The following is a 57671-nucleotide window of genomic DNA, read 5'->3' on the forward strand; positions in this document are numbered from 1 at the left end:
TTCGTTTGAAGAAAAGTACGCCAAAAATAGTCAAGCTCGTACCGACGTAGTGGCAGATAACCTCAGCCCTGAAATCAGTCAGCAAATTCGTGACTATGCGGTAAAAGCATTTAAAGGAATGAAATTACGTCACTTATCGCGCATCGATTTCTTTTTAACCCAAGATAATCAAATCCTCCTAAATGAAATCAATACCTTTCCAGGATTAACGCCTATTTCAATGTTCCCGAAAATGTTGCAAAACCATGGTCACGATTTCACTGAATATTTAATTGATGCGATTGGACAACAGCTTGATTTAACGTAAGCGTTTTACTTAAGTCAGCTCGATAAAATAAACAAAGGCCAGCAAATTGCTGGCCTTTATGATGACATTAACCAATAAGTTAGAACCCTTCTACACCCGCCATATCAGGTAATTCGTGTGCAATCCCCTTATGACAGTCGATACAGGTTTTTTCACCGCTAGCCAGAGACGTTGAATGCATTTGTGATGCACGCGTAGACTGACGAGTGAAATCCATATAATCGAAGTTATGACAGTTTCGACACTCTAACGAATCATTGGCTTTAAGGCGTTTCCATTCATGCTCAGCCAGCTCGCGACGCTTACCTTCAAACTTTTCACGCGTATTGATGGTACCAAATATTTTGCCCCACACTTCCTTAGACGCTTGCATTTTACGGGCAATTTTATCGGTCCAGTTATGTGGTACATGGCAGTCTGGACACGTTGCACGTACCCCACTGCGGTTAGTAAAGTGAATGGTGCTTTGTAACTCTTTATAGACGTTATTTTCCATCTCATGGCAACTAATACAGAATTGCTCACTGTTGGAGAGTTCTAAAGCAGTGTTAAATCCACCCCAAAAAATTACTCCAGCGATAAACCCGCCGATAGTCAAAAAGCCTAAACTGTAATGGACACTCGGACGACGCAATACTTTCCACACCAGTTTTAGTTGCTCAAACAGTTTTGCAAACATAGTCACTCCTAATGCTTAACCGCGGCTTTCGCTTTAATTAATTGTTCAATATCGATAAAGTCATTTTCAACTAGTAACTTGGCATCTAATTGCGGTGCATGACATTGAGTACAGAAATAACGCCGTGGTGATAGATTAGTTAAGAAGTTATTATCCCGATCCATATAGTGAGTCACACTGACCATTGGCGCGGGTGAGCCACTGGTACGAGAATGACACTGGAGACACTTATTCACTTTAAGATCAATTTGATAACCATCAATTTTATGTGGGATAATCGGTGGTTGCATCGGATAACTACGTACCTGCTTAACATCGTTATTGACCACCTTTTGCATCGCAGGTGGTGTCGGTTCGATATTGATTGGTGCTAAACGTAATGTGTCGATTTTGTCTTCAGGTACGCTGGTAGCCATTACACTTACAGAGAAACCTAATAACGCGATAATCGATAATAATTTACCTGTTTTCATGGTCTGTCTCCTTAAGCCTTAACAATTTTTACGGCACATTTTTTAAAGTCTGTTTGTTTTGACAGTGGATCTGTCGCATCTAACGTTACTTTATTAATGAGTTGGCTGGCATCAAACCAAGGTACAAATACTAAGCCAACTGGCGGCTTATTACGTCCACGGGTTTCAATACGGGTTTTAATCTCACCACGACGAGATATCACTCTAATTTCATCACCACGGCGTAAACCACGCTTTTTAGCATCATCTGGATGCATAAAACACACCGCATCAGGGAAGGCTTTATAAAGCTCAGGGACACGTTGAGTCATCGAACCTGAATGCCAATGTTCAAGCACACGACCGGTAGACAACCAAATATCGTATTCTTCATCTGGCGACTCGGCAGCAGGTTCGTAAGGTAATGCGAAGATAACCGCACGGCCATCAGGCTTACCATAAAACTCATAGTCGCTACCGGCTTTAACATAAGGATCAGAACCTTCACGGAAACGCCATTTAGTTTCTTTGCCATCGACGACCGGCCAACGTAAACCATGCTCTTTGTGGTACACATCAAAGTCAGCTAAATCGTGACCATGGCCACGGCCAAAGGTAGCGTATTCTTCGAACAAGCCTTTTTGGACATAAAAACCAAAGTGCTTAGCTTCATCATTCAAATACTTAGGGTCAGCGTCGGCTAATGGGAATTTATCAACGTTGCCATTTTGATAAAGCACTTCATATAAGGTTTTACCTTTAAATGAAGGGTTAGCCGCTAACACGTCAGCTGGCCATACTTCGTCAGTAGTGAAGCGCTTTGAAAACTCCATTAACTGCCATAAGTCTGACTGTGACTCACCTGGGGCCTTGACCATTTGATGCCAGAACTGGGTACGACGTTCAGCGTTACCATAGGCACCTTCTTTTTCGACCCACATGGCTGTAGGTAAAATCAAATCGGCAGCTTGAGTGGTGACGGTTGGATACGCATCAGACACCACGATAAAGTTTTCTGGATTACGATAACCCGGCAAGCCTTCTTCGTTAATATTGGCGCCCGCTTGGATATTGTTGTTCACTTGAACCCAGTAGCAATTGAGATCGCCGTCTTTTAAGCGACGGTTCTGCTCAACCGCATGATAACCCGGTTTAGGCGGTATAATGCCACTTGGAATATGCCAAATCTCTTCGGCACGCTTTCTGTGCTCAGGGTTAGTCACTACCATGTCTGCAGGTAAACGATGTGAGAATGTGCCCACTTCACGCGCGGTACCACAAGCAGAGGGTTGACCTGTCAATGAGAATGGGCTGTTACCTGGAGTCGAAATTTTACCCACTAGCAAGTGAATATTATAAATCAGGTTATTACACCACACACCACGAGTATGTTGGTTAAAGCCCATGGTCCAGAATGAGGTGACTTTACGGTTAGGATCAGCATAAAGCTCAGCCAATTCGATGAGCTTATGTTCTGGTACACCCGATAACTTACTGACTGACTCAACATCGTAATCGGCAACATATTTGGCAAATTCGTCAAAAGTCATCGGCGTAGAATCACCTGCCGTCGCCACGTTTTTGGCCTTCATTTCTAAAGGGTGTGTAGGACGCAAACCATAACCAATGTCGGTAGTTCCCTTGCGGAAATTCACATGCTTTTTAACGAAATCTTTATTGACTTTGTCATGTTGAATAATGTAATTGGCAATAAAGTTAAGCATCGCCAAATCGGTTTGTGGGGTGAACACTATGGATAAATCAGAAAGATCAAATGAACGATGTTCAAAGGTAGACAATACCGCCACCTTAACGTGTGGCGCACTTAAACGACGATCAGTTATACGAGTCCATAAAATAGGATGCATTTCTGCCATGTTTGAGCCCCAAAGCACAAACGCATCGGCCGCTTCCATATCATCATAGCAACCCATTGGCTCATCAATACCGAAGGTGCGCATAAAGCCACCGACCGCAGATGCCATACAGTGACGAGCGTTAGGATCGATATTGTTCGAGCCAAAACCGGCTTTCATTAGCTTAACCGCGGCATAGCCTTCCCACACAGTCCACTGACCAGAACCAAACATACCAACCGCTGTTGGGCCTTTGGCTTTTATGGTGGCTTTCCAGCGTTCAGCCATAGTATCGAATGCTTTCTCCCATGTAATAGGAGTAAATTCACCATGTTTGTCATACTTGCCGTCCGTCATACGTAACATTGGCGTTTGCAGACGATCACGTCCATACATAATTTTAGACAGGAAATAACCTTTAATGCAGTTTAAGCCGCGGTTAACTTCACTTTTTGCATCGCCATGAGTGGCAACGACTTTACCATCGCGAGTGGCAACCATGACGGAACAACCTGTGCCACAAAAACGACAAGGGGCTTTGTTCCATTCTAATTTGGTTTGCTCAGAGCTAGTGATTAGGTTACTTGCACTCGTTGGTAACGCTAAGCCCGCAACACTTGCCGCTGCGATAGCGGCATTGGCTTTCATAAAATCGCGTCTATTCATATTCATACTTCACCTTCTTCAAGCTCTTCACTTTGGTGATACACCATGGTGGCAGTCAACACACCCGGAATAGCATTAATCGTTGATATATCATCCATCAAGGATCTTTGGCTCGGGCCTTCAACGACGACGACTAATTTAACGTCATTATTGGCTGATAACTCAGCATTCTCGATCGCCATAATTTGCTGTCTTACGTCAGCCATTTTATCTGGGTGTACTTGGACAATTAGGCTGGTTACGTGCAGTTCATTGCTCATATATCGCTCTCATATTGTTTATATTTTGAGGATTAACCCGCGCCTGGCGGCCCGGTTAAAATTTGGCTAAACCAGATGCTAAATCCAAGTGCGCTAACCAGTAACACAGATAAAATGGGGGCTAAAAAAACAGTCAAAAAGATAAAAATCTTTAACTCCAGACCCTTTTTGCTTTCGGTATCATTACTCATGGACCCTCCAAGAGTGGGGGATAAAAAGCAACAAATTATCATCACTTTGCTGCTTCATCATTAGGACTCGTGAGAATTTTAGCGCTAATCAAAGAACAAACTATATACTCACAAATTGGTAAAACGAGGTTAATATGATCTAGATCATCAATTTACATAAATCATTATCAAGTTGAGGGTTATTAAGCATAAATATTGATTAAATAAAGACTTACTTACCGATGTTATGACCAACTTCACCCTTTACTAACATTGAGTATAAGACACAATGAGAGGCTTCCCGCGATTAAAGGTTAGGTAATGGTTGATAGCCGGGGTTTGAAATGTGCGCTGAGGCGTTAGTGCTTGAATAAACAAATTTTAATTGCAGTGACCTTAATTGACTAAACAAGACTCCCTATCGCTAGCAGAATTTAACCGTCGCGATGTTGTTGAATTGCGCAAGAGAGGACTGAAATGACACTTGATGTAACATGGCGGCTCGGGTATTGATTATGTAAATGAATAATCACAGCTTAAGATTATAAATGCCGCGCTAAACCGAGTTAAAGATAAATATTCAATCTTGGTTCAAAAAAAACACCCTAGCCAACTCCCTTGAAAAACACCCCCCCACGACTTTCACTTTGCTCGGATGATGGGGTTTTCTCGCCAAATTAAATAAAAAAACCGATACTCAGTATCGGTTTGATATGTTCGTCAGCATAAATAGATTAATTAAGGCGATAACGCAGTACTTTTAATGATTTTTGCTCATCAATATCTGCAAAAACTTGCGGATTAGCAATTCGCTCAACATAAGTTAATGTTGGCGCAGTGCTAGCCACTTGTTGCATCAAAAAATCACAACCTAGCTCGGGCGCATTTAAACATAACAACACTTCACCTTGTGGAGCGAGTAAATCAGGCAGGCGTTTTAGTAGCCGATCATAATCTTTAGTGGCGACAAAACTGCCGCGTTGATTACTGGGTGGATCGGCCACAATCAAGTCATAAGGGCCAAGCTTGGTTAGCTTACCCCAAGATTTAAAAATATCATGGCCTAAATAACGCGCCCCAGCAGGTAAGTCATTTAATACATGGTTTTGCTTACCAATGCTTAACGCTCCTTTACTCATGTCCATGTTAACCACTTCATCTGCGCCGCCTTGCAAAGCGACTACCGAAAAACCGCAGGTATATGCAAATAAATTTAACACTTTTTTATGTTTAGCATGCTGCTTGACCCAAGCTCGGCCGTTGGCCATATCTAAAAACAAACCGTGGTTTTGTCCGCGCAAAAGATGCACTAAAAAATGCGCGCCATTTTCGCTGACCACGTGCTGTTCAGGTACTTGTCCATACAACAATTCACTCAAGGTTTGGCCACCTTGGCGGTATTGGTAGACCAAATTAAGTGGCTCATTTGGGCGTTGTTGTTGCCAAAAATTCACGATTGCAGTCACTAATTCATCGAGTTGCTCGCTTTCGAGCATTTTAAAACTGGTGAGTAATAACACCGGTTTGTACCAATCTAAACACAGATGCTCATCGCCTGCATATAACCCTCCACGACCGTGAAATAAGCGGAAAACATCATCACCTAGGGTCAAACTGGGTAGTACTTGTAAAAAACGCTTCATACACTCTCTTACTTTATCAGCTTATACAATCGATAGGATCAGGCATCAGTGGTTGATGACTTGGCTTTGGCAGCATTGTCGTTATCGTTATCATTTTCAGCGGCATTGCCAACACCCTTACTTGATTCTGTTTCAGTCGCCGCTAAAGTGTCAACTTCATCATTACTCGCAGATCCACTGAGCGTTTCCTCAACATCATCCGATAATAAAATAGCCAACCAACTACCCGATTGACTCGACTCAAGACCAATTTTAACAATCATGGTCAATGGCACTGACAACAACATCCCAACAGAGCCAAGCAGCCAGCCCCAAAAAATTAATGATAAAAAGACCACTAAGGTAGACAGTCCAAGGCCACGTCCCATAAAACGTGGTTCAACCACATTGCCCATCACCATATTGGTACCCACATACAGTAAACCGGTAATACCCGCAGCACCTGGGCCCATTTGGATAAAAGCCAATAACACGGCTGGGATGGCGGCAATAATGGACCCAATATTAGGAATATAGTTAAACAGAAAAGCAATCACCGCCCACAACAACGCATAGTCAACCCCAATGATGCTCAAGCCAATGCCTATCACAATCGCAGTGGCTATACTGACTAAGGTTTTTATCACCATGTATTGATTAACCGAATGTAAAAACTTATCGATTTGCTGGAGTCGCATATCGGGGTCATCTAACGCTAAATGGAATTTTTTAGGTAACGATTGTGCTTCAAATAACATAAAAACTATGGTCAGAATGATCAGAAATAAATTAGCCATGACATTGCCGACCCCAGAGAGCATGTTGGTGGTCATGGATAACGCCATACCAGGGTCAAAGTAGTCGAGCACTTTTTGCTTAGATATCTGAATATTAAAGCTTTGCAGTTTTTCAAGCACCCAAGCAAATTGCTCAATTAATTGCTGACGATACAACGGCATTTGCTGGGAAAATTCATTCACTGAACTGCCAACTAAACTGGCCAGCCACAGTCCCATTAACACAATAAACCCCATTAATAAGATGATCGACAGCCATTTAGGGATATGAAAACGCGACATCAATCGAATGGCAGGATTACAAATCACTGCTAAAAATGCAGATAAGACAAAAGGCACCACGATAGGGCTGGCCGTTTTAATCCCTGCTAAAATAATCACCACGCAGGCCATTACCACAAAACTGCGAACAGCCATGGGGGATTGTTGTATTCCTTTCATAGGGTGAAAAATCCTTATTGTTGCTTATTAAAATGATTCTATATGCTAAGCTAAACCCAGTAACATATTGCAATCTAAGTTAAAAATTATTGTCTATTCATATTCAGCTGATGCCAATATTGGCATTCAACCACTTTCAGGGACTTACTGACATAATATGAAACCAGAAACTGCCATTATACGCATTAAAAACTTACGTTTACGTACTTTTATTGGTATCAAAGAAGAAGAAATTAATAATCAACAGGATGTTATCATCAACGTGGTGATCCATTATTGTGCCGATAAAGCCCGCAACAGTAACAACGTAGCAGATGCATTGAATTATCGCACTATTACTAAAAAAATCATTGCCTTGATTGAGAATAACCGATTTTCTTTATTAGAAAACTTAACGCATCAAACCCTCTCTATTGCCAGTGAACATGATTGGGTTGAATTTGCCAGTGTTGAAATCGATAAACCCCATGCACTGCGCTTTGCAGATTCAGTGTCGATGGAATTATGCTACCAAAAACCGCAGTAGCAGCTATGTTACTCGCAGAATTTGTGATCATTTTTTAAGCTTATCATCGTATATAGCAACATTGAGTAAAGGGGGATTTACATGAGAATACTAATAACAGGCGCAACAGGATTTGTGGGTAAACAATTAGTCAAATCGCTTGGCGAGCACCAGCTGATCATATTGACGCGAAATGTTAGTAACGGAAAAAGTCTTCTTGGCAGCCATCATCAATACTGGCAAACCCTTGCAGACAAACCAGATCTTAACGATATTGATGCAGTAATAAACCTTGCAGGCGAACCTATAGTCAATAAACGTTGGAGCAACAAGCAAAAAAAACTGATCTGCGACAGCCGTTGGGACATCACTTCGGCCTTAACTCAGCTTATCCGTAAAAGCACCAATCCACCGCATACGTTTATTAGCGCCTCAGCCATCGGTTACTATGGCCGACAAGGCAACACACCTATTGATGAAACCAGTGGTTTTAATGCTGAATTTAGCCATGATATATGCCAGGAATGGGAAAACATTGCCCTTCAAGCTCAATCGCAACATACCAGAGTGTGTATTACGCGTATTGGTATTGTACTCGGCAAAAATGGCGGCGCATTGGCAAAAATGTTACCCCCATTCAAGCTTGGTTTAGGCGGCCCAATAGGTAATGGTGAGCAAGGGATGAGTTGGATCCACATCGATGATTTAATTAGATTATTGTGCTACTTACTCAGCAATCCAAACTTACAAGGCATCTATAATGCAACCGCGCCTCAGCCAGTTAGCAATGCAGAATTTGCTAAAGCATTAGGCAGTGCATTAAATCGTCCCGCCAAAATAACCACGCCACCATTAGCACTAAGGCTGGCAATGGGTGAAATGTCAGAATTACTCACTACAGGTCAATTTGTATTGCCAAAACGCACTTTAGCGGCAGGCTTTGGGTTTCAATACCGCGACATCAACAGTGCATTACAACAAGTGATTAACTAGTTTCTATATTAATGGCTAAACCCATTGTTTAATTTTATCGATAATAGGACCATAGCGTCGAGCGAGTGGTCGATGTTTTTTATAAATGACGAACAATGGTTCACTCACGACTACATGAGCTGTTTGCTCAGTGGCAAAAGATGCAATTCGAATATGCTCTGGTTGCGCAAAATGATCTACAGCAAATTGTGGTAACACAGCAAATGCTAATCCTTTAGCTACCGGCACCAGAATTTGGTTCAGTTGATTAACGTAACTTCGGATCGGCACCTGCATCGCTAACGCTTGTTTATCGGAAAAATACTGCTGGGTTATTTGCGACCAATAATGCATGCCGTCGGGGTGGCTGACCATGCCAAGGGCCATTAACTGTTCAAAGGTGACCGATTGATATGAGCACGACTCAGGTAATACCAAACACAATGCTTGTGTGGCTAATGGGGTGACGACCAAATCGTCCATATTAATCGACTGAGTGATAATGCCGACATCAATGGTATTGGCCATTACACTATCGATGATGCGGTGATTGGGCGCCGCTTCCAGTGAGATTTGTAATTGCTTATGCGGTAACTGGTAGTCAATTAGATGGGGATATAACAATAACGCCATCGATCCAGAACAAGCTAAACGACACTCGCCAATGTGCTCATCATCCACCGCTAATTGTGACAAAACTTGCCGTTGTTGTTGCTGCCAAACCAATGCTCGTTGATATAAAATAATCCCCGCCTCGGTTAGCTCAAAGCTTTTCCCTATTCGGATAAGCAAATCAACACCCACCTGCTGTTCAAGCTTTTTAATGTGCTGACTGACACCGGGTTGAGTCATAAAAAGCTGCTCGGCGGTGTGAGTGAAATGCCCTACTTCCACGAGTTTAATGAAGGTGGTTAACCATTGTTGATTTAACATATCGCGCCTCTATTTTACACCAAACACTTGATTACTATCGACAATGAATATCCTTTGTGCAAATGCTAACGTCACTGCTGATAATGAACATTGATAATAAAATGATAATAACAAAAAATTATCAATTTAAGTATTTTTAATAACTTATAACTAGCACACCATCTCATATAGTAACGCTATTAACTCGGGCGGTATAACGGACAACACGACTGCATTGTTAAGAAATTAAGAGGTTAAGAGGTTAAGAGGTTAAGAGGTTAAGGTGAGTGATACATATCCAAGTCGTTTTTCACATATTGGCATTTTAGTTACGGATATAGACGCTGAAGTTACATTTTTATACTGAAGTATAAAACCTGTATCACCTCGTTGAAAAATCAATATTTAATTGATTTAAAGTGAATAGTCTAACGAATGACAAAATAAGGCATTCCCTCCGTCCATGGAGGTCAGATGCAGGAGGTTGAACAACGCAGGACCCGTTGGCGAACAACATTATGCCTTTAAGTCTTCATCTTGATTAAAACAATTTGAATTCCCCCGGCATGACCCGCTAGTTAATACGATTAGTTTTTGCAATCCTCACCAACGCTTATAAAACTCATTTTTAAAATGTCAAACTTTAGAGTGACTTGACTGTGCCTAATTCCTTACTATTATTAAAAAGTTCAAAAAACAAACGATTTAATTAATTATAAAAAAGGAAAATAAAATGAAAAGAATATTAATTACATTAGCTTGCGTTGTGTTTAGTTCTACATTATTTGCTAAAGATAGATTAGAAATTTACGAAGATTACGATCTAGGTACCGAAATTATGGTAATCACTACCGTTAAAGTGGACCCTAATATGTCTGATGTATATTTGGCCGGTCTGAGTGGAAGTTGGGTTAAAGCGGTTAAAATTGAAAAAGAGCTAGGCTTTATCAAAGACTGGAAAATCTATGCTAGTGACTTGCCCGTGAGTGGTGATTTTAATATGTTATTAGTAGTGACTATGGCTAATGGCGCAGACATAGAGCCTAACAAAAAGAAGTATGAAGCGTTCATGAAGAAGTGGAGTGAGGCGGATCAAAAAATGTCTAACGAAATTTCAGCAAAATACCCTGAAGTGAGGACGTTAACGGGTGAATATCGCATGCGTGAGATCATGATGAAATAATTAATAAAGCGCTTTTTTGCGGAGAAGCTAAAGGGCGCTGAATTAAAAATCAAGGCCAATGGCAACTAACGCCGATGAGTTTAAATGGCCAACGTTTAGAGCTTTATCTGATCCAGCGCTTTGACTATATTTATATCCCACTGGAACTTTTGGTAGAAGAACTCGAGTATATTTGCTGTAAATTCAATTTTTTTGTTGCGATCTCAATCCCTATAATGTTTTGCGAGTTCGATACGAGTGATATTTAAATTAGGTTTTAATGCGATTGCCTGTTTTAAACTTGCCGCCGTCTCAACATATCTGCCCGATAGTAACAAATTTCTTCCAAGGTTATGGCATAGGATATTTAGAATGGATAGCTAAAGCATGTTGATAACACTTGATTACTATCGACAATGAATATCCTTTGTGTCAGTGCTAACGTCACTGTTAATAAAAATGATGAGAAAGATTTTTTATTTTACGTATTTTTAATCATTCATGGCCACCACATAATCTTATGCACTCACGTTATCAACTCGTGCGGCATAAGAGGCAGCACAGCGGTATTAAGCGGTTAAATTGAATAATAAATATCTAAGTAGTTTTTCACATATTGGTATTTCAGTTACGGATGTAGACGCTGAAGCTTAATTTTATATTGAAGTATAAAAACGGTTTATAACCTCATTTAAAAAAAATGATTGACGCATTTAAAGCCAATAGCCTAACGGATTACAAATTTTAGGTTAAGTTTACTCACTGATTAATATCGAAGGTTATTGGCATTGGCACCCATTAAAGGTGATGACTTAGCAGACCTAGATTAAAATAGAAAGACCACCTAAAATGGTGGTCTTTTTCATTATCTAATCTGTAATAAATTATACGCTCGCTCACACAAAGTTATCCATGAACCTTAAATCCCCTCACATTCCTATAGTGTATAAATACGCTTTATTTATAAGCACCATCTGCATAAGTCAACTCATAACTGTGGCTGTAAATTTCCAAAATATTACCAAAAGGGTCTTCCATGTAAATCATACGATATGGTTTTTCACCTGGATAATAGTAACGAGGAGCCTTCATACGCTTTTTACCACCCGCAGCAACAATCTTCTCTGCTAGTCCTTCTACATCGGGGTCTTGTATGCAGAAATGGAAGATACCCGTTTTCCAATATTCGAAGTTGTTTTCTGGGTTCTGTTGGTTTTTAAATTCAAAAAGTTCAACACCAATACGGTCACCCGTTGATAGATGAGCAATACGGAAGTGCTCCCAACCGGCACCAAATACGTCAGTACACATTTCACCGATTGCCGATCCATCTTCAACAATCTCCGTAGGCTCCATAATGATGTACCACCCTAGCGTTTCTGTATAAAACTTAACGGCGGCTTCTAAGTCTGGTACTGATATACCAATGTGGCTAAATGTACGAGGATAAACCATGTTATGACTTCCTTACTATTGGGTGGTTAGTTTCAATAAAGAAAGTATAGCTATTATTTTTTGTAGCGTTAAATTTTCAATTAGTATTATTTTAATAATTTTATATTATCAAAAACACTTGCGATGATGGGGGGGTCAATAAAAAAGCGACTAGTTAAGGTATTCTAATCGAGATCTGTAAATATCTACTGGGATAAATCTATCAACAAACTCATAAAATTATCTATTAATCGCACCTTATTTGATTATAGGATCTTAGCCTAAGCAGTGGCATATTTAGTCTGTTAAGATTTATTTTTGATAATTTAGCGGGTAAATCTGGAATGGTTTACACCCGAATTCAGATAATAACTGATGGTTATGCAATCGCTTGGTGGGGATACAGATTATCTGGCAGAGGCGTAATATGACTGCAGAGTCATTTATCACCAAATGAGCGAATTTCCACATCGGTTAAATAACGCCACTCCCCTGCTGCTACATCGGCACTCACAGCACCAATACTTTCACGATGAAGAGACAACACTTTATTACCAATAGCAGCAAACATACGCTTTACTTGATGAAACTTGCCTTCCGTTAAAGTCAGCAATACTTCTTGAGGTGTGATAATGAGCAAATGCGCCGGTAATGTCAGCTCTTGTTCCCCTTGCAAAGCAATGCCTTGTAAAAAAGACTCACAAGCATTTGCGGCTATCGGCTTAGCTAATTTAACCCGGTAAACTTTATGGCATTGTCCAGACGGAGATGTGATAGCAAATGTCCAACGACCATCATCGGTAATAAGCACTAATCCGGTTGTGTCGGCATCTAATCGTCCGGCAATGTGCAACTCAGATGGGCGTTCGACGTCAATTAACGAAAATAACGACGGATAGACACCATCGACATTCGAACAAAGAGTATTGGCTGGTTTATTGATTAACATATAACGAAAAGCTCGAGCTGCAAGCTTTTGACCGTTTAAGCTAACTTCATTATTTTCATGAACCTGAACAGCTTCATTCCTAACAACCACACCATTAACCAACACCTCACCACTATGAATTAGTTGGATCGCGTCATACCTTAATAACTCAGTACTTTTACAAATAAATCGATCAAGACGCATAAATAACCTTAACGTGGGATAATCATTTTTTATTGGCTACTTGAGGGGATTATGCCACAGACGTCAAGTGCTGTTTGTATTATTAGGGGTAATAGCAAACACATTACTCAAGTAAAAAAGCGTCAATAAATGTAACACCGACACTTAACGCAAACCCCATAAACATCATTGCAATAAAAAACCCTTTGTGAGAAAAATTGCTTCCTTTAAATACCAAGTACGATTTACTGATGGTGTTACCGAGTAAAATTAACAACAATAAATTCATTAAATCAATATCCTGTGGATTCATAGACCATTCGGTCATCACAGATACAAGAATGGCATGAGCTTCAAAAAATGACACAAGCAAAGTACTGATCTCTCGCGAGAGACCAAGTTCACTGCCTATAAAATGCATGGCGTAAACAAGTCCGAGGATAAAAATAGATAGCTTAGCAACATTTTTCCAATTTATCGGATGATCAATTAATAGCTCAATATCAACTGTAGGTTGTCCTGATTGCTTGCTTAAAAAAAGTAAATTGGATTGAATCTGCACATATATAATCGCCGTAATAAAAAACAATAATTGCGTGACAAAGGGGATATAAAAAGTAAAAGGTAATTGATCTGCCAAAAAAAAGATAATAAATAGGCATTCCAGTAACATAGAACATAAGGCAAACAACAATGTCAGTAGCAAGTCACGTTCACTTGTTGTTGCAAATTTTTTATCATTCAATATTTGTAAAAAAACTGCCGTGCTGGAAATAAATCCCCCCAGAAAGCCCTGTAACTGGAAGCGACTTCGCTTTGCTAGTAAGTGAAAACTAAAAAAGCTGAATAACTCTAGACAGGCAACTAAAGGAACAATTTTTAATAGCGGAACGTAGGCCGCCACCACAAACAAAGCCGCCAACATGGTCATGTCAAACCATATATGTTTGTCTTTAAAATGATATGAGAGTGGTGTTTTATGTTCCATTGACAATATTTGCCCCTAAAACTAAGTATCATGGTGGACTAAGTCATAAATCATTCAGCTCTTTACACTGTTTTATCACGAAATTAACCACTACACTCCCTGTGATCGGCACCGAGATCTAATCAATATAACGTAATTATACATCAAGCCAACTTAAAAACGATTAAGTGGTTAAACAAGTGCTTGCCTGATTAATAATCCGAAGCTAATGTGACCCGGTATACTTTGCAACACAGCTTGGAGGGTAAGGTAATATTGAGGTCCAACGAGCGTCATCGGTAATAAGTACTAAGCCGGTAGTATCTGCATCTAACCGCCCAGCAATATGTCATTGTGATAATCGCTCAATATCCACTAAAGAAAAAAATGTCGAATATACGCCATCGACATTAGAACAAAGGGCATTAGCAGACTTATTGACCATTAATATCGAAAAGGCCGGCAGGTCAGCTTATTGCCATCCAATTTAATATGATTATTTTCATAAACTTGAGTTGCCCCATCTAATACCACAAGCTCATTAAAGCAGACCTTTGCTTGATGAATACAGCACACGCCTTGTTGCAAAGATAATTCAGCACTTTTACACCCAAATCGGTCAAGGCGCATCAACCTTTCCACGGTGAATAAAAAAATTGGCTCAAGGCTAATTTTCTGTCGCACATTTACCTTAACGCACTAATCTAAACTGAATCGACTAACGTATTAGTCTGCAAACCCAATCAAGACGTTGAAAAGCAATGCTACCACCTCAAGATACCTCAAGAATTATTGAAATGGCTTGGGAAGACCGAACCCCATTTGAAGCCATTGAACACCTTTACGGCTTAAGCGAGTCCAATGTGATCAAACTGATGCGCCTAGCGCTTAAACCTAATAGTTTTAAGTTATGGCGATCACGTGTCAGTGGCCGTAAAACCAAACACCTTAAATTACGTCCTCTAGGCATTGATAGAGGTTATTGTCCTACACAATACAAACCAAGACAAAAAAAGTAACCCGACTAACGAAGTAAAAAAGGAGATGAATCATCATCTCCTTTTTTGGTGCCAACCTAACCGGCTTTGAGCATGTCACTACAGGACATATTGAGTAATTGCCTACAGCGCCAAATACCTAATATCGACACAATTGCCGCCCCCGCAACAGGGGCTAATACCCACCATGGCCAATGCATATAAACCACCAGATCAAACACTTGGGTTTTTAACATAAACAAGGCAAACTCGGCCACAATCACCGCCAACAAGCCAGCAATAGCACCGAGTATGGCAAACTCAAATCCCGTTGAAGCGCGTAGCAGCCAACCGGAGGCGCCAAAAGTACGCAACACGGCGAGCTCTCGCTGCCGAGTCGCCATTCCCGCCTCCGTTTGCGCAACCAACACCAAAGCACTGGCCAGTAACACTAATACCAACACCAAAGACAACGACAATGACACTTGCTCAATGATTTGCCGTAACTGCCGAACAATCGCTCCGACATCGATAATCGATACCGTGGGGAATTGTTGAATTAACTGCAATACCACTTGATTTGCGCTAAGCAGGCTTCCATCGGCCGCCAATTGCGCATCATTTAGATGAAAGCTTGCCATAGAAGTATAAGCAAACGGCGCGAGTGCTTCAGGGGTGAAGATCATGAAGAAATTGGGTTGTAAGGTTTCCCAATGCACTTGCCTGATACTGGCAACCTTAACCGAAAATGATTGATTATCGATGAGGTAAGTTAGTGTATCCCCCATTACAATGCCGAGTCGATCTGCCACACCAGACTCGACCGACACATCATCGCCAGCGAGGTTAAATGCGCCTTCGAGTAAGGTATTATTCGGCGGTAAGGTTTCACGATAGGTTAAATTAAGTTCGCGTGAAATACCCACACGCCCTTCAACACCGTTCTCTGCCTGCTTACCTGAAATCAATTCCTCGTCGTTAATGTGAGTCAGTCGCCCACGAACCACAGGATAAATATCGGTTGCTTTAATATGATTGAGGGTTAAAAAGTCATCAAGTGGCTTAGCATCTTCTGGCGCTATATTGACTAAAAAGTAATTGGGGGCATTTTCAGGTAACTGTTTCTGCCATTCATTGAGTAAATCTTGGCGCAACGCTAATATGGTTAACAGCAATACCAGTGCACTGCTAAAACCAACCAACTGTACTGCGTTTTGCCGCGCACGACGACGAAGTCCGGCTAAAGCCAATTGAAAAGGATTAGTGGTTTTCATGCCAATGCCATGACCAAAGCGGATCATCACAAACCCCAGCACACTCAATAAGACTCCCAACAACATCACCGCGAGTACCACCGTCATGGTCAACGCTAAACTTCTTGAATATAAATAACCCAACAAGGCCATCGCAGCCAAGCTTAATAACAGATGCAACCACATGCCTAGCTGCAAGCCTTCTAATTGACGTTGCAATACCCTTAACGGCGGAATGGCCAATAAACGCATTAATGGATATGCGGAAAACATAAATGCGCTGATCAATCCCGTGCTAACCCCTAATAATATGGGGCGGAAATACGGGGGTGAGTAAGCGGCGATTTCGGCCGGTAAAAAAGCGGTGATCCCAAGGTCGAGCAATACCCCGCCCAGCAAACCAAGGACAATACCCAATAGTGTTACTAACGACAAATGCAGTCCAAATAATACTCGAATTTGCTGACCCGAAGCACCAAAGGTTTTTAGCATGGCCACTACGTCATAATGACGCTGACAATAACGCTGGGCGGCAATGCCAATCGCGGCACACGCTAAAGCAATGCCGAGTAGACTGGCGAGCAACAGAAAGCGCTCAGCACGCTGCACTGCTGAGGCAATAGGAGAATCTCCCGATTGCACATCCACCCAGCGCTGGCTGTTATTCAGTAGAGGTTTGGCTTGCTGTTCAAACGCCACTAGTTGTTCAGCATTACCGGTAAATTGGTATAAATAAGTCACCCTGCTGCCCGGTTGGATAATGCCTGTTGCCGCCACATCATCTAAACGGATAAGTAACACCGGCGAGGAGGCAAACGGATTAAAGCCAGCATCAGGTAAACGGCTAATCTCTTCTGTAAGCGATAACTCACTATTGCCCAATTCAATGGTTTGTGGGAAGCCAAGCAAACCACCTAAACGGTTTTCATACCACGCTTGACCCGTTTGTGGCAGTGCTCTAGTGATACCGTTACTCAGCTCTATATCGCCTTTTAACGGATAACCATCACCTACCGCTTTTACCGTGACTAACTGAAACTTATCGCCCGAATACACCATCGAGTTAAATTGCATGTTCGTGACGTGAGCCAGCCCTATTTTATCTGCCAGTGTCAGCAATTGTGGGTCAAGTTCAACCGGCGAATCAATAATACGATCGGCAGCAATAAAGTTAGCGGCTTCGCCATTAATGGCCACTTGTAAACGCTCACTCACCCGCGCAAGGCCCGTTACTGATAACACCGCTAACGTAATGGCCAATACAATAAGCATTAATTGCCCTTGAGCCAGTTCTCGTTTAAACAATCGCCACGCAATTTGCCATTCCATTAATTAACCTCCGCTAAAGGCTGTGAATGCTTATGTTCGGTCACACTGGTATCTAAATAGGGTTCTGACAAATGACCATTTTCCATTACTAATTGCCGAGCACAACGTTTGGCCAAATGTAAATCATGGGTCACCAGCACAAGCGTAGTATCACTCTCTTGATTGAGTGCAAATAACATATCAGCGATTTTATCACCGTTAACACTGTCTAAATTACCTGTCGGTTCATCTGCAAACAGGACTTTGGGTTCACAAATAAACGCCCGTGCGATGGCGACACGTTGCTGCTCCCCACCGGACAATTGTTTGGGTAAATGATTTAATCGATGAGATAAACCGACTCGGTCGAGCATCGATTGGGCTTTTTGGTTGGCATCTTTCACCCCAGCAAGCTCAGCAGGTAACATCACGTTTTCTAGGGCCGTTAACGTATCGACCAACATAAATGACTGAAAGATAAAACTGACTTTTTGTTTACGTAGCGCAGCTTTTTGCTCTTCATTTAAGCCTGATAATGCTACGCCATCTAATACAATTTCACCTGAGGTAGGCGTATCTAACGCCGCAAGTAATCCCAATAGTGTCGACTTACCTGAACCTGATGGTCCCAAAATGGCTATACTGTCTCCTTGCTTGACTTCTATATTAATGCCGTTGAGGATAGTCAACTCTCCCTCTTGGGTCACGACAGTTTTATTGAGGTTAGTTACAGTAATGGCACTGATATTTCGATCGATATTATTAGACATACAATCCTTCTTATATTCGTCACTTAAACGCGTACTTACTAGCGTGCTTTTAGTGATAATGATGTGCGCACCAACCTATGCTGCCACGATTCTGATATTAGGTGATAGTTTAAGTGCAGGCTATGGTATGGCAGAAAACCAAGGCTGGGTACAATTACTCCGTGATGAACTGCCAAACGCCCACATTATTAACGGTTCGGTGAGTGGTGAAACCACCGCGGGTGGATTACGTAGACTCCCGAGTTTACTGGGGTCAAGCCAACCCGATCTAATTATAATTGCGTTAGGAGGCAATGATGGCCTGCGTGGTTTTCCACCCGATAAATTGAAATCAAATCTTACAAAAATCATTAACCTATCCCAGCAACATGGCGCCAAAGTCTTACTGACTGAAATCATGGTGCCACCCAATTACGGTCCCCGATATACCAGCTCTTTTACTCAGACTTACCATCAATTAGCCGAAGAATACGCGATTAAGCTGATACCGTTTTTTATGCAAGATATCGCCATCGATAAAACATTAATGCAACGCGACGGCATTCATCCTAATGAACAGGCTCAACCGATGATTACGCAGTGGATGTTACCTTGGATCACTCAGGCACTAGTAGAGTAAATCGCTCAGTTTGTTTGACTTTAGCTCAAAATGTTAATTTTTTTTTAATAAAGTGATCGAAAGTCATTTTAATTTAAGCTCCAATGTTTAAAATGAGCACAGCTAGCACATTAGATAACCATGAATAATTAACAGTGAATAAATAACAATAAATAAATAACGATAAACTTTAGACAACAACTAAGGCAATAAGGAAATAATATGTCCGTCAGTCGTCAAAAAAAAGTATACTTGCCAACCGCAACACGTAAAAATCAATACATTACCATTGGTTTCCCGTTAACCGATGAATATCTTAACGCATACAGTGATTTAGAAAATTGTTACGATGAATTCAGTAAATTAGTTTATCAATTAGCTGAAAAGCAAGAATTGTACAACGTCCACGTTGTCACCACCGACAAATTACCTATGGTACGCTTCCACAACGAAGCCTATTGCTTAAACTCAGAAGAGCAATTACGTTTTTTCTATAATCCAGCCCATCATGAAGCAAACAGTTTGCACAGCGTTGCAGGTTTTCGAGCCAGAAAGCTCAGAATTGTATTTTTAGCCACAGGTAAAGATCTTCGTAGCCATTCAGCTGAATTCCATTCTCATGTGCAAAAATTTATTGCTGAGTTAAAACCGTTATTACCCGTCAAAGATGTACCGATTAAAGTGCGTGACCACCAGCATCTTTCATATGACTTTTTTGCAAAATCCAAGGGGCTCAAAGAAACATACGGCTATAAATTACGCGCAGTAGACAGCCGCTATCATCGTCGTCACTGCGAGCTACCAGACGATGTGAGCACGCTTAATTATGTCACCATTAACATTCCGGTTGAGCGTCGTATCAAAAAGCAATTGCTTGCAAATGATACAACTGATTTTTCAAGTCTGTATAAAAATTTATGCGATAAGTTTTTCAAAGCGACAAGCAGTAAGCAGTTAAATCGTGTTGCTGTTGTTGCTAACGGTAAGTTGCCACTTGTACGTAACAGTAAGTATGAGCAATTAACCAGCACCAACGAGTTTCAGATGATCGGGTTTGACCCTCACACTGAATCACCTGAACCTATTTGCCACTGGGATGCCAATAAGCTTGTAGATGCTTTCCGGTTTGTCATTGTAGCGGGTAAAAGTGATGAAACAGACGAAGGTTATGGCCGCTTCATGAACCAAGTAGAAGACGCTTTACGTCTCTTTACTAATGAGCTAGACATCGATAAAGAACATGCAGATGTTATTTTACGTTTTCATCAACACATCAGTTACAAAGCCTAATCATATTGAGGTTTTTCTAGCATAAAAAAACGACAGCATGAGCTGTCGTTTTTTGATCTATCCAATCACTCACAATGTAATGCTACACCGACTGGTTACGCTCAGCTAAACGATTCATCACGGTATTTACTGATAATGATGCACCATGGGCAATTTTATCAGCCAGCTTTTTCTTCATTTGATACTTTATTTTGATCACTTGATGGGTCTTAACTAAAGTTAAAATCACATCATCACTGGTAGATACTTCATCAATTAACCCTAAATCAATGGCTTGTTGTCCATACCAATGTTCGCCTGTTGCCACTTTGGCAATGTCCATATTGGGACGGTAACGGCCAACAAACTCTTTAAATAATACATGAGTTTCTTCGAGTTCTTGTTGGAACTTAGCTCTGCCTTCATCGGTATTCTCACCAAAAATGGTTAAGGTACGCTTAAAGTCACCGGCAGTGTGCTGCTCATAGTCAATATCATGCTTTTTAAGCAAGCGATTAAAGTTAGGAACCTGTGCCACTACGCCAATAGAACCGACAATCGCAAAAGGAGCGGCATACACCTTGTTTGCCACACACGCCATCATGTAACCCCCACTCGCCGCCACTTTATCCACGCAGATAGACAACAGAATATTAGCTTGACGCAAGCGATCTAATTGGCTTGAAGCTAGACCATATCCATGAACCATACCGCCACCACTTTCAACATTCACCAACACTTGGTCATCTTTATCAGCAATGGTTAGAATAGCGGTGACTTCTTCACGTAATGACGCGACTTCATTGGCATCAATACTGCCTTTAAAATCAATAACGAACACTTTGCCTTTGGTTAAAGCTTGTTTTTCAGCGGCTTTTTCGTCTGCTTTCACTTGCTTTTCATAGGCTTTAAATTGCTTTTTAGGCAGTAACTCTTCTTTTAACTGGTGCTTAAGTTGCAGCAGCTCATCTGAAATATCAGTCAGTCTTAACTCACCTTTATCAGATTTGTTTTTCATGCTGCTAGCCAGTACAAATATTACTACCGCTAAAATAGCGACAACAATTGTTACCGCTTTTGCTAAAAACAGGCCGTATTCATATAAAAATTCCAAATTTCGCTCCATACAGGGATGACAATCTGCGGTATTTTAACAGCAATAACCAATAAGTAGACAATAAAAAACCCAGCTAATTGCTGGGTTTTTTAAGATATTACATACTAATTAGTAAGCATTAGTTACAACTTTGGATCACATCACTATTATTCACAACAATCGTCGCTTGTCCTAAACCAGCTGTTTTTGCAAAACCTGCTACTTGAGACTGCATTTCAACAGTAGCTTGCATTGCCATACCATCTGTTGCAGGTGTCTCACCAGGACTCACAATCGAACTGTGATGACCTTTAGAAAAACGTACCGCACCAGAACCAGGCGTTGTTGTATCAACACAATCTAGGCTTAACGAAGCTATTAATGGTTCAGTACCCGACAATGGGAAACCTTCAACACTATTAGGTAAGGTTTGGTCTGGTAAATTACCAGCACCATCACCGACAATCTCGATCAGGTGCACAGGTAAACCGGTAGACGCTAATTTCTCACCATGGTTAATCGGGTCTGCTGAATCAATAGCCGTTTGCACTGCAAACGCAAAGGTAGGAATAAAGCCAGCATAAACCGCCTGCACTAATGCTGCGTATTCTGGGGTACCAGGCTCATAACCTGCTGTATTAGCCGCCGTCACAAGATCCATGAAAGTGCTAGAGGCAGTAATGTTACTAAACAACACTGGCCCAAACGCCGCAGATCCAGCAAAAGCACCCGCTAAACCACCCGATGGCGCCACTAACGATGCTGCATTAATTGCATAAGCGTTAGGTAAAGCATCACCCGTCATAGGATTAACTAATCCGGTACTCGCATAGGTTGAGAATGTGGTACCCACAATGCCTCCTAAACTCAAACCTTGAGCACTCATTTTAGATACATCAAATACTTGAGGTTGACTTGCCGCAGCGAGTTGTTGCGCCATTCCAGTCAATAATAATCTTAAACCTAAATGGTCTAAGGTTGCTTGACGGAAATTGTCACGTACTGTCAGTGTGCTTGAAATATTGACAAACACTAATGGGTTACCATTGGTAAACGCATCAGGTGTACCCACTACCGGACCAAATGAAGGATCTGTAGCAGATATTTCATAAATGCCGTCTTTGTCTAAATCAAATGAGCGGGCACCGTGTAATGGCATATCTATCGCGATAGTGGCAACACCAGCAGCAGCGTAAGTGCCGGCATAAGCAAGCGCCATTTCTTTACCACCGCCTAAACCATGCAGTGCAATCGTTGTTGGCCAACCACTGGTTGGTGGTACAAACGTACCCCCTTGAGCAGCAGTAAATGCGGCAAGCTTAGCCGCATTGGGTAAGGTAATTTGAACGGCAACAGTTTCATAACCTTGGATAGCCGGAATAGGATTAAACTTAGTTAAATGTTTAGTGGTGTCAGCTGCAGTACCATCGTCAAGTTTCCACTGCTTACCTGCAAGCAGTGCTGGGTTGCTCAACGCTGCTTGAGGGTCAACACCGTTGTCAGATGCTTGGGCAAAATAATTAGCTTGGCTTAATGTACCGGCCTGTAGTGCTAATAATACTGATACCGGGCTGTCGCCTTGAGCAAACCAGCGACCATTGGGGGCTGTTGGGGCACCATCGATGATTGGAATAGTACAAGTTGCAGATGAACAATCACCGTAAATAGGCAGCTTAATTTTTGCGGTGTAAAGATCGGCCATGTCAGCAACAACATATGCTGCACCGTCTTCTACAGTTAATCCCGCAGCCTGAGCAACAGTGTATCCCGTTGGCGTTATCGCTTCTGCAAATGCAGGCATATAGGCTGGGTTAGACGCCATCAATAATTTAGTGGTTTCATACACATCAGCTACGGACTGAGTGGTAAATAAGCCTGAAAAACTAATCGACTCAGGGTCAACGCCATGTGTTGCAGCAACGCCTTTCTCATAACTGTTAACGAGATACTGGAGCATTTTTTGTTGTTCTGTTTCAAGCTGCTGAGTGTCAAAATCTAACTTTAACAGACCATATGTAGTAGACGGAGCAATACCACGGCCTAACGAATCTTGAATAAGATCGGTAGTCACGTAGATATAAGACTGGCCAGCTTTTAATGGTTTAAGCGGTACGATGGCAACTTTATTGCCTGATGCTTTTGATACAAAGTCAACGCCAAATTGAAGCTCTTCACCCACTTTACAGGCAGAAACTGAAGGTGCTGATTGACACTCAGCATCACTTGATAATGCTCCGCCCACCGTCGCTTCGAACATACGCACCGCACCCGGTTGAAACACAGAGGCTGCATCCAACGTTAACGCATTGCCCTGTAAATCATTAGCAAGTTCAACAGTAACCGTAATAGGTGAGCTAGTTGACCAGCCATCTAATGCACCTAATGCGATTTGAGGATCAGTATAGTTACCGCTGGCCTCGCCAGGGATAGATAATGTGCCATCGGTTGTGCCACTAAAAAGTAAATCGTTTGGTAATGGTACTAGGCTATTAGCAGGATCAAACTGCATATGTGAAACAGGCACTAACGGCTCAGCATTCGCTACGGCTTCGTTAAAACTGTCACCACCACATGCTGTTAAGCCAAGAGCAGATGTTATTGCAACACCCAAAATGAGTCTTTTCATCTTTTTTCCCCAAATCTTGTTTTAATAATTTTTTTTCCCCAAAAACTAGTCACAATAAGTCCAATCATGCGACCATAAGGACTTATGTTAGTCCTTAACTATTCTCAAGTTAACGTAAAATTATTGAGTTAGCTACAAGTTTGTTACATACGTATGACCTATTGGCATACAATTATTAATCATTTGTTTCAAACGGTCGTTTATTTTTTATCCGGTACTAGATTTGACGGGCGATTGCGCTAAGAGGAAATAATCAATCATGTTGGAATATCAAGCTGCAAAAGATTTACTCAATAACAAAACAATCTTAGTTACGGGCGCTGGAGACGGTATTGGTCGTGCAGCATCAATCGAATTTGCCAAACACGGCGCAACGGTAATTTTGCTCGGTAAGACCGTTAAAAAACTCGAAAACGTATACGATGAAATAGTTAATGCCGGTTATCCAAAACCAGCCATTGTGCCGTTAGATATGAAAGGCGCGACCGAACAGAATTATATTGATATGGCAGACACCATTGCTGAGCAGTTTGGTCATTTAGATGGTTTATTGCATAACGCATCTCAGTTGGGGGCATTAGGCCCATTTGAGCATATTGATTTAACCTCTCTTGAAACCATTTTAAAGGTCAATGTCACGGCTCAAGCCATCATGACCAAGTCATTATTGCCTATAATGCGTAAAGCCGAGCATGCTTCAATTGTGTTTACTTCAAGCGGTGTTGGACGTAAAGGTCGTGCTTATTGGGGACCTTATGCTTTTTCTAAATTTGCCACCGAAGGCATGATGCAAGTATTAGCCGATGAGTGTGATAACACTTCGATACGAGTTAATAGTATTAATCCTGGCGCAACTCGCACTGAAATGCGGGCAAAGGCTTATCCTGGTGAAGATCCAAAAACCCTAAAAACAGCACAAGAAATTATGCCTAGTTATTTATTTTTGATGGGCAATGGCTCTATCGACACAAATGGCCAAGCATTAAATGCTCAGTAAGTAATGCAGCGTCGAAAAAAAACGGAAGCAATTGCTTCCGTTTTAGTTTTAATTCTAATTTTTAATAACAGTCTCGTTTAGAAACTCATATTCTCGGTATTCTGGCTCACTAGCTTATCGCCAATACCTGTCACCATGGTTAACTGTTGTAAATCGGTGAATTTGCCATTTTTGGTTCGATAATCAACTATCGCTTTTGCTTTCGCTTGACCAATACCTTTGAGGGCTTGTAATTCCTCAACACTGGCATTATTGATATTGACCTTTTGCATATCAGTTGATTTTTTTTCAATCGCTTTTGTCACTTTCTGTGTAGGTTCTGCCATTGTGTTTGCCGTTTCTGCGGCGTAAGAATGACTGCTTAACAAACAGCATAAACCCATAAATATTGCAGTTAATGTCAATGGTGATTTCATGTAGATTCTCCTTTCTTTCCTTAATTTGCCGGTATGCGTCCTTCTCCATTACCAAGCTCGAACGATTCGGAACGCGTAGGGTTTCCGGATCGGAGGCTAACTGTAGTCAATAAACTCACGTTGTACAAAAAAAACACATATTTTATTCGTTCTTATCAACAGGCTGAGTTTGTTTCGATTTGTTTTTGGACGTCATTGACGAGGTAAACTGCTTTAATTCACCCAGTAAATGCTGATGAACGTGGGATAATTTAGGCTTATTGTGTTTATTAAATGCAATAGGGCGACACAAACTCATAGCTTGATAACCGAGTCTTGCGGTAAGTAAACCGCCACCGAGCCCCTGTGCAATTCGGGCAGATAACTTGCCGGTCATTTCCACCGATAATAATTGGGTCCCTAAATCGGTAATCACCTCAGTGCTCCCCGCGTAAATAAGATTAACCACAATGCTACGAATAAGCTTTATCCGACTCCAATAACCTAACTCAATCGCATAAATAGCAGCGACTTCATTGATCATTTTTTGATTACGCCACAAAATAATAGCCATATCCAGCGCGGCTAAGGGACTGGCTGCTAATAATAAAGCCGACTCTGCAGCAAAACGATTAACTCGCTTTTTAGCGAGTAGATCACGTTCAGACAACACAATATCTTCAAATAATACAACGATTTCAGCATCATTATGTTCATGACTACAGGCTTGTAGATATTGTTGCTTTGCCTCGTTATTAGGGTATTTGGCTAATATTGGTGCCAGAAATTGTTTAGCTTCACCCATTTGCATGCTTTGCGACAACCGTTCAGCTTTCGCTTGATGGTCACTCACCTTTTTAAGATTAACTAATTTACGCCATTCTTTAAGGGTCAACACCATCGCCCATACACTAACAATGGATAACACTGTTGCATAAAAACCAAATAACCACGGACTTTGCTGAAGAGAGTCAATTAACCCCATCACGGTCTGGACTATGACGAATAACACCAAACCAATAATCGATAATCTTGCCAATAGTGACCAACGCTTGGGTGTTGCAGGTTTAATGCTGTCTTCCATTGAGGCTGGTAATTCTATTAAGGATTTCTCACAAATAAAGTCAATGTCTTCAAACGGTTTAGCGGGCTTAATAGGATCCGCTTTGGAATGCGCCTCTTGAGTCACGATTAAGTCTGACTCCGTAAATATTTGCGATTTCTTTATCGGCGAACTATGTGTAGATTCATTCATAACTAAGGCCCAAATTATTGCTCAAAATAAATCCATTAAGACAATTTATCGCCTAATAGGAACTCTAAAAGGTGATCGAGACGAATGTGTTCAAATTGCGGATTGTGATCATGAATATGACTTAAATTAGGCGGCAGAAAAGCACTAAAACTAAATCCTTGTTGTTGCCAAAATTCTGCATCAGGTAATGATGCCGGAACATCGCCAGGATATAAGGTCACTTTCTTGCCATCAAGCCCAGTCCCTTTTACCACTTCTTGTTGAACACCATCAATATTGACCATCCCATGTTGGGTGGCCTTAATCGCACTTATTGCCATGGTTTCAACTTCACTGCCTTCAAAATTGGCATAATGCTGGCTTTGTTGTAGCATTGCGGTTAACAAACTGAGCACATGACTCTGTTGATCACGAGTCACTCTGTCTACTTGGCTAGCAGCAAATAAAACTTTATCAATCCGCGGTGAAAACAGACGTTTTATTAAACTCGACTGACCAAATTGAAAGCTCTCCATAATGCTGTTAAGTGCACGGCCCATGTCATTAAATTGCGCCTGACCATGATTAAGCGCATTTAAACAATCAACTAATACCAATTGGCGATCAAATCGAGAAAAGTAGTCACGATAAAAGGGCTTAACGACTTGTGATACGTACTGTTCATAACGCCGTTTAAGTACGTGATAATTTGAATCACTTGAGCTTGCAGATAATTCCGAATGCTGAATTGGACTCAAGGTAATCAATGGAAAGAATGTCAGTAACGGGGTATTTTCATATTCACCCGGTAATAACATACGCCCTGGTTGGGCGTGATAAAACCCCTGTTGCCGAACCAAATCAACCAATAAGGTTTGATACAAATCAGCAATGTGCTTAAGTTGTTGTTCATCCGCTAATAGGCTTAAGTCTAACTGCTCTACTGCCTGATTAAATGCCGCAAATAAAGGTGAATGGCTTAAACATGTCACGGTGGCCTGTTGCGACAAACACCAATGGGTAAAGTCTTGTTTAAGCATAGGTAAATCAAGTAACCACTCACCAGGATAATCAACAATATCGACATACAAGGTTGCGGTATCCGTCAACTTTGCTAACAAGCCTTGTTGTGGCTGATACTTAATCGCCAAGCGTAATTCAGTAATATTTTTGGTTGAAGCGGGCCAATAGGGAGGCGACGAGCTTAATGCATTTATTGCACCTTGATAATCAAAACTGGCAATATCTAAATCAGGTTGCATGGCACGGTTGACGGCAATTAATCGACCTTCGCGCGCCACTTGCCATAATGGTAAAGGATTGTGCTTGGCCCCTTTCCCGGCATGCAATAATTGGTTAACTAATCCGCTGATAAAAGCCGTTTTACCTGCACCTGATAATCCAGTCACAGCTAACCTAACATGACGGTCGGTACTACGATGAACCAAAGATTGCGCGGTTTGAGTGACGTGAAACAAGGAACGATCTAAAAATCTCATGATGGCTGATGGCTCCCCAAAAACACGGGCGGAAAACCGCCCATTAGTAGGATTAAAGACTATTTATTTGGCGTTTAAGATCAAAGTTGTCTGAAGTGACATGTTCTTCGAGTCGTCGTAAACGGACTTCTAATCCATTAAATTGACGATTAACATCAAACAACGCTTGCTTTGCAGGTTCACCCGCTTGCCAAACTTTCTTTTTAACTTCAATATCTTTGTGCTGATCTCTGTGTTGTAAGTTCTGTGGCTTAATATCTAATATCATCCATAAGGCAATATAAATAACAAACACAAACCCTGAGCCACCGAGTAAGAATATCGACACAGCGATGACACGTACTAGCCATGTTTCAAAGTTAAAATAATCAGCGATACCTGAACACACCCCAGCCACTTTACCACTTTTGGGGTTGCGGTATAAAGTACGACCATTAGCTGAGCTCATGTTTTGCTCTCCATTCTGGTGATTCAGTATCTAAAATCGCTTCTAATGTTTCGATGCGACTACTCATTTTCTCAGCTTTAGCAATTAAACCATTAAGCTGATTAAATTCTTCCTCAGTGAGTCCCTGGCTCACTTGTCGCTTACTGCGATAATGAAGAACCAACCAGATAGGTGCCACAATCACCATAAAGATGATAATTGGTGCAATAAGAAGATCCATATCCATAACTCACCTCTGAATAAATTTATGCTTTAGATTTAGGTTGTGCTTTTGCACTCATTTTTGCTTTTAATGCTGCTAATTCGTCATTGACAGAGTCTTCTGCTTCTAATGCTGCAAACTCGTCAGCGAGAACGTTCTTTTTACCTAAATCATATGATTCTACCTGTGCTTCAATCCCTTCAACTCGACGCTCATATTGTTCAAACTTCATCATCGCATCATCGATTTTGCTTGAATCAAGCTGCTTTTTTACTTCTAAACGTGAAGTGGCAGTTTGCTTACGCATAATGATGGTTTTTTGACGAGCACGGGCATCATTCAATTTTTCTTGAAGTTGAGCGATTTCATCTTTTAAACGAGCAACATGTTCTTCAACAACTTGCAGTTCCATTTCAAGAGCTTGCAGTAAACCAACTGTTTTTTGTTTTTCACTCAAAGCAGCTTTGGCTAAGTCTTCACGATCTTTGGATAACGCTAACTCAGCTTTATTCTGCCAATCTTGAACCTGCTCTTGAACACGAGCAATCCGACGAAGTAATTCTTTTTTCTCAGCCAATACTTTCGCTGAGGTTGAACGTACTTCAACAATAGTGTCTTCCATTTCTTGAATGATAAGACGGACCATTTTTTCTGGATCTTCGGCTTTATCAAGTATTGAGCTGATATTTGAATTAACGATATCAGCGAAGCGAGAGAAAATTCCCATAATGTGTTCCTCAAAATTAACGTGGATGTCGCAGTTAGTAATACACATTACGTGCCAATATTTACAAGTTAAATAATATCATACACTTAAACAAATATTTAACTTTTGCTTTCTTTTAACACTCAAGCCATTTATTATGATTTTCACCAATTATTAGTCTAAATCACTAACAATTTTGCGAGTAGCTAACTGTGAGTAAACAATTTCAGCAAAATAATCTCATCGGCCAATCTAATGCATTACTTGAAGTATTAGAACATGTGTCTAAAGTCGCGCCATTATCCAAGCCTGTGCTCATTATTGGTGAGCGCGGCACTGGCAAAGAATTAATTGCAGAACGACTACACTACTTATCTCCTCGTTGGGATCAAAGCTTTATTAAACTTAATTGTTCTTCACTAAGTGAAAATTTACTCGAAACTGAGCTTTTTGGCCATGAGTCTGGTGCATTTACTGGCGCAAAAGGTCGGCACGAAGGTCGTTTTGAACGCGCTGATGGTGGAACACTCTTTTTAGATGAACTCGCAAACACCTCGGGATTAATCCAAGAAAAGTTATTACGTGTCATCGAATATGGTGAATTTGAACGAGTGGGTGGCAGTAAAACAGTTCAATCTGATGTTCGGCTTATTTGTGCCGCCAATGAAGATTTACCGACCTTGGCAGAAAATGGTGAATTTAGAGCTGATTTACTCGACCGTTTAGCCTTTGATGTAATCACCTTACCTCCATTAAGACATAGAACCGAAGATATCATGACATTAGCAGAATATTTTGCTATTGGCATGGCAAGACAATTATCACTGGAATATTTTGGCGGTTTTAGTCCGCTGGCGATAGAACAATTAATGATGCACAGCTGGCCAGGGAACATCCGTGAATTAAAAAATGTCGTCGAGCGAAGTGTTTATCGCGAAGGGACTGATGGCCAAGAAATTGATCATATTATTTTAGACCCTTTTGCATCACCCTACCGTCCAGTAAATAGAGTCAAAACCCGAGAACGTCAAGCTATGCAGATTGAACATGCCACGGCCTCTGTTGCTGAGCCCATTGAGTCCCGTATTAACACCGACACATCAGCCGTATTGAGTAGCATCGAATTTCCAATAGATTTTAAAGAATATACCGAAAACAGTGAAATAGAATTATTGCAACGCGCATTGGCTGAAGGCCTGTATAATCAGAAAAAAACCGCCGATTTATTAGGCTTAAGCTATCATCAACTTCGTGGTATTTTGAAAAAGTACAACTTACTCGATAAGAGCTGAATGAAGCTTGGATATGCTCATTGCCCCAATGCAATGAACACTGTTAAAATAACCACTCAAAATCGATAAAATATGATCACACCATGCCTGTTATAGTAAAACGTTGGTACCAGCTGATGTCTCTATGTCTATCCAGCGTTATGTTGGCTGCATGCGGACAAGCACAATTACCTTCTGGTCTCGTATATTGTAGCGAAGGTAATCCCGAAAGTTTTAACCCCCAGCTTGTCACATCTGGCACCACTATTGATGCCACTTCACATCAGATTTACAGCAGATTGGTGAATTACAGCCAACAAAAAGCCGAGATGACTCCCGGCTTAGCAACATCATGGCAAATCTCCGATGATGGGTTACGTTATCTATTTACCTTGCGTGAGCATGTTAGCTTTCATAAGACGCGGCACTTTGCCCCTACAAGAGATTTTAATGCCGACGACGTGTTATTTTCATTTAACCGTATAATTGACCCCTTGCACCCATATCATTTAGTCAGCAGAACCGGTTATCCATTTTTTCAAAGTATAGGTTTTGCTGATTTAATCGATAAAATTGAAAAAGTAAACGATTACCAAGTTATCTTTCATTTAGTGCGTAAAGATGCTTCTTTTTTATCTAATCTCGCCACTGATTTTGCCGTAGTGTTATCGGCAGAATATGGTTATCAACTTTTAGCCCAGGGCAAGCCTGAAGATATTGATTATTACGCTGTAGGCACAGGACCTTTTCAGCTCAATCAGTATGTTAAAAATGAATATATTCGCTATAAAAAGAATCCAGTCTATTGGGGACCCACGGTTGAGATAGACCAATTGGTGTTTGATATTACCCCAAGAAGCACCGCGCGCATTGCCAAATTAATCACCGGAGACTGCAGTGTTTCAGCATTGCCCAAAGCGGGTGAGCTTGCAGTACTTAACCAACATAAGGATATTATTGTCGATACCAAACCCGGACTGAACGTGGCATTTTGGGCATTTAACACCCAAAAACCGCCATTAGATGATGTTAGGGTAAGGCGAGCGCTTGCACATGCTATCGATAAGAATAATATTTTAGACGTGGTATATAATGATACCGCCGTAGAGGCTACAGGGGTTTTGCCTCCAGCATCATGGGCTTATTCGAAAAACTTATCGCCTAATGAATATAACCCTGAAAAAGCCAAAGCTTTACTGCAACAAGCAGGCGTATCTAATTTATCCATTAATGTGTGGGCCATGCCTGTGGCGCGGATTTATAATCCTAGCGCACTGAAAACAGCGGAGCTTATTCAGGCAGATTTAGCCCGTATTGGGGTAAAACTTAATATCATTAGCTATGATTGGAGCGTGTTCACCCAGAAGTTAGCCAGTTCTAATTATGATTCGGTTCTCATTGGTTGGAATGCTGATAATAGCGACCCCGATAATTTTTTTACCCCGTTATTAAGCTGCGCAGCATTAGCCTCTAACAATAATCGCTCTCGCTGGTGCCAAAAAGACTTTGAACACTTATTAACCCAAGCCCAAAGTGTCTCAACTCAACCAGAACGTAAAGTTTTTTATCAAACCGCCGAAGCGATTATCAGCGATCAAGTTCCTATGGTGACACTTGCTCACGCTAAAAAAGTGGTCTTGAAAAAGAACAATATTACTAGCATGCAAATTAGATCTTATGGCGGCATTTCATTTGCCGGAACAACCAAAACAAAAGAGGAAAACCAATAAATGTGGCGTTACCTCTTTAGGCGCATAACGCTGTTTATGGCCACATCACTGTTAATGATAGCAGTGCTATTTATGGCATCGGGACAATTTCCTGTCAGTAAAACTTACTCGCTGTCGGGGATTCAGTACCCAACGATTGAGCAAAAACAGCAAATTGAACAAGATTATCAATTAAACGATAATCAATTATTGCAGTTTACTGCCTATTTACGCCAGCGTTTGTCGGGTAACTTAGGGATATCCAGTAACTCGCAGCAAGAGGTTTCAGAGGAACTGGCTTCAGTATTGCCTGCTTCATTTGAGCTGTCGTTATTTTCAGGATTTATTGCGGTGTTCTTTGGGGTTCCCATAGGTATTCTGGCTGCCTTAAGCAATAATAAAGCGCTTCAACATAGTATTTTAGCGGTCACTTTAACGGGTTATTCTATCCCGGTATTTTGGCTGGGGTTAACCCTATCTATGTGGTTTGGAGTCAATTTAGGCTGGTTGCCGATTTCAGGCCAAATTAATTTACTTTATGAAATTGAACCTGTCACGGGCTTCATGTTAATAGATACCTTATTATCTGATTCTGCTTATCGCATTCCGGCATTTCATGATGCTTTACTGCACTTGATATTACCCGCAGTCACTTTAGCGGTACTTCCCTTTACATTGGTGGTGAGGATCACTCGACAAGCCATTTTAAATGTAATGAATAAAACCTATATTCGAGCCGCTGAAGCGCGAGGTTTACACACAGCTAAAATACTGTTGCGCCATGCATTACCCAACGCCTTAATTCCAGTGCTAAAAAGTATTGGTTTAATGCTGGGATCGTTTGCTAGCTATGGCATCGTGGTTGAAGTTATCTTTTCGTGGCCAGGTGTAGGCAGCTGGTTAGTTTCGGGCATTTATCAGCGTGATTATACCGTCATTCAAGCAGGCATTTTATCTGTCTCATTATTAATCATTTTCTTGAGCATTTTGATTGATTTGCTTCATACCGCAATCAATCCAATGAGCAGAAAGGAATTGTATGCCTCGAATTAAAATTTACCAAGAAGATCATATTGCCTCACCGCTGTGGCGAATGTGGAAAACGTTTTCGGCTAATCCATTTGCCGTAATCGGTCTATGGGCCGTCATATTTTTATTAATATTAACTATTTTCGCCCCGATCATCGCGCCTTATTCGGCCGAGATGCAAGACCAACAAGTATTACTATTGCCGCCATCATGGGATCCTGCCGGTTCAGTAGAACACTTTCTTGGGACTGACGATCTTGGACGAGATATTTTTAGCCGCATCTTACACGGCGTACAATTAACCTTTGGTATGTCACTACTTATTGTGGCGGCTTCGCTGTTTTTTGGCTTTATTATTGGTTCGCTTTCAGGAATGATGCGCGGTATTAAGTCGAGTATTCTGGGTCACTTATTAGATGCACTCCTCTCTATTCCTTCATTATTAATGGCCATTTTAGTGGTCGCGGTTATGGGGCCAGGACTTAATAATGTGTTTTGGGGCGTGGGGATCGCGATGGTTCCACAATTTGTCCGTGTTATTCATCAAGCCGTTCATGAAGAGCTACAAAAACAATATGTCACTGCAGCAAAACTAGACGGTGCCAACTCATTGCAAGTTTTTTGGTATGTGATTATGCCCAACGTATGGGATGTGGTGATTATTCAGGTCACGATGGCAATCTCTGCGGCGATATTAGATATCGCTGCACTCGGTTTTTTAAACCTCGGAGCTCAGGCACCGAGTCCAGAGTGGGGGGCGATGGTCGCACAAGGGCTTGATAATTTACTGCTCGCACCTTGGACCGTAAGTATCCCTGGTATCGCCATTTTGTTTACCGTGTTATCGGTTAACTTAGTTGGTGATGGTTTACGTTCTGCGCTTGCACCGATAAGAAACTAACTTATGCCTTTACTCGATATTCGTAATCTCACGATTGAACTAGATACCCCCGAGGGCATTGTAAAAGTGCTCGAAAAAGTCAGTTTGACAATCAACCCAGGTGAAATTCATGGGCTGGTTGGCGAATCAGGCTCTGGGCGCAGTTTGTTAGCCAAAGCGATTTTGGGGGTGTTGGGTCCTAATTGGCATATTATTGCCGATCGTATGATGTGGGATGGAAAAAACTTATTGGAAATGAATGCCAAACAACGGCGTTGCCTAATGGGCAGCGAAATGGCGATGATTTTCCAAGATCCTTCAGGCAGTTTAGATCCGGTTAAAACCATTGGTAGTCAATTAATTGAAGCTATGGTGCCCAATAAAAATATTCCTTTTTGGCGACGCAGTCATGCGACCTATTTAAACGCGCAAAAATGGCTCCACAAAGTGGGTATAAAAAAACCCAAAATGCTAATGAAATGCTATCCATGGGAATTGTCTGAAGGCGAATGCCAAAAAGTCATGATTGCAATGGCTGTCGCCAATCATCCCAAACTACTCATTGCCGATGAGCCAACCAACTCTATGGAGCTTAATACTCAAGCGCAGATTTTTAGATTATTATCACAACTCAATCAACTGCAAAATGTGTCCATTTTATTGGTCAGCCATGAGCTCGAAACCATGGTGCATTGGTGTGACAACTTAACCATTCTGTACAGTGGTCAGGTTATGGAATCAGGACCCGTTAACGAAATGGTGGCCATGCCCTATCATCCTTACACGCGGGCATTATTAAAAAACCTACCTGATCATACTAAAAAAATGCGTCACAAAGCTAACTTACCCACACTGCAAGGGTCGGCACCGTCTCTGCAACATTTACCCGCGGGTTGTCGACTCGGCCCACGTTGCCCTGAAGCGCAGCGAACTTGTGTAAAACAGCCTAAACTTGAACATATTAAAGACCGCTATTTTGCCTGCCATTTCCCTTATAAAAGTGAGCAAGAAGATGACGACACCATTGCTTAAAGTGACTGAGTTAAGTAAGCAATACTTAACCGGTTATAAGCGTTTTAAACCTCAATATTATCAGGCATTGTCTCCAGTCTCATTTGAACTCGAGCGCGGTGAAACACTGGCAATTGTGGGAACAGTGGGATCAGGCAAAAGTACCCTTGCCCGAATTTTAGTCGGTGCAGAGCAACGTAGTGGCGGCGAAATATTTTTTGAAGGTGAAACATTAGAAACGCATAATTTAAAGCAGCGATGTCGGTTAATTAGAATGATTTTCCAAGATCCAACCACCTCGCTAAATCCACGTTTATCCATTGGTAACTTGCTTAAAGAACCGTTGCGATTTAATACACAATTAAATTCAACGGAACGTAAAGCCTTGGTCATTGAAACCTTAAGAAAAGTCGGCTTATTGCCCGAGCACGCAGACTTTTATCCGCACATGATTTCAGAAGGCCAAAAGCAGCGTGTCGCCGTTGCGCGGGCATTAATGCTTAATCCCAAAATTATTATTGCAGATGAAGCGCTGACAGCACTGGATTTATCGGTTCGATCTCAAATTATTAATCTGCTATTAAAACTCCAAAAAGAGATGGGTTTATCCTATATTTTCGTTTCACATAATCTCAATATTATCCGTCATGTAAGTGATAAAATTATGGTACTGCAAAATGGTCATATGGTTGAAAAATCCACCACTGAGGCCTTGTTTACCGCACCACAGCATGAATACACCCAGCGACTCATTAAAGAGCAAAGTCAATTTATGCAAAAGCGCTAAACTGCTCCAACCACTATGGTTTTGAGACCTTTTTAGCAAAAATCAGTGCCATTTAGTCGCCGAACTATTTATCCTAGAGCCAATGTTAAAGGAAGAAGCTTAAATATGATTATTAAACCTAAAATTCGTGGCTTTATTTGTACCACGACTCATCCTGTTGGCTGCGAAGCGAACGTAAAAGAACAAATCGAACTAATTAAAGCCAAAGGCAAAATGGCTAATGGGCCAAAAAAAGTACTGGTTGTCGGTTCTTCAAGTGGCTATGGCCTATCTTCTCGTATCGCTTCAGCATTTGGTAGCGACGCCGCCACCATCGGGGTGTTTTTCGAAAAACCAAGTTCTGAAACTAAGCCCGGTACTGCCGGTTGGTACAACACAGCGGCATTTGACAAGTTTGCCAAAGCAGAAGGCCTGTATTCAAAAAGCATTAACTGTGATGCATTCAGCCATCAAGCAAAGCAACAAGTTATTGAGCTTATCAAGCAAGATTTAGGTCAAATCGACATGGTGGTTTACTCACTGGCTTCTCCAGTTCGTAAATTGCCAGACACCGGTGAAGTTATCCGTTCATCACTTAAACCAATTGGCCAAACGTATACTGCCACGGCTGTTGATACCAACAAAAACACCATTATTGATACCTCTGTAGAGCCTGCTACTGAGCAAGAAATTGCTGACACCATCACGGTAATGGGCGGCCAAGATTGGGAATTATGGATGAGTGCGCTAAGCGAAGCTGGCGTATTAGCTGACAATTGCAAAACGGTTGCTTATAGCTACATTGGTACCGAATTGACTTGGCCTATTTATTGGCATGGCGCCTTGGGTAAAGCCAAAATGGATTTAGACCGCGCAGCTCACGCCCTTGACAGCAAATTATCAGTTACGGGTGGCTCAGCTAACGTTGCGGTGTTAAAAAGTGTGGTGACACAAGCGAGCTCAGCAATTCCCGTAATGCCACTTTACATCGCGATGGTATTTAAGAAAATGCGTCAAGAAGGCTTACATGAAGGCTGTATTGAACAAATCTACCGCTTATTCAGTGAACGCCTATACCGTGTTGATGGCCAAACACCAGCTGTTGACAGCGAAAATCGCTTACGCCTTGATGATTGGGAACTTCGCGAAGAAATTCAGCAGCATTGCCGTGATTTATGGCCGCAAGTCACCACTGAAAACTTAAGTGAATTAACTGACTACGATGAATACAAACAAGAGTTTTTAAAACTGTTCGGCTTTGGTATTGATGGTATTGATTATGAAGCCGACGTTGATCCGAGTGTCACGTTTGATGTGATTGAGCTATAGCATAAGTGAACAGGAAGCATAAGTGAACTAGAAGCTCAGTTATAGCACGTTAACGTAAAAAGCCGTAATGCCCTGCATTACGGCTTTTTTATGACTCCAGTCCCGCCCTGAAAGATGTTTACTATTTTTGAGCCGGGCACACACAAAAATGCCCAAATCTCGTCGTTGCCCTCACCTTTAATTGCCATTCACCCATATCTGTCTCTTTTTAGCTTTTTAGGCTATCGTGGCTAGATTACCCTGTCTGGGATGACATGATTCAATAACCTCATGCGGATAGTAGTGATGACTCACAAGTAATAAACGCCCTTTATACCTGCTCTTTGAGGGTTGAAGTCAGCATTAGATCCCTATATTAATAGTGAATAAGTGAATATTTATTGACCATGGTCAGCCCGTGATGGCTTATGGTTTGAGGTTAAACAATCGGTAAATAAATCAGTACTTGTTGTGAGTCTTGCTGTTGTTTTGGCTGAGGGTCACCAAACTCATTATCAGCAATCACGAGTCGCTCTAAAAATAAGGGGAAATCTCTTAGGGTAACATCATTCGCATTAACCCAATCGCGATACAGGTAGCCTATTGCCGCCGTAATACCATTATCATCACCATTGTATTTAACCCTCGCACATCGTCCCTGAGGGATCTCTTTGAGCTTAATCTGACTCGATTCTAACGCTAAAGGGTTCAACCTTGCTTGTGTCTCGGTATTTAACGATACACCAATATCAATTCGATATTGCGTTTTAGCAGATAACTCCGAGCTTGAGTAAAGCAAATTAAAGGTTCTACCGCTTGTAGGAGATAAAGCAAACTGTCGACGCCATTCAATAAATCGCGCAATAGTTTGAGGTAATAAAGCCGGATCACCATGATGTTCCATCACCGCTAATGCTTGCGTATCAAACGATACAATATCAACTGAGGGTTGCTTCTCTTGCTGACTAACATCTGCTTGAAACGATTTAAGCGGTTGTTGCTTAGCAAAAAAGTTGCCCCAATCAGGCGCTTGTTGGAATGATTGAGGGCTTTGACCAATACTGCGAGTAAACGATTCGATAAAGTGCTGTTCGTTACGATAGGCCAATTTAGCCGCGATTGTAGTCAGAGAAACTTGCTTGGCAAAACCTAATAAATGGGCGGCTTCTAGGCTTTTTAGTAATTCTACATAGGCGTCAATGGAGATATGATACAGCGCATAAAATAGCGCTTCAAAATGGCTTTGTGGTATATCGGCAATATCAGCTAACATTCCCAGGTCAAACGGCTCATGTAAATGCTGATCTAAATAAGCTAATGCTCGCTCAAATGCCTGATCAAGTCTATGGCTCATGTCGTCTCCTTTTGGGTGTAAGTCATCACATCCCGATCGCTATCAGAACCTAACTAATGTAAATTAACTTGTTGCTTGTGCGCAGGCAATAATACCTAATCTTTAGCCATTGTTTAGCCATTGTTTAGCCAAAGTTTAACCAAAATTGGAATAATGAAATTAATCAACTAATTGAATATCTAAGCCTTCTAACAAACTCAAGGCTTCAAATCGGCTGAATATGGCTTGTTTAACCTCATTACGGGTGATGTCAATGTGATAATTGCTTGCATCGGTAAAATTAGCACCGCTTAAATTAGTATGACTAAATTGGCTTAAAGTAAAATCTGTCCGTCGCAAATCGGCTTTGCTTAAATTGGCTTCTCTAAAATCAACATCGTGGGCACGACAATCTACCAATGTTATCTCGGGTAAATGAAGCGAGTAAAAGTTACTGCCATCGAGTAAACATTGCTCAAATTTAATGCTGGTTTGAGTCATAAATTGCGGCCACTGAGCTTTAGTCCAGTCAATACCTATCGCCTTACAGTCGCGAAAAATAACATCATCAAACTCAGTGGCGACGACAGATAACACGCTTAAATTACATTGACTAAAGACACATTCAATAAACTGGCAGTGACTGAAATCACTCTGACTCAAATCACATTGAATAAACTGACATCGCTCAAATATAACCAGCTTAATCTGCAAGACTCCCTGCTTGATAAGCTCAAACGTCTCATCGCAATAATGCGATAACTCAAATCGCTCAATATCATCTCCGCTGGTTAATGGTTTCATGCCTATATTACCTTTAAAAAAAAGACCTAGGCTAGCCTAGGTCTTTTGTTATTACTTACTATTAAAATGACTTAATTAGTCAGCAACAGGATACTCAATTTCAGCAACCGCTTTTAGTGAGGTGATCACAGCACGGTAATCAGCTTCACTGTATTGAGGCGCGATACGTTGTTTAAGCGTATTGATCAGCTTGTCATTGATGCCTTCTGCTTCATTGACTTTATCAACAACAATAACCGCATAACCAGTAGCTAATGATGCAGTGTCAATAGTGACACTGTTTTCAGCAGGAGCAGCAATCTTAAAGGCTTTGTTGGTAATGGCTTGGTCGATGTCTTGATTGAAACGACCTAATTTAGGCAAGGCGGTTAAGGTTGCACCGGTTAAGGTGTTATTACCCGCTTTTAACTGCGCCATATATTCAGCGGCTTTATCACGCGCACCGTCATTGGCTTTATCTTGCTTCAAACGTTCAACAACACCCGCTTTAACATCAACTAAGCTGATGATGCCTGCTGTTTGATGTGTTTTTATGCGAATCACCACAACATGGTTTGGCGCAAGTTCAATCACATCGCTGTTCATGCCACTGGCTAACACTTGGTCAGAAAACGCCGCTTTGATAAGCTCCGGGGTGTTAAATTTGGCGGGTACGTCGTCACGAGAAAATAACTGAGTTGTTTGTACTTTCGCATTAACAGCTTGCGCGGTTTCAGCTAAAGAATCAGGAATTTCGTAACTGGTATCAGCCAGCTTAGTTTGTAAGCTATAGTATACATCTAGCGCTTTCTTTTGTTGCAGCTGTGCTACTATTTTGGCTTTAACGTCGTCAAACGATGTCGCTTGGCTGGCTTGTAAATCAAGTAGCTTAATAATGTGATAGCCAAACTCACTTTTTACAATTGACGAGACTTGATCTTTTTGTAATCCAAAAAGTGCTTCATCAAATGCAGCATCCATTACACCTTGTTCAAACCAATCTAGCTTACCACCTTGTTGAGCGCTAAGCTGGTCATCAGAATCAGTTTTTGCCACTTCAGCAAAATCTTCACCCGCTATTAACTTGGCTTTAATGGCGTCTGCTTTGGCTTTATCTGCACTGTCGTCATCGGTTGCGGCAACAAAAATATGCGCAGCAAGACGTTTTTCAGCCGTTTTATATTGTGCTTTGTTATCGGCGTAATAAGCTTTTACTTCTTCATCAGAGGTTTCACTGTTTTTAGCCATTTCATCAGCATTCAATTCAACATACTCAAGACTGACTTTTTCAGGGCTCATATATTGCGATAAATTAGCATCGTAATAGCTTTGCACTTCTTCATCAGACACCGACACACTTGATAAAAAAGGTGTTGAGTCGACCACTAAGTAGCGGATGTCACGGGTTTGGCCTTGAACTTGTGCAAGCTGCTTAGCTTCGCCATCCAAAACAAACTCACTGCCCACTAGTGCGGTGAGTAACTGACGACGAGTCATATCAACACGCATCATGTTTCTAAAACTGGTGGTTTGATAACCTAACTGACGCAATACTGCTAGGTAGCGTTCATTGTCAAATTGACCATCAGTTTGAAATGCGGGTTCTTCGATAATCGCTTGTTTGATTTGCTCATCAGATACACGTAAGCCCAATTTATAAGCAGCTTGATCAATGAGTTTATCAGCAATTAAACGATCTAATACACCTTGTTTAATGCCGTTCATGTAAGAGTCATCAGCCGCTAATGCGGTAAACATTTCGCCAAGCTGTTCTTCAATACGAGAGCGTTCATTTTGAAAAGCTTGTTCTAGATCGTTGGCGGCGATTGCGTCACCATTAACAACTGCTGCAGGTACACCTGTGTTTGAGCCTAAATAACTGCTCACACCGGCAAAAGCAAAAGAAAGTATCACAAGGACTAGAATTGTTTTAGCAACAATCCCCTGTGATCCTTCACGAATTTTTTCTAACATCTGAATTCTCGCTTGTTGCGATTAATAAAATAAAAAGGCGCATCACCTTGTGGCTGCGCCTTATTGTAAATTATACGGAGTTATCAGACGCTACCACGGGCAAAACCCAATACTCCCAACATGTATTATGCCACGCATATTACAGGTTGCTTTTCGTAAAAAGCACCGCCTAAGCAGTGCTTACTTTACGAATGCCTTACAAAGGCCACGTTGTTAATAATTAATTAACAGCGTCTTTTAGCGCTTTGCCAGCTTTGAACGCAGGAATGTTCGCAGCAGCAATTTTAATTTCTTTACCCGTTTGTGGGTTACGGCCAGTACGTTCAGCACGTTGACGTACTTCAAAAGTACCAAAACCAACTAGAGAAATCTTATCGCCATCTTTAAGACCTTCAGTTACCGCAGCGATAAAAGAATCCAGTGCGCGGCCAGCAGCAGCTTTAGAAATATCAGCACCAGATGCGATTTTCTCGATTAGTTCAGATTTGTTCATGTCATCCCCTTGAATGTTATTGTCGCGCCGCAACCAAATCTATGATTAGAGCAGTCTGCGGAGGCTTTATTTTATAAGCTTGATAACACACCAAGCTTAGTACGAAAACCAAAAAATGAAATTGGATACAGCTCTACGTCAGATGCCCCAAGGGCTTGGTGCGACTGACTCTCCACCGACCTAGGCTACCACAGGTCAGCGCTTTGTTAAGCCCCTTTTTTCATTTTTTTTATGCTGTACAGCACTTTTTAAACTAATAAGCTATTTTTTAACCACTTCAAAGCCTTCAACTGGTCGTTCAAGCGCCAATTTCAACACTTCATCTATCCAACGTACTGGATGAATGGTTAAATCTGCAATCACATTGGCTGGAATTTCTTCCAGATCTCGTTCATTTTCTTGAGGAATTAATACGTGCTTAATTCCGCCGCGATGTGCTGCTAATAGCTTTTCTTTTAAACCACCAATGGGCAATACTTCACCACGTAAGGTGATTTCACCTGTCATAGCAACATCACTGCGCACTGGGTTACCCGTTAAGCTAGACACTAACGCGGTACACATTGCTGCACCGGCTGAAGGACCGTCTTTTGGTGTCGCGCCTTCTGGTACGTGCACATGAATATCACGTTTTTCATAAAAGTCGTTATTGATGCCTAAATTTTCTGCTCGAGCGCGTACAACCGTCATTGCTGCTTGAATAGACTCTTTCATCACATCGCCCAGCGAACCGGTATAGGTTAATTTACCTTTACCTGCTACTGAGGTGGCTTCGATGGTTAACAAATCGCCGCCGACTTGAGTCCATGCAAGGCCAGTCACTTGACCAATTTGGTTGTTCGATTCTGCTTTGCCAAAATCAAAACGTTGTACACCTAGAAATGACTTTAAATTATCTTGGTTAACGTCAATCACTTTGACCGTTTTATCAAGCAGAATGTGCTTAACTACTTTACGACAAATCTTCGACAATTCACGTTCTAATGAACGCACACCCGCTTCACGAGTGTAATAACGAATAATGCCTAAAATAGCGCTGTCATCGACATTGATTTCTTTTGCTTTAAGGCCGTTACGTTCAATTTGCTTACTCAATAAATGTTTCTTAGCAATATTAAGCTTTTCATCTTCGGTATAACCGGCTAAACGAATAACTTCCATACGGTCAAGCAAAGGGCCTGGAATATCCATTGAGTTTGACGTGGCAACGAACATCACATCAGATAAGTCGTAATCGACTTCGAGGTAATGATCGTTAAACGTTGCATTTTGTTCAGGATCGAGTACTTCTAATAGCGCTGACGATGGATCGCCACGCATATCGGAACTCATTTTGTCGATTTCATCGAGTAAGAACAATGGGTTTTTAACGCCTACTTTGGCCATCTTTTGAATGACTTTACCTGGCATTGAACCAATGTAAGTACGGCGATGACCGCGAATTTCTGCTTCATCACGCACGCCGCCTAATGCAACACGAACATACTTACGACCAGTAGCCCTAGCGATAGATTGACCTAACGAGGTTTTACCCACGCCTGGAGGTCCTACTAAGCACAAAATGGGCCCTTTAAGCTGCCTAACTCGGCTTTGTACTGCTAAATACTCAAGAATACGTTCTTTGACTTTTTCAAGCCCATGATGGTCTGCGTCAAGTACTTCTTGTGCTTTGGCCAAGTCACGCTTAATTTTAGAGCGTTGTTTCCAAGGCACCGCAGTCATCCAGTCAACGTAGCTGCGCACAACAGTGGCTTCAGCTGACATTGGTGACATCATTTTGAGCTTATTCAACTCAGCAATGGCTTTTTCTTTTGCGTCGTTTGGCATGCCAGCGTCTTCAATCTTACGCGCCAACACTTCAAATTCATCATGGCTTTCGTCAATGTCGCCTAACTCTTTTTGAATGGCTTTCATTTGCTCATTCAAATAGTATTCGCGCTGACTTTTTTCCATCTGTTTTTTAACACGGGTACGAATACGTTTTTCAACTTGAAGCAAGTCAATTTCCGATTCCATCATTGCCATCAGGTATTCAAGACGCTCACCGACATTGATCATCTCTAGCACAGATTGCTTGTCTTCAAGCTTCAATGGCATATGTGCAGCCATGGTATCAGCTAAACGAGCGGCTTCATCAATACCTGACAATGACGTTAATACTTCAGGTGGAATTTTTTTATTTAGCTTAATGTAGCCTTCAAATTGGCCAATCGCACTGCGAACTAGCACTTCTTCCTCTTTGTCACTTAACTGTTGTGACTCGAGGTATTCTGCTGTTGCAGTAAAAAATGCCTCTTCTTGGGTGTATTGCTTGATTTTGGCTCGTTGACCACCTTCAACTAATACTTTAACCGTGCCATCTGGTAATTTAAGCAACTGTAAAATAGAGGCTACCGTACCAATATCAAAAATATCGTCTTTGGTCGGTTCGTCAAGATCAGCGTCTCGCTGAGCGACTAATAAAATTTGCTTGTCTTGTTCCATTGCCGATTCAAGGCAACGAATTGATTTTTCCCGTCCTACGAATAGCGGAATTACCATATGTGGGTATACCACCACATCTCGCAGTGGTAATACGGGGAGTTCGATATGCGCTTCACGCTCTTTAGTCATGGCTCGATTCCGTTTAATGAAATAGACTTAATAATAATTATATTGGGGTAATGTTATCAGTTTCAATGGGCAATACGAAAAAAGGAGCCCAATGGACTCCTTATTTATCAACTTACTTGCTATCAGGGCAATTATTGCTCGCCTGAAGCAACCTGTGTCTCTGTATTTTCGTAAATCAAAATAGGAACTGATTCACCTTTCACTACTGATTCATCAATAACCGCTTTGATCACGCCTTCAGTCGATGGAATATCGTACATGGTATCGAGCAAGATGCTTTCAACAATAGAACGTAATCCACGGGCACCGGTTTTACGTGACATGGCTTTATGAGCAATAGCTTGTAATGCATCATCACGAAATTCAAGCTCGACATTTTCCATCTCAAATAATGCACTGTATTGCTTAGTTAATGCATTTTTAGGCTCAGATAGAATCTGTACTAATGCCGCTTCATCTAACTCGGTTAGCGTAGCAACAACAGGTAGACGACCAACAAATTCAGGGATTAACCCAAACTTCACTAAATCACCAGGCTCTACTTTGCTAAGGATTTGTGAAATAGTCGCTTTATCTGCTTCGCCTTTTACTTCTGCACCAAAGCCAATTCCAGTCCCTGTGTGTGCACGTTGCTCAATGACTTTTTCAAGTCCAGCGAATGCACCACCACAGATAAACAGAATTTTAGACGTATCCACTTGCAAGAATTCTTGTTGTGGATGCTTTCGTCCGCCTTGTGGCGGAATTGAAGCAACAGTGCCTTCAATTAACTTAAGCAACGCCTGCTGAACACCCTCACCCGACACATCACGAGTAATTGAAGGGTTGTCTGATTTACGACTGATTTTGTCAATCTCATCAATATAGACGATGCCACGCTCGGCTTTCTCAACGTCGTAATCACACTTTTGCAGTAGCTTCTGAATGATGTTTTCAACATCTTCACCCACATAACCAGCTTCGGTTAATGTGGTTGCATCAGCCATAGCAAAAGGGACATTCAGTGAGCGTGCAAGTGTTTCAGCTAATAATGTTTTACCGCTACCGGTTGGGCCTAATAGTAAAATGTTACTTTTACCAAGTTCAACACCATCTTTCATTGCGCCATTACGTAAACGCTTATAATGATTATATACCGCTACGGCTAACACTTTTTTAGCTTGATCCTGACCTATTACGTAGTCATCAAGATGTTTGCGTAACTCATGGGGTGTCGGCAACTTGTCTTCATCACGCTTAGGAGAAATCTCTTTGATTTCTTCACGGATGATGTCGTTACACAAATCAACACACTCATCACATACATAAACTGATGGACCAGCAATGAGTTTTCTCACTTCATGCTGACTTTTTCCGCAAAAAGAGCAGTACAGCAATTTGCCGCTGTCACCGTTATTTTTGTTATCGACCATTATTCTACCTCTGTTTACAACTTAAGCTAACCTAAGCCCTGCTTGCAGATACTTATCATAACCACATTGATGACCGAACGTCTCTCAATACAGAATACCTTAATGTAACTAAAAAATCAGCTACCCGTTTTAGCCGCGACTTGTTAGTAATGAATCGACAATACCATATTCAACAGCTTGTGTAGCACTCATAAAGTTGTCACGGTCAGTATCACGCTCTAACACTTCTAGCGGCTGGCCAGTATGATCAGCTAATATTTGGTTTAATTTATTCTTGATGCCTAGGATTTCCTTAGCATGAATTGCTATGTCTGATGCCTGACCTTGGAAACCACCTAATGGCTGATGGATCATCACTCGTGAGTTCGGTAAGCAATGACGTTTACCTTTAGCGCCACCGGCTAATAAGAAGGCGCCCATACTCGCAGCTTGGCCAATACATACAGTGCTCACATTAGGCTTAATGAACTGCATAGTGTCATAAATAGCCATGCCTGCCGTTACGGAACCGCCGGGAGAGTTAATGTATAAATAAATATCTTTATCTGGGCTTTCTGACTCAAGGAATAATAGTTGAGCAACAATGAGGTTAGCCATGTGTTCTTCGACTTGGCCAACTAAAAAGATGACTCGCTCTTTTAATAGACGAGAGTATATATCATAAGAACGTTCACCTTTCGCTGTTTGTTCAACAACCATAGGTACAAGCGCATTGAGTACTGATTCTGGTGCTTTATGCATTATTCATTTCCCTAAAATAAAAATGGCCCGCATGAGGAACCTCATACGAGCCATTATAAATGGCGAACGGCTTGTTAAGTCAAGCTTAGCTTACGCTCGTCCGGTAGCCTTGTTCATAAATTCTTCAAAAGCGACGTCTTTAACGGTTACTTTTGCTGATGTTAACAAAGCTTCAACAGCTTGCTCTTCAAGCGCTACATTGCGCATGTTTTGCATAAGTTCTTTATTTGAGTTGTAGTATGACACAACTTCTGACGGATCTTCATACGCTGAAGCCATAGATTCGATCAATGTATTGACACGATCATCTTCAGCTTTTAGCTCATTGGTCTTAATCACTTCGCCTAATAGCAAACCAATCTTAACACGACGCTCAGCTTGTTCTGTGAAAAGTTCAGCCGGAAGTTCTGGCATATTTTCAGTTTGGTCACCAAAACGTTGCATTGCTTGTTGACGAAGTACATTCACTTCACCCTCTACAAGTGCTTTAGGAATGGTAATGTCGTTTGCTGCAAGTAAGCCAGTAATGACCTGCTCTTTCACATTCGCTTTTAACGCTTGCTCTAGTTCGCGAGTCATGTTTTTACGAATTTCAGTCTTAAGTGCGTCTAAGCCACCTTCCGCAATACCAAACAAAGAGGCAAACTCATCATTCACTTCTGGTAGATTAGCCGCTTGAACTTCAGTTAAGGTAATAACGAACTTAGCCGCTTTACCTTTCAAGTTTTCAGCATGGTAATCTTCAGGGAAAGTCACTTCGATTTCGAATTCGTCACCGGTTTTATGGCCGACGATACCGGTTTCAAAACCAGGGATCATACGGTTGCTGCCTAATTGAAGTTCGAAATCATCAGCTTTTCCGCCTTCGAATTCTTCACCATCAATAGTACCAATAAAGTTCATTTTAACTTTATCGTCAGCAACTGCTTCACGTTCAACCGCAGCGAAAGTAGCGTGCTGCTTACGTAACGTTTCAATCATAGTGTCTACGTTTGCATCATTTACTTCAGCTTTAGGCTGTTCAACGGCAATGTTATCTAAGCCAGTTAGTACCACTTCTGGATAAATTTCAAACGTAGCAACGAACTCAAATGTTTCGCCTTCAGTTGTACCAGGAGTAAATACTGGTGCACCCGCTGGGTTCAACTTTTCAGCCACAACCGCTTCAATAAAGTTGCGTTGCATCACTTCACCAGTGATGTCTTGACGAATGGCTTTACCATAACGCTTGTTGATTTCGCCGATAGGTACTTTACCTGGGCGGAAACCTGGAAGACGAGCACGCTTTGCTTCGCGCAATACATTGTCTTTAACCAATTTCTCGATTTGCTCAGCAGGTACAGAAATAGTTAGGCGGCGCTCTAGGCCTTGAGTTGTTTCAACAGAAACTTGCATTGTTTTACCTCGAAATATGTCTAACGTTCTTTGTAATGGTCGACAACTCAACCATTAGATATTCGTTTCTTGACCACGGGTTTAGCTCTGACACCCAGCACAGCGATATTAATGATGCTGAAGACGCTGTTGGTGCAGTTAGCTTATTTTTGATATTTATCAAGACGCGACATTATAGCTACCGTTTTTAACAGAGTCGAGCCTGAAAAGGTCGATTTACGTGATAAAAAAGCCGACTTGTGATCAATTTTGATGTGTTTGCACGTTTAATGTGCGAAATGAGATTGTTGACTTAGGCTGATAATGCTCTGCAGCAAAATAATTATCGTGACCAAAACAAACATAACGACACCCATAAAGGGTCTTTATTCGATAGTTTGAGTTAATCAGAAAAAATGGGGTGACTGATGGGGCTCGAACCCACGACAACCGGAATCACAATCCGGGACTCTACCAACTGAGCTACAATCACCACTGAAATGGTGCACCCGGCAGGATTCGAACCTGCGACCACCCGCTTAGAAGGCGGGTGCTCTATCCAACTGAGCTACGGGCGCATGGTCACAGCTAAACGCTGCATCCTGTCTGGCTGAACAAGTTTACTTGTTCTGTTACTCGCTATGATAGCAAATAACATTTAATTTGGTCGGTGATAGAGGATTCGAACCTCTGACCCTCTCGTCCCAAACGAGATGCGCTACCGGGCTGCGCTAATCACCGAAAATCTAGTTTTGTATTCGAGTTTTATATTATCGATAAACAATAACAAGGTTGTCTCGAGAACGGAGCGCATATTAACGAGTCACCTTGCTATCGTCAACGATTTTTTTACCCCTAAATGCTATATGCCGAATTTAGCAGCAAAAACTATGATTAGTATCATAGCGCGAATAGTTTATTCACTGTATTTTCCTCGTCTAGCAAATGACACTCTTCAATACGCCTGCTAGAATAACCGCCGATCGACAATTGACTTCAACACCCGCGCCACTCAAAGGAAACTCAACAGCCATGACTGCTCAAATTATTGACGGTAAAGCCATTGCACAATCTATCCGCACCACACTAAAACAAAAAGTAGCAGTACGTAGACAAGCTGGATTTCGCGCGCCAGGACTTGCGGTTCTTTTAGTGGGCAGTGATGCCGCATCTCAAGTTTATGTTGGCAGTAAACGCAGAGCTTGTGAGGAAGTCGGTTTTGAATCGCAATCGTTTGACCTCGACATCAACACTACTGAAGCAGAACTATTAGCACTAATCGACCAGTGTAATGCTAATCCAAGCATTGATGGGATCCTTGTACAACTGCCTCTACCTGATCATATTGATGATTCAAAGGTCATTGAACGTATACGTCCAGATAAAGACGTTGATGGCTTCCATCCCTATAATGTCGGCCGTTTAGCACAACGCATTCCAGTGCTACGTTCATGTACCCCTATGGGCATTATGACCTTAATCAAATCAACCGGTGTCGATACTTATGGTCTAGATGCTACCGTGGTGGGTGCATCAAATATTGTCGGTCGTCCAATGACACTGGAATTATTATTAGCCGGTTGTACCACCACAACCTGTCACCGTTTTACTAAAAACTTAGAACAAAAAGTCCGTCAGGCCGATCTGTTGGTTGTTGCGGTGGGTAAACCAGGGTTTATTCCTGGCGAATGGATAAAACCCGGCGCGATTGTTATTGATGTTGGTATCACTCGTTTGGATAATGGCCGCCTAGTGGGTGATGTTGAATTTGATATTGCCGCTGAAAATGCGGCATTTATTACCCCGGTTCCTGGTGGAGTTGGCCCGATGACCATTGCCAGTTTGCTTGAAAATACTTTATACGCTTGCGAGCACTACCATAGTTAACATCGTGCAGCGATATGACAAAAAGCCTGTATTTGCAGGTTTTTTTGTTACACAGCAACACGACTATTTAAGCTCCATATCATCCCAAGATTGCTTCTTTCGATATATCGTAGAGGGGCTGATATCTAACATAGCTGCCGCTTTTGGGATATTGCCTTCGCAAAGTTCAATTGCGGTTTCAATCGTTCGCTTCTCAGTTTTCCATAAGGCTTCAATCACGACCGTATTGATGTCACTTAATGGCGTATTATCAAGAGTGCTGTTTTCAGGTTGTGCAGAACTTGTCGGCGCAGTTTGCATAACGGCAACGGTTTGATTAGCACCATACACACTAGGAGCCTGAACCAGATTTGATAACGGTTTGCTGATTTGCGAGGGTAACATGGCTACTTCGACTTCATCGGCATTGTTCAATACCACAATTTGGCGAACAATATTCTGTAGCTGTCGGACATTGCCAGGCCAAGCATACAGTTGAAGTTGCTTTTGAGCTGCAGCGCTGAAGCCTTTAAAGTTTTTTTGTTCTTCTTTCGCGTATTGTTTTAACAGTTTATTGGCAATTAATAAAATATCTTTACCGCGCTGATTGAGTGGAGGCAACTCAATCGGGATAACATGCAATCGATAATACAGGTCTTCTCTAAACAAGCCTTCTTGCACTTGTTGCCAAGGATCTTTATTGGTGGCGCTGATAAACCTTACATCGACCTTTTCATCTTTACTTCCCCCCACTCGACGAAATACTCCGGTTTGAATAAAGCGCAGTAACTTGCTTTGTAGTTCAAGCTCCATTTCGCAGATTTCATCAAGAAAGAATGTACCACCATCAGCTTGTGTTGCAGCCCCATCTCGCTGACTCACCGCCCCAGTAAAAGCGCCTTTGGTATGACCAAAAATCTGACTCTCGATCAACTCTTTTGGGATAGAAGCACAATTGAGTGCTATGAATGATTTATGCTTGCGATTACCAACATTATGAATAGCTTGTGCACAGACCTCTTTGCCAGTACCGCTTTCACCAAAAATAAACACCGAAGCCTTACTATTAGCGACGCAATCAATCGTTTTATACACGGTTTGCATGGCTAATGACTCACCTATAAACCCTTGATAGTTGGCTTTGGGTAGGCTGTTTTCATACTGTGTAACCAGTTTAACTAATTGCCTTTGCTTCAACGCGTTACGTAACGTTATCGCTAAACGTTTACTGTCAAATGGCTTAACTAAAAAATCAAACGCGCCGGATCGCATGGCATCTACAGCAATATCAATAGTGCCGTGAGCGGTGATCATTATCACTGTAATATCTGGATGGCTTTCATTCACCTGAGCAAGAATATCCATTCCAGACATATCAGGCAGTTTGATGTCTAGAATAAGTATATCTGGCGGTTGACGATGTATTTCTGTTAGCGCATCTTCACCATAATGCACTAAAGTGACATCGGCACCTTCGCTGTATAAGTATTCGGTATAAAGCGCCCCTAAAGATATACTGTCTTCGACTAAAACGACTCGAAATCCCATAATGTTCCTTCAGTTGTTGAAATGAATCTTCAATCATCTAATTGATAAATTTGTTTAATTACATCAACACTTTGATTTGCTATGACAATAGTCTGTTCTAATAATTCTGCTATGGGATCCTTGCCCTCTCTTGAAGCCACTTCTAACGTTTTAGCGGCTTCATACAATGCTGCAGCCCCAAAACTACCAGAACTGCTTTTTAGGGTATGAGCTTCATCTTCAATTCGACTCATGTCACCGTCAGGTCCTAGTCTTTGTAATGTTTCTATTCTCATTTGTACTTCTTGGCAAAAGACCTTTAGCATCTTCTTTAAGGTTTTTTCGCCAATAACATCGACTAAATTAGCTATTACATCAAAATTTAATAGGCCAATGTTCATCTTAGTCTCTTGCAATGTATTGCTTTGGACAGCAGCAATATCATTGTTTGGCGACAGTGATAAAGATAAATTCATGTTAATGTCTTCCTCAGATTGTTCCTCTGAGGGGCAATTAACACTATGCGGTAATTCAAGCGCCATCTTTTGCTGCGAAGTTATTTCGACTTGATCGTCTGGCTCATCGCGTGTTGATGTTTGCGCTTTATTGACCCACTTAGCGACACCGTCGATCAAATCTTTGCTATTGACCGGTTTACCAATAAAATCAAGCATTCCTGCCTGAGTACACGCCTCTAACTCTTCTTTGAATACATTGGCTGTCATCGCCAGAATAATTTGTTTAGGTTTTTGCTGTAAAATAAGGCTTGTCGCCTCTAACCCATCCATTTCTGGCATACGAATATCCATTAAAATGATGTCATAGTCAGTTTTAAGCGCCATATTAACCGCTTCTACACCATTATTAGCATACTCAATATTAGCCCCCTGTTTAGTCAACATCGTTCCTGCAACCATTTGATTTGCAGGACTGTCTTCAGCCAAGAGGATTTTACAGTGTTGAGGAAATGAAAAATTATCTCGCTGTTGCGATTCAAGTTTGGTTTCTTGGGTTGCCCCGCTGATTAGATTTAGCAACATCGCGCGACTAAGGGGTTTGTTAACAACTTGCTCTATGCCCATTTCATTTAATAGTTGCGACACTTGAGTATTCACTCCAGTGCTCAATGCAGCTAAAATACCTTGTGGAAATAAAAAGTCATTATGTAAAATTTTCAATAACTTTCTATCAACCGACATAATGTATGAATCATCGAGTAAAATGAGGTCAAACAGTCCCCGAACTCGAGATAGTTTAAAAATGTTAGCGACATCATTTATATACGTTGTTTTTACACCGTATTGGACATACTGTTTTTTTACCAATTTGCACAATTGCTCATCAGGGTGAATAATCAGCACTCGAGAATGTTCAGGTAATTTTGCATAATGATTTATTGCTTTGGTACTTTTATCTAGCGTCACAAACAAATTGAATCGGCTGCCTTTACCAAGTTCACTTTCCACCGAGATATCACCATCCATCATCCGTACCAATTCGGCACAAATTGCTAACCCTAAACCCGTCCCCTTATAATTAGTGGTATGGGTGTCGTGAACTTGGGAAAATTCAACAAATAGCTTTGTCTGAGCATCCTCACTGATACCAATACCTTGATCTGATATTGAACAACATAGCTCAACGCGTTCTTTATGACTATCAGGTATCCACATTTCTACAGTAATACAGCCTGAGTTTGAAAACTTAATCGCATTGTCAACTAGGTTATGGATCACTTGACGAAGCCGCTGAGGATCACCGACTAAACGCTGTGGAACATTGCGATTAATATAACTGGCAAGATGCACGCCTTTTTCTAATGCTTTATTGGCAAGGATTTGCAGCACCTGAGCTACTAGGTTATCGGGTTCAAACTCATGAGACTCAAGCACCATTTGCCCAGCTTCAATTTTGGAAAAATCTAAAATATCGTTAATGGTATTTAATAGCGCATCGCCCGCTTCTTTAGCCGTTGTAACATAAATTCGTTGCTCTTTTTGAAGCGACGACCCCAAAAGTAATTCAACGCTACCCAGCACGGCATTTAATGGCGAGCGGATTTCATGACTCATGGTGGCTAAAAAGCGTGATTTTGCTTTACTGCCGGCTTCAGCTTGCTCTTTGGCAAGCCGCAACTCTTCTTCTTTTGATTTTTGCTCAGAAATATCCCGTACAAATGCGGTAAATAAAATATCATCTCCCAGCTGAATAGGTATGACCCTTAACTCAATGGGAAACTCTTTACCGTCTTTATTGTGGGCGGGTACCTCAATCCGTTTGTGCAACACAGCCCCTTTGGCCGTTTGCCGATAATGTTCCATACCCTTTCGATGAGCTTGTTGAAATGCCTTAGGAATAATTAAATCCTCTAAGTATTTACCTAACACTTCTTCGCGGGAATAACCAAAAAGCTTAATCGCTGCTGGATTAAATTCTTCTACGCTACCGGTAATATCAATAGTAATTAATGCATCTTGGCTTGCCTCAAGCGTCGCCAGTAAAATTGACTGGCTTCGTTCAGCCGCTTTCTGATTAAGCTTTATTGCAGTAAGATCTTTAATAAATCCCAAAAATAAAATGTTGTTATCAATGACCATTTTAGACACTGACAATTCAATAGGAAATTGATGTCCGTCTTTGTGCTCAGCAATTAACTCTCTACCGGTACCGATTATCTTAGCTTCAGCCCCGTCAAGGTAACGCTTTATATAGTGGCCATGCATTTCTCGATCGGCTATTGGCATCAGTATCGAAACATTTTCACCCACCAGCTCCTCGTTACTATAGCCAAAAAGACGGGTTACAGATTTATTCACTTCAGTAATCAAGCCGTTAACATCAATGATAACAAATCCGTCAGCAGCTGATTCTAAAATAGTATTTAATCTGACGTTTGCTCCCGTTAAGGCATGAGCTCTTGAATCAATATTTTGTACCATTTGATTAAAAGCAGTGGTGGTTTGAGCAATTTCATCTTTACCGACAACCGGTATTTGTACCCCGGTTTTACCTTGCAAAATAAGTTTTGAGGCGATTTGTAATTGCATCAGATTACGAGTCAAATACACAACTAATAACCAAGAAAATAGTGCGGCGAGGAGTATTCCAACAACCGCAATAGATAAAAGTCGGCTAGAAGCTTGGATTAGAAAGGCATCAAATCCAGAGCGATCAAATCCGATTTGAACAGCCCCAATATCAAGCCCATCTTTAATTATTGGCCTGTTTATATCAAAAATATTGTTTTGTTCATCAATTTGGCCTACTTCATCAACGCCCCATATAACATTGCTGGACTCTTTGTGCATTGCGACGATAAGTTGATTATTTTTAAAAATATAAACGTAGCTGACTTCTTGTTTGTGACTAAGCTCTTTGGCTAGCTCTCTTAAGGTGGTTTTATTCAACTCATTTAGCGCATCTTTAGCCGCTACCGAAAATAAGCTCGTGGTTAGGCTCGCTCGTTTCTCAATTTCAGACTGGTTAGATTGTTTGAGGTAATCAATACTGGTGTAGACCAAAATAAATAGCAATATGGCTTCAATCAGTGCCACTCCTATAATCGTTTTTAATCGAAAAGACAAATTCCCTCTCCCTTACGGACCAGCAAATAACGTTGATAAACGTCTTATACAATTACTATGGATGAGGCTGTTGCATTTTGCAATAACGACATTGCAAATTGAAAATTGAAAACAGGTATAGCAAATAAATTTTCACAAGATCATGTTTTAAAAGTTATTTGAAGAATGGAATAGTTATTGCTTGTAGTTATTGATTGTAGTTATGGGTTAATAGTTATTGCTTGTCGTTATGGGCTAATAGTTATTGATTGTAGTTTTGGGTTAATAGTGGAATTAACACCGAAGACACAGTGTGAAGGTTGATCAGTAAACCTTCAAAGGTCAACATTGGAGTAAAACATGAATCTGGCTAAGTTAACACACACTATCAATATACTGCTCGCAGAAGACTCGACAAGCGAAAGACTGTTTATCGCAAGTCTGTTGGAATTGCTGCAGGTTGAAGATTGCAACATCGTATTGCATCAGTGTATCGACGGGCAACAAGCCTTATCCTTGTGTGAAAATCAACCCATTGATTTACTCATCAGCGACTGGCGTATGCCTAAATTAACTGGGATTGCCGTCTGTGAATTATTGAAACAAACTGATTCACCTCCTTACATACTGTTACTTACCGGTAATAATGCAACCGATGACCTCATTTATGCATTAGAGTCTGGAGCAGATGATTATTTAGCTAAGCCTTTTGAACCCAAAGTGCTAAAGATGCGTGTCATCGCCGCGATTCGTCTGATTAAGGCACAACAGATAATGAAAGCACAAAATAATGCACTTAATCAGGCATTTCATAAAACACAAAAATTACTTGATCAGAAAAAATCTGAATTGAAACAAGCCGCTCAATTGCAACATGCATTATTACCTGACAAACGATTCACCTTAGAAAATTGGCAAGTGAATCATTATTTCGCTGCAGCAAATGAGTTGGCCGGTGACATGTTTCAATGCTTTACTATTGACGGCCAATGGATCGGATTTTTCTTAATCGATGTGTCAGGTCACGGCGCGGGGGCCGCAATGCAAAGTTTCGCCCTGGCACAATCATTAAACCCAAGTCGAGTAGATTGGCATCAATCTCCAGCAATACTAATGGATTACATTAATCAGGTTTTTTCAGACCCCTGCCAGCACGGCCAATTTGCCACGATGATAATAGGAAAAATCAACAGTAAAAGTGGCCAATATGAAATGTGCAATGCCGGTCACCCACAGCCCTTTCTCATCAGCCAACATCGCTGTGAGTCACTCGATATCCCTTCGAGTTTACCCATTGGTATTGATGAACATACTCAATATATCGACTGCCAAGGTCACCTAACTGATGATGAACATCTAATGATTTTTTCTGATGGTATTTATGAAATTAACCATCCGAAGTTGGGTATGTTTGGGCTTGAACGGCTCAAAACATTATGCATGGTCAACCACGCAATTAGTGGTGATGCGATGATCCATCGTATTCGTCATGCATTGTCAATGTGGCAACAAGGTGAAGCACAAGACGACATGTCACTTATGTTGTTTTCCAACAGACTGTGGCACCAGAAAAAGTCTGTTGAACACCAAAAAAGCCATAACCAGCAAAGCCATCAGGCGAACAAAGCGGTTAATTCATCGGGATCCATAAGTGATAAAATGCCATAAGGAGCGCATTATGAATAGTTTACAATTAAACTTAACGCCTCAAATTATTGAGCAGCAGCAATTTTGTATCGAACTAGAACAATTTATGCTGAACAACCAAGTATGTGATAAACAGCGTTTTAAAGTCATTACCTGTACGTTAGAAGGCGTCAATAATATCCTTCAACACACAAGCTGTGATGCTGCCAACATTACCTTATTAATGCACTGTAATACCGATAGCGTCATCGTCGACTTACTTGATAATGCTCTTTATACCGAATTACCCGCTTTGATTGATTGTCCTGATCAAAATGAGGAACATGGTCGGGGTTTATGGATAATGTATAGTTGGATGGATCAGGTGTGGAATCAACCCACAGTATTAGGCAGCCACCTAAGAATGAGTTTATTAAGAAACTAACCCACTTACTGACAGAAATAACGATTACGAACCCTTTATAACAGCAGTAAATTAGTCCAGCTTACTGCTTTTTAAAATCTTCGCTGCACGTCAGAACTGACTTATCACTAAAAATAACCCCCTCCGGCATGCACCAATGCATTGCAATCTGCAAAATCTCACCCTCAATTTGCAATAAACACTCTCTAATACATGCAATCAATTGAAATTAAACAATAAAATAACTGGCACATATACTGCAATATCTTTTAGTAAT

The 57671-nt window shown here is 41.3% G+C and carries 49 protein-coding genes and 3 tRNA genes (1 of these 52 only partly in view); 18 read left to right on the plus strand and 34 right to left on the minus strand.

Translation table 11 applies throughout. The features are described 5' to 3' along the window. Nucleotides 1–307: the final stretch of a D-alanine--D-alanine ligase gene (locus AAEY93_RS02455; RefSeq protein WP_124013358.1), read on the plus strand. The gene continues 704 nt to the left of window position 1, outside the view; only the last 307 of its 1011 coding nucleotides appear in the window; the start codon falls outside the window, past its left edge; it ends in the stop codon at nt 305–307. A 79-nt stretch (nt 308–386) separates the two neighbouring features. Here AAEY93_RS02455 and AAEY93_RS02460 read toward each other — a convergent pair whose 3' ends face one another. The 7 genes from AAEY93_RS02460 to AAEY93_RS02490 all read right to left on the minus strand — a co-directional run bounded on the left by AAEY93_RS02460 (nt 387) and on the right by AAEY93_RS02490 (nt 7250). Then, a complete protein-coding gene (locus tag AAEY93_RS02460) occupies nt 387–986 on the minus strand; it encodes a cytochrome c3 family protein (protein ID WP_435805856.1) in 600 nt (199 codons plus the stop codon). Nucleotides 987–994: 8 nt separating this feature from the next. Next, nucleotides 995–1459 carry a nitrate reductase cytochrome c-type subunit gene (locus tag AAEY93_RS02465; RefSeq protein ID WP_101030360.1) on the minus strand — a complete coding sequence of 155 codons (465 nt, stop codon included), beginning with the start codon at nt 1457–1459 and terminating at the stop codon, nt 995–997. A gap of 11 nt (nt 1460–1470) precedes the next feature. Further along, nucleotides 1471–3960, minus strand: a complete 2490-nt coding sequence (napA, locus tag AAEY93_RS02470) for a nitrate reductase catalytic subunit NapA (RefSeq protein ID WP_124013417.1) — start codon at nt 3958–3960, stop codon at nt 1471–1473. Nucleotides 3961–3962: 2 nt separating this feature from the next. Beyond that, a complete protein-coding gene (locus AAEY93_RS02475; RefSeq protein WP_101030359.1) occupies nt 3963–4220 on the minus strand; it encodes a chaperone NapD in 258 nt (85 codons plus the stop codon). A 32-nt stretch (nt 4221–4252) separates the two neighbouring features. After that, nucleotides 4253–4411, minus strand: a complete 159-nt coding sequence (locus tag AAEY93_RS02480) for a periplasmic nitrate reductase, NapE protein (RefSeq protein ID WP_101030358.1) — start codon at nt 4409–4411, stop codon at nt 4253–4255. A gap of 713 nt (nt 4412–5124) precedes the next feature. Then, a complete protein-coding gene (locus tag AAEY93_RS02485; protein WP_351074783.1) occupies nt 5125–6033 on the minus strand; it encodes a class I SAM-dependent methyltransferase in 909 nt (302 codons plus the stop codon). 38 nt (nt 6034–6071) lie between these two features. After that, nucleotides 6072–7250 (minus strand): AI-2E family transporter, encoded by a 1179-nt coding sequence (locus AAEY93_RS02490; protein WP_351074785.1) that lies wholly within the window; start codon nt 7248–7250, stop codon nt 6072–6074. 157 nt (nt 7251–7407) lie between these two features. Between AAEY93_RS02490 and folX the strand changes: the two genes are divergently transcribed. Together folX and AAEY93_RS02500 are read left to right on the plus strand one after the other, a co-directional pair. Next, complete coding sequence (gene folX, locus AAEY93_RS02495) at nt 7408–7776, plus strand: dihydroneopterin triphosphate 2'-epimerase (RefSeq protein ID WP_101030355.1); 369 nt, start codon at nt 7408–7410, stop codon at nt 7774–7776. A gap of 81 nt (nt 7777–7857) precedes the next feature. Then, nucleotides 7858–8748: a TIGR01777 family oxidoreductase gene (locus AAEY93_RS02500; protein WP_351074788.1), complete on the plus strand. Its 891-nt coding sequence runs from the start codon at nt 7858–7860 to the stop codon at nt 8746–8748. A gap of 15 nt (nt 8749–8763) precedes the next feature. Here AAEY93_RS02500 and AAEY93_RS02505 read toward each other — a convergent pair whose 3' ends face one another. Further along, a complete protein-coding gene (locus AAEY93_RS02505; RefSeq protein WP_124013362.1) occupies nt 8764–9660 on the minus strand; it encodes a LysR family transcriptional regulator in 897 nt (298 codons plus the stop codon). 712 nt (nt 9661–10372) lie between these two features. Here AAEY93_RS02505 and AAEY93_RS02510 point away from each other — a divergent pair. Continuing rightward, entirely contained in the window at nt 10373–10822 is a 450-nt protein-coding gene (locus AAEY93_RS02510) for a hypothetical protein (protein ID WP_101030352.1), read from the plus strand. A 936-nt stretch (nt 10823–11758) separates the two neighbouring features. On the opposite strand, the gene AAEY93_RS02515 is transcribed toward AAEY93_RS02510, so the two are convergent. The 3 genes from AAEY93_RS02515 to AAEY93_RS02525 all read right to left on the minus strand — a co-directional run bounded on the left by AAEY93_RS02515 (nt 11759) and on the right by AAEY93_RS02525 (nt 14334). Beyond that, nucleotides 11759–12256: a lactoylglutathione lyase family protein gene (locus tag AAEY93_RS02515; RefSeq protein ID WP_351074791.1), complete on the minus strand. Its 498-nt coding sequence runs from the start codon at nt 12254–12256 to the stop codon at nt 11759–11761. Nucleotides 12257–12674: 418 nt separating this feature from the next. Then, entirely contained in the window at nt 12675–13367 is a 693-nt protein-coding gene (locus AAEY93_RS02520; RefSeq protein WP_351074793.1) for a pseudouridine synthase, read from the minus strand. Between the two features lie 103 nt (nt 13368–13470). Then, the gene (locus AAEY93_RS02525; protein ID WP_351074795.1) at nt 13471–14334 is read right to left on the minus strand and encodes a DUF4010 domain-containing protein; all 864 of its coding nucleotides are present in this window, start codon (nt 14332–14334) and stop codon (nt 13471–13473) included. Nucleotides 14335–15074: 740 nt separating this feature from the next. Between AAEY93_RS02525 and AAEY93_RS02530 the strand changes: the two genes are divergently transcribed. Then, a complete protein-coding gene (locus tag AAEY93_RS02530; RefSeq protein WP_101030347.1) occupies nt 15075–15332 on the plus strand; it encodes a TIGR03643 family protein in 258 nt (85 codons plus the stop codon). 56 nt (nt 15333–15388) lie between these two features. On the opposite strand, the gene AAEY93_RS02535 is transcribed toward AAEY93_RS02530, so the two are convergent. Then, nucleotides 15389–17872: an ABC transporter permease gene (locus tag AAEY93_RS02535; RefSeq protein ID WP_351074797.1), complete on the minus strand. Its 2484-nt coding sequence runs from the start codon at nt 17870–17872 to the stop codon at nt 15389–15391. Beyond that, complete coding sequence (locus tag AAEY93_RS02540; protein ID WP_101030345.1) at nt 17872–18621, minus strand: ABC transporter ATP-binding protein; 750 nt, start codon at nt 18619–18621, stop codon at nt 17872–17874. The genes AAEY93_RS02535 and AAEY93_RS02540 overlap by 1 nt, the downstream gene beginning before the upstream one ends. A gap of 61 nt (nt 18622–18682) precedes the next feature. Between AAEY93_RS02540 and AAEY93_RS02545 the strand changes: the two genes are divergently transcribed. Both AAEY93_RS02545 and AAEY93_RS02550 read left to right on the plus strand, forming a co-directional pair. Continuing rightward, on the plus strand, nt 18683–19240 hold the full coding sequence (locus tag AAEY93_RS02545; RefSeq protein ID WP_351074889.1) for an arylesterase: 558 nt from the start codon (nt 18683–18685) through the stop codon (nt 19238–19240). A 201-nt stretch (nt 19241–19441) separates the two neighbouring features. Next, nucleotides 19442–20509, plus strand: coding sequence for a DUF3083 family protein (locus AAEY93_RS02550; protein WP_101030343.1), 1068 nt, complete (start codon nt 19442–19444; stop codon nt 20507–20509). Nucleotides 20510–20591: 82 nt separating this feature from the next. Here AAEY93_RS02550 and sohB read toward each other — a convergent pair whose 3' ends face one another. Beyond that, entirely contained in the window at nt 20592–21602 is a 1011-nt protein-coding gene (gene sohB / locus AAEY93_RS02555; RefSeq protein ID WP_164839466.1) for a protease SohB, read from the minus strand. Between the two features lie 121 nt (nt 21603–21723). Beyond that, a complete protein-coding gene (locus tag AAEY93_RS02560; protein WP_351074800.1) occupies nt 21724–24210 on the minus strand; it encodes a VolA/Pla-1 family phospholipase in 2487 nt (828 codons plus the stop codon). A gap of 259 nt (nt 24211–24469) precedes the next feature. Between AAEY93_RS02560 and AAEY93_RS02565 the strand changes: the two genes are divergently transcribed. Next, nucleotides 24470–25207, plus strand: a complete 738-nt coding sequence (locus AAEY93_RS02565; protein ID WP_351074802.1) for a YciK family oxidoreductase — start codon at nt 24470–24472, stop codon at nt 25205–25207. Between the two features lie 77 nt (nt 25208–25284). Here AAEY93_RS02565 and AAEY93_RS02570 read toward each other — a convergent pair whose 3' ends face one another. The 6 genes from AAEY93_RS02570 to pspA all read right to left on the minus strand — a co-directional run bounded on the left by AAEY93_RS02570 (nt 25285) and on the right by pspA (nt 29712). Further along, nucleotides 25285–25623, minus strand: a complete 339-nt coding sequence (locus AAEY93_RS02570) for a ComEA family DNA-binding protein (RefSeq protein WP_198554715.1) — start codon at nt 25621–25623, stop codon at nt 25285–25287. A gap of 142 nt (nt 25624–25765) precedes the next feature. Beyond that, the gene (locus tag AAEY93_RS02575) at nt 25766–26857 is read right to left on the minus strand and encodes a TIGR01620 family protein (protein WP_101030339.1); all 1092 of its coding nucleotides are present in this window, start codon (nt 26855–26857) and stop codon (nt 25766–25768) included. A gap of 35 nt (nt 26858–26892) precedes the next feature. Beyond that, nucleotides 26893–28335 carry a YcjX family GTP-binding protein gene (locus AAEY93_RS02580; RefSeq protein WP_101030338.1) on the minus strand — a complete coding sequence of 481 codons (1443 nt, stop codon included), beginning with the start codon at nt 28333–28335 and terminating at the stop codon, nt 26893–26895. 52 nt (nt 28336–28387) lie between these two features. Beyond that, the gene (pspC, locus tag AAEY93_RS02585) at nt 28388–28783 is read right to left on the minus strand and encodes an envelope stress response membrane protein PspC (RefSeq protein WP_101030337.1); all 396 of its coding nucleotides are present in this window, start codon (nt 28781–28783) and stop codon (nt 28388–28390) included. Further along, the gene (pspB, locus tag AAEY93_RS02590; RefSeq protein ID WP_101030336.1) at nt 28770–29009 is read right to left on the minus strand and encodes an envelope stress response membrane protein PspB; all 240 of its coding nucleotides are present in this window, start codon (nt 29007–29009) and stop codon (nt 28770–28772) included. The genes pspC and pspB overlap by 14 nt, the downstream gene beginning before the upstream one ends. Before the next feature lie 19 nt (nt 29010–29028). Beyond that, nucleotides 29029–29712 carry a phage shock protein PspA gene (pspA, locus tag AAEY93_RS02595; RefSeq protein WP_101030335.1) on the minus strand — a complete coding sequence of 228 codons (684 nt, stop codon included), beginning with the start codon at nt 29710–29712 and terminating at the stop codon, nt 29029–29031. A 191-nt stretch (nt 29713–29903) separates the two neighbouring features. Here pspA and pspF point away from each other — a divergent pair, with 191 nt between their 5' ends. From pspF to fabV, 7 genes are all read left to right on the plus strand, one after another. Further along, a complete protein-coding gene (pspF, locus tag AAEY93_RS02600) occupies nt 29904–30983 on the plus strand; it encodes a phage shock protein operon transcriptional activator (protein ID WP_101030334.1) in 1080 nt (359 codons plus the stop codon). Nucleotides 30984–31066: 83 nt separating this feature from the next. Further along, entirely contained in the window at nt 31067–32692 is a 1626-nt protein-coding gene (locus AAEY93_RS02605; RefSeq protein ID WP_124013369.1) for an ABC transporter substrate-binding protein, read from the plus strand. Continuing rightward, complete coding sequence (locus tag AAEY93_RS02610) at nt 32693–33724, plus strand: ABC transporter permease (RefSeq protein WP_101030332.1); 1032 nt, start codon at nt 32693–32695, stop codon at nt 33722–33724. It abuts the gene before it with no gap. Beyond that, nucleotides 33711–34601, plus strand: coding sequence for an ABC transporter permease subunit (locus AAEY93_RS02615; RefSeq protein WP_124013370.1), 891 nt, complete (start codon nt 33711–33713; stop codon nt 34599–34601). The genes AAEY93_RS02610 and AAEY93_RS02615 overlap by 14 nt, the downstream gene beginning before the upstream one ends. Nucleotides 34602–34604: 3 nt before the next feature. Beyond that, on the plus strand, nt 34605–35612 hold the full coding sequence (locus tag AAEY93_RS02620; protein ID WP_124013371.1) for an oligopeptide/dipeptide ABC transporter ATP-binding protein: 1008 nt from the start codon (nt 34605–34607) through the stop codon (nt 35610–35612). Next, nucleotides 35593–36378, plus strand: coding sequence for a peptide ABC transporter ATP-binding protein (locus AAEY93_RS02625; protein WP_101030329.1), 786 nt, complete (start codon nt 35593–35595; stop codon nt 36376–36378). Before AAEY93_RS02620 ends, AAEY93_RS02625 begins: the two co-directional genes overlap by 20 nt. Nucleotides 36379–36483: 105 nt before the next feature. Next, complete coding sequence (gene fabV, locus AAEY93_RS02630) at nt 36484–37686, plus strand: enoyl-ACP reductase FabV (RefSeq protein WP_124013372.1); 1203 nt, start codon at nt 36484–36486, stop codon at nt 37684–37686. A 418-nt stretch (nt 37687–38104) separates the two neighbouring features. Here the strand turns inward: fabV and AAEY93_RS02635 are convergent, their stop codons facing one another. From AAEY93_RS02635 to AAEY93_RS02685, 11 genes are all read right to left on the minus strand, one after another. Continuing rightward, complete coding sequence (locus AAEY93_RS02635) at nt 38105–39019, minus strand: AraC family transcriptional regulator (protein ID WP_124013373.1); 915 nt, start codon at nt 39017–39019, stop codon at nt 38105–38107. A 159-nt stretch (nt 39020–39178) separates the two neighbouring features. Beyond that, complete coding sequence (locus AAEY93_RS02640; protein ID WP_351074809.1) at nt 39179–39802, minus strand: pentapeptide repeat-containing protein; 624 nt, start codon at nt 39800–39802, stop codon at nt 39179–39181. Nucleotides 39803–39877: 75 nt separating this feature from the next. Beyond that, a complete protein-coding gene (locus AAEY93_RS02645; RefSeq protein ID WP_351074811.1) occupies nt 39878–41755 on the minus strand; it encodes a SurA N-terminal domain-containing protein in 1878 nt (625 codons plus the stop codon). A 220-nt stretch (nt 41756–41975) separates the two neighbouring features. After that, nucleotides 41976–42248: a nucleoid-associated protein HU-beta gene (gene hupB / locus AAEY93_RS02650; protein WP_059745462.1), complete on the minus strand. Its 273-nt coding sequence runs from the start codon at nt 42246–42248 to the stop codon at nt 41976–41978. A 261-nt stretch (nt 42249–42509) separates the two neighbouring features. Continuing rightward, nucleotides 42510–44861, minus strand: a complete 2352-nt coding sequence (lon, locus tag AAEY93_RS02655) for an endopeptidase La (protein WP_101030324.1) — start codon at nt 44859–44861, stop codon at nt 42510–42512. A 131-nt stretch (nt 44862–44992) separates the two neighbouring features. After that, complete coding sequence (gene clpX / locus AAEY93_RS02660) at nt 44993–46273, minus strand: ATP-dependent protease ATP-binding subunit ClpX (RefSeq protein WP_101030323.1); 1281 nt, start codon at nt 46271–46273, stop codon at nt 44993–44995. A 129-nt stretch (nt 46274–46402) separates the two neighbouring features. Beyond that, the gene (clpP, locus tag AAEY93_RS02665; RefSeq protein WP_101030322.1) at nt 46403–47014 is read right to left on the minus strand and encodes an ATP-dependent Clp endopeptidase proteolytic subunit ClpP; all 612 of its coding nucleotides are present in this window, start codon (nt 47012–47014) and stop codon (nt 46403–46405) included. A gap of 90 nt (nt 47015–47104) precedes the next feature. Beyond that, a complete protein-coding gene (tig, locus tag AAEY93_RS02670) occupies nt 47105–48409 on the minus strand; it encodes a trigger factor (RefSeq protein WP_101030321.1) in 1305 nt (434 codons plus the stop codon). Nucleotides 48410–48805: 396 nt separating this feature from the next. Next, nucleotides 48806–48881 (minus strand) — tRNA-His (locus tag AAEY93_RS02675). Nucleotides 48882–48889: 8 nt separating this feature from the next. After that, nucleotides 48890–48966 (minus strand) — tRNA-Arg (locus AAEY93_RS02680). An 86-nt stretch (nt 48967–49052) separates the two neighbouring features. Further along, nucleotides 49053–49129, minus strand: a tRNA-Pro gene (locus AAEY93_RS02685). 291 nt (nt 49130–49420) lie between these two features. Here AAEY93_RS02685 and folD point away from each other — a divergent pair. Then, nucleotides 49421–50275, plus strand: a complete 855-nt coding sequence (gene folD, locus AAEY93_RS02690; protein ID WP_124013378.1) for a bifunctional methylenetetrahydrofolate dehydrogenase/methenyltetrahydrofolate cyclohydrolase FolD — start codon at nt 49421–49423, stop codon at nt 50273–50275. 63 nt (nt 50276–50338) lie between these two features. Here folD and AAEY93_RS02695 read toward each other — a convergent pair whose 3' ends face one another. Together AAEY93_RS02695 and AAEY93_RS02700 are read right to left on the minus strand one after the other, a co-directional pair. Beyond that, nucleotides 50339–51802 carry a sigma-54-dependent transcriptional regulator gene (locus AAEY93_RS02695; protein ID WP_124013379.1) on the minus strand — a complete coding sequence of 488 codons (1464 nt, stop codon included), beginning with the start codon at nt 51800–51802 and terminating at the stop codon, nt 50339–50341. Between the two features lie 29 nt (nt 51803–51831). After that, complete coding sequence (locus AAEY93_RS02700; RefSeq protein ID WP_351074815.1) at nt 51832–55365, minus strand: PAS domain S-box protein; 3534 nt, start codon at nt 55363–55365, stop codon at nt 51832–51834. Nucleotides 55366–55704: 339 nt separating this feature from the next. On the opposite strand from AAEY93_RS02700, the gene AAEY93_RS02705 reads away from it, so the two are divergent. Together AAEY93_RS02705 and AAEY93_RS02710 are read left to right on the plus strand one after the other, a co-directional pair. Next, nucleotides 55705–57012: a SpoIIE family protein phosphatase gene (locus AAEY93_RS02705; RefSeq protein WP_351074817.1), complete on the plus strand. Its 1308-nt coding sequence runs from the start codon at nt 55705–55707 to the stop codon at nt 57010–57012. 10 nt (nt 57013–57022) lie between these two features. Continuing rightward, complete coding sequence (locus AAEY93_RS02710) at nt 57023–57415, plus strand: ATP-binding protein (RefSeq protein WP_101030316.1); 393 nt, start codon at nt 57023–57025, stop codon at nt 57413–57415. The last annotated feature ends 256 nt before the right edge of the window (nt 57416–57671 follow it).

The sequence above is a fragment of the Shewanella sp. CAL98-MNA-CIBAN-0140 genome (assembly GCF_040309905.1).
Lineage (GTDB): Bacteria > Pseudomonadota > Gammaproteobacteria > Enterobacterales > Shewanellaceae > Shewanella > Shewanella psychromarinicola.

What these genes read in the sequence shown, in the direction of transcription:
- AAEY93_RS02535 (WP_351074797.1), bottom strand. Translation starts at nt 17,872, where the DNA reads ATGGAATGGCAAATTGCGTGGCGATTGTTTAAACGAGAACTGGCTCAA.
- AAEY93_RS02550 (WP_101030343.1), top strand. Translation starts at nt 19,442, where the DNA reads ATGTCCGTCAGTCGTCAAAAAAAAGTATACTTGCCAACCGCAACACGT.
- AAEY93_RS02620 (WP_124013371.1), top strand. Translation starts at nt 34,605, where the DNA reads ATGCCTTTACTCGATATTCGTAATCTCACGATTGAACTAGATACCCCC.
- pspC (WP_101030337.1), bottom strand. Translation starts at nt 28,783, where the DNA reads ATGAGCTCAGCTAATGGTCGTACTTTATACCGCAACCCCAAAAGTGGT.
- AAEY93_RS02485 (WP_351074783.1), bottom strand. Translation starts at nt 6,033, where the DNA reads ATGAAGCGTTTTTTACAAGTACTACCCAGTTTGACCCTAGGTGATGAT.
- AAEY93_RS02635 (WP_124013373.1), bottom strand. Translation starts at nt 39,019, where the DNA reads ATGAGCCATAGACTTGATCAGGCATTTGAGCGAGCATTAGCTTATTTA.
- AAEY93_RS02570 (WP_198554715.1), bottom strand. Translation starts at nt 25,623, where the DNA reads ATGAAATCACCATTGACATTAACTGCAATATTTATGGGTTTATGCTGT.
- AAEY93_RS02580 (WP_101030338.1), bottom strand. Translation starts at nt 28,335, where the DNA reads ATGAGATTTTTAGATCGTTCCTTGTTTCACGTCACTCAAACCGCGCAA.
- AAEY93_RS02475 (WP_101030359.1), bottom strand. Translation starts at nt 4,220, where the DNA reads ATGAGCAATGAACTGCACGTAACCAGCCTAATTGTCCAAGTACACCCA.
- AAEY93_RS02695 (WP_124013379.1), bottom strand. Translation starts at nt 51,802, where the DNA reads ATGGGATTTCGAGTCGTTTTAGTCGAAGACAGTATATCTTTAGGGGCG.
- AAEY93_RS02510 (WP_101030352.1), top strand. Translation starts at nt 10,373, where the DNA reads ATGAAAAGAATATTAATTACATTAGCTTGCGTTGTGTTTAGTTCTACA.
- folX (WP_101030355.1), top strand. Translation starts at nt 7,408, where the DNA reads ATGAAACCAGAAACTGCCATTATACGCATTAAAAACTTACGTTTACGT.
- AAEY93_RS02565 (WP_351074802.1), top strand. Translation starts at nt 24,470, where the DNA reads ATGTTGGAATATCAAGCTGCAAAAGATTTACTCAATAACAAAACAATC.
- AAEY93_RS02515 (WP_351074791.1), bottom strand. Translation starts at nt 12,256, where the DNA reads ATGGTTTATCCTCGTACATTTAGCCACATTGGTATATCAGTACCAGAC.
- AAEY93_RS02575 (WP_101030339.1), bottom strand. Translation starts at nt 26,857, where the DNA reads ATGAATGAATCTACACATAGTTCGCCGATAAAGAAATCGCAAATATTT.
- AAEY93_RS02480 (WP_101030358.1), bottom strand. Translation starts at nt 4,411, where the DNA reads ATGAGTAATGATACCGAAAGCAAAAAGGGTCTGGAGTTAAAGATTTTT.
- AAEY93_RS02500 (WP_351074788.1), top strand. Translation starts at nt 7,858, where the DNA reads ATGAGAATACTAATAACAGGCGCAACAGGATTTGTGGGTAAACAATTA.
- napA (WP_124013417.1), bottom strand. Translation starts at nt 3,960, where the DNA reads ATGAATAGACGCGATTTTATGAAAGCCAATGCCGCTATCGCAGCGGCA.
- AAEY93_RS02520 (WP_351074793.1), bottom strand. Translation starts at nt 13,367, where the DNA reads ATGCGTCTTGATCGATTTATTTGTAAAAGTACTGAGTTATTAAGGTAT.
- AAEY93_RS02605 (WP_124013369.1), top strand. Translation starts at nt 31,067, where the DNA reads ATGCCTGTTATAGTAAAACGTTGGTACCAGCTGATGTCTCTATGTCTA.
- folD (WP_124013378.1), top strand. Translation starts at nt 49,421, where the DNA reads ATGACTGCTCAAATTATTGACGGTAAAGCCATTGCACAATCTATCCGC.
- pspB (WP_101030336.1), bottom strand. Translation starts at nt 29,009, where the DNA reads ATGGATATGGATCTTCTTATTGCACCAATTATCATCTTTATGGTGATT.
- AAEY93_RS02640 (WP_351074809.1), bottom strand. Translation starts at nt 39,802, where the DNA reads ATGAAACCATTAACCAGCGGAGATGATATTGAGCGATTTGAGTTATCG.
- AAEY93_RS02545 (WP_351074889.1), top strand. Translation starts at nt 18,683, where the DNA reads ATGTGCGCACCAACCTATGCTGCCACGATTCTGATATTAGGTGATAGT.
- AAEY93_RS02525 (WP_351074795.1), bottom strand. Translation starts at nt 14,334, where the DNA reads ATGGAACATAAAACACCACTCTCATATCATTTTAAAGACAAACATATA.
- AAEY93_RS02540 (WP_101030345.1), bottom strand. Translation starts at nt 18,621, where the DNA reads ATGTCTAATAATATCGATCGAAATATCAGTGCCATTACTGTAACTAAC.
- AAEY93_RS02490 (WP_351074785.1), bottom strand. Translation starts at nt 7,250, where the DNA reads ATGAAAGGAATACAACAATCCCCCATGGCTGTTCGCAGTTTTGTGGTA.
- AAEY93_RS02610 (WP_101030332.1), top strand. Translation starts at nt 32,693, where the DNA reads ATGTGGCGTTACCTCTTTAGGCGCATAACGCTGTTTATGGCCACATCA.
- AAEY93_RS02615 (WP_124013370.1), top strand. Translation starts at nt 33,711, where the DNA reads ATGCCTCGAATTAAAATTTACCAAGAAGATCATATTGCCTCACCGCTG.
- pspA (WP_101030335.1), bottom strand. Translation starts at nt 29,712, where the DNA reads ATGGGAATTTTCTCTCGCTTCGCTGATATCGTTAATTCAAATATCAGC.
- AAEY93_RS02705 (WP_351074817.1), top strand. Translation starts at nt 55,705, where the DNA reads ATGAATCTGGCTAAGTTAACACACACTATCAATATACTGCTCGCAGAA.
- AAEY93_RS02505 (WP_124013362.1), bottom strand. Translation starts at nt 9,660, where the DNA reads ATGTTAAATCAACAATGGTTAACCACCTTCATTAAACTCGTGGAAGTA.
- AAEY93_RS02465 (WP_101030360.1), bottom strand. Translation starts at nt 1,459, where the DNA reads ATGAAAACAGGTAAATTATTATCGATTATCGCGTTATTAGGTTTCTCT.
- fabV (WP_124013372.1), top strand. Translation starts at nt 36,484, where the DNA reads ATGATTATTAAACCTAAAATTCGTGGCTTTATTTGTACCACGACTCAT.
- lon (WP_101030324.1), bottom strand. Translation starts at nt 44,861, where the DNA reads ATGACTAAAGAGCGTGAAGCGCATATCGAACTCCCCGTATTACCACTG.
- AAEY93_RS02625 (WP_101030329.1), top strand. Translation starts at nt 35,593, where the DNA reads ATGACGACACCATTGCTTAAAGTGACTGAGTTAAGTAAGCAATACTTA.
- tig (WP_101030321.1), bottom strand. Translation starts at nt 48,409, where the DNA reads ATGCAAGTTTCTGTTGAAACAACTCAAGGCCTAGAGCGCCGCCTAACT.
- clpP (WP_101030322.1), bottom strand. Translation starts at nt 47,014, where the DNA reads ATGCATAAAGCACCAGAATCAGTACTCAATGCGCTTGTACCTATGGTT.
- AAEY93_RS02460 (WP_435805856.1), bottom strand. Translation starts at nt 986, where the DNA reads ATGTTTGCAAAACTGTTTGAGCAACTAAAACTGGTGTGGAAAGTATTG.
- AAEY93_RS02710 (WP_101030316.1), top strand. Translation starts at nt 57,023, where the DNA reads ATGAATAGTTTACAATTAAACTTAACGCCTCAAATTATTGAGCAGCAG.
- AAEY93_RS02530 (WP_101030347.1), top strand. Translation starts at nt 15,075, where the DNA reads ATGCTACCACCTCAAGATACCTCAAGAATTATTGAAATGGCTTGGGAA.
- hupB (WP_059745462.1), bottom strand. Translation starts at nt 42,248, where the DNA reads ATGAACAAATCTGAACTAATCGAGAAAATCGCATCTGGTGCTGATATT.
- AAEY93_RS02560 (WP_351074800.1), bottom strand. Translation starts at nt 24,210, where the DNA reads ATGAAAAGACTCATTTTGGGTGTTGCAATAACATCTGCTCTTGGCTTA.
- clpX (WP_101030323.1), bottom strand. Translation starts at nt 46,273, where the DNA reads ATGGTCGATAACAAAAATAACGGTGACAGCGGCAAATTGCTGTACTGC.
- AAEY93_RS02645 (WP_351074811.1), bottom strand. Translation starts at nt 41,755, where the DNA reads ATGTTAGAAAAAATTCGTGAAGGATCACAGGGGATTGTTGCTAAAACA.